This window comes from Bradyrhizobium sp. SRL28 (assembly GCF_018596315.1).
Lineage (GTDB): Bacteria > Pseudomonadota > Alphaproteobacteria > Rhizobiales > Xanthobacteraceae > Bradyrhizobium.
Window position 1 is genome coordinate 345,510 of the sequence record NZ_JAHEAG010000001.1, and the last position, 57,671, is coordinate 403,180.

At 63.4% G+C, this 57,671-nt stretch carries 50 protein-coding genes and 1 pseudogene (2 of these 51 cut by a window edge); 20 read left to right on the forward strand and 31 right to left on the reverse strand.

Features of this window, described 5'->3' with window-relative positions; translation table 11 throughout:
* Positions 1-39, forward strand: partial view of a GntR family transcriptional regulator gene (locus tag KIP88_RS01440; protein ID WP_214486044.1) — the 3' end only. It extends 720 nt beyond the left edge of the window; the window shows 39 of its 759 coding nt (coding positions 721-759); the start codon falls outside the window, past its left edge; it ends in the stop codon at positions 37-39.
* 130 nt (positions 40-169) lie between these two features.
* Here KIP88_RS01440 and KIP88_RS01445 read toward each other — a convergent pair whose 3' ends face one another.
* On the reverse strand, positions 170-601 hold the full coding sequence (locus tag KIP88_RS01445) for a nuclear transport factor 2 family protein (RefSeq protein WP_214486045.1): 432 nt from the start codon (positions 599-601) through the stop codon (positions 170-172).
* 151 nt (positions 602-752) lie between these two features.
* On the opposite strand from KIP88_RS01445, the gene KIP88_RS01450 reads away from it, so the two are divergent.
* Entirely contained in the window at positions 753-1,994 is a 1,242-nt protein-coding gene (locus KIP88_RS01450; protein ID WP_214486046.1) for an amidohydrolase family protein, read from the forward strand.
* A 166-nt stretch (positions 1,995-2,160) separates the two neighbouring features.
* The gene (locus KIP88_RS01455) at positions 2,161-3,381 is read left to right on the forward strand and encodes a mandelate racemase/muconate lactonizing enzyme family protein (protein WP_214486047.1); all 1,221 of its coding nucleotides are present in this window, start codon (positions 2,161-2,163) and stop codon (positions 3,379-3,381) included.
* 134 nt (positions 3,382-3,515) lie between these two features.
* Here the strand turns inward: KIP88_RS01455 and KIP88_RS01460 are convergent, their stop codons facing one another.
* The 12 genes from KIP88_RS01460 to KIP88_RS01515 all read right to left on the reverse strand — a co-directional run bounded on the left by KIP88_RS01460 (position 3,516) and on the right by KIP88_RS01515 (position 18,670).
* On the reverse strand, positions 3,516-4,748 hold the full coding sequence (locus KIP88_RS01460; protein WP_214486048.1) for an ABC transporter substrate-binding protein: 1,233 nt from the start codon (positions 4,746-4,748) through the stop codon (positions 3,516-3,518).
* Positions 4,749-4,938: 190 nt separating this feature from the next.
* The gene (locus tag KIP88_RS01465) at positions 4,939-6,984 is read right to left on the reverse strand and encodes a hydantoinase/oxoprolinase family protein (RefSeq protein ID WP_249790452.1); all 2,046 of its coding nucleotides are present in this window, start codon (positions 6,982-6,984) and stop codon (positions 4,939-4,941) included.
* The gene (locus tag KIP88_RS01470) at positions 6,981-8,648 is read right to left on the reverse strand and encodes a hydantoinase B/oxoprolinase family protein (protein WP_214486049.1); all 1,668 of its coding nucleotides are present in this window, start codon (positions 8,646-8,648) and stop codon (positions 6,981-6,983) included. The genes KIP88_RS01465 and KIP88_RS01470 overlap by 4 nt, the downstream gene beginning before the upstream one ends.
* A gap of 111 nt (positions 8,649-8,759) precedes the next feature.
* Positions 8,760-10,076, reverse strand: a complete 1,317-nt coding sequence (locus KIP88_RS01475) for an aspartate aminotransferase family protein (protein ID WP_214486050.1) — start codon at positions 10,074-10,076, stop codon at positions 8,760-8,762.
* Between the two features lie 106 nt (positions 10,077-10,182).
* The gene (locus KIP88_RS01480) at positions 10,183-11,415 is read right to left on the reverse strand and encodes an MFS transporter (RefSeq protein WP_214486051.1); all 1,233 of its coding nucleotides are present in this window, start codon (positions 11,413-11,415) and stop codon (positions 10,183-10,185) included.
* A gap of 80 nt (positions 11,416-11,495) precedes the next feature.
* Positions 11,496-12,341, reverse strand: coding sequence for a CmcJ/NvfI family oxidoreductase (locus KIP88_RS01485; RefSeq protein ID WP_214486620.1), 846 nt, complete (start codon positions 12,339-12,341; stop codon positions 11,496-11,498).
* A gap of 188 nt (positions 12,342-12,529) precedes the next feature.
* Positions 12,530-13,471 (reverse strand): ABC transporter substrate-binding protein, encoded by a 942-nt coding sequence (locus KIP88_RS01490; protein ID WP_214486052.1) that lies wholly within the window; start codon positions 13,469-13,471, stop codon positions 12,530-12,532.
* Entirely contained in the window at positions 13,468-14,568 is a 1,101-nt protein-coding gene (locus KIP88_RS01495) for an LLM class flavin-dependent oxidoreductase (protein WP_214486053.1), read from the reverse strand. The genes KIP88_RS01490 and KIP88_RS01495 overlap by 4 nt, the downstream gene beginning before the upstream one ends.
* 26 nt (positions 14,569-14,594) lie before the next feature.
* Positions 14,595-15,779, reverse strand: a complete 1,185-nt coding sequence (locus KIP88_RS01500) for an acyl-CoA dehydrogenase family protein (protein ID WP_214486054.1) — start codon at positions 15,777-15,779, stop codon at positions 14,595-14,597.
* Positions 15,773-16,570 carry an ABC transporter ATP-binding protein gene (locus tag KIP88_RS01505; protein ID WP_214486055.1) on the reverse strand — a complete coding sequence of 266 codons (798 nt, stop codon included), beginning with the start codon at positions 16,568-16,570 and terminating at the stop codon, positions 15,773-15,775. Before KIP88_RS01505 ends, KIP88_RS01500 begins: the two co-directional genes overlap by 7 nt.
* On the reverse strand, positions 16,564-17,592 hold the full coding sequence (locus KIP88_RS01510; protein ID WP_214486056.1) for an ABC transporter permease: 1,029 nt from the start codon (positions 17,590-17,592) through the stop codon (positions 16,564-16,566). Before KIP88_RS01510 ends, KIP88_RS01505 begins: the two co-directional genes overlap by 7 nt.
* On the reverse strand, positions 17,570-18,670 hold the full coding sequence (locus tag KIP88_RS01515; RefSeq protein WP_214486057.1) for an ABC transporter substrate-binding protein: 1,101 nt from the start codon (positions 18,668-18,670) through the stop codon (positions 17,570-17,572). Before KIP88_RS01515 ends, KIP88_RS01510 begins: the two co-directional genes overlap by 23 nt.
* A gap of 300 nt (positions 18,671-18,970) precedes the next feature.
* Between KIP88_RS01515 and KIP88_RS01520 the strand changes: the two genes are divergently transcribed.
* Entirely contained in the window at positions 18,971-19,738 is a 768-nt protein-coding gene (locus tag KIP88_RS01520; RefSeq protein ID WP_249790453.1) for an SDR family oxidoreductase, read from the forward strand.
* Between the two features lie 243 nt (positions 19,739-19,981).
* On the opposite strand, the gene KIP88_RS01525 is transcribed toward KIP88_RS01520, so the two are convergent.
* Complete coding sequence (locus tag KIP88_RS01525; protein WP_027536409.1) at positions 19,982-20,281, reverse strand: HU family DNA-binding protein; 300 nt, start codon at positions 20,279-20,281, stop codon at positions 19,982-19,984.
* A gap of 437 nt (positions 20,282-20,718) precedes the next feature.
* Here KIP88_RS01525 and KIP88_RS01530 point away from each other — a divergent pair, with 437 nt between their 5' ends.
* The 4 genes from KIP88_RS01530 (at position 20,719) to KIP88_RS01545 (ending at position 25,881) form a co-directional block, all read left to right on the forward strand.
* Positions 20,719-22,335, forward strand: coding sequence for an ABC transporter substrate-binding protein (locus KIP88_RS01530; RefSeq protein WP_214486059.1), 1,617 nt, complete (start codon positions 20,719-20,721; stop codon positions 22,333-22,335).
* Positions 22,336-22,443: 108 nt separating this feature from the next.
* Complete coding sequence (locus KIP88_RS01535) at positions 22,444-23,418, forward strand: ABC transporter permease (protein WP_214486060.1); 975 nt, start codon at positions 22,444-22,446, stop codon at positions 23,416-23,418.
* A 4-nt stretch (positions 23,419-23,422) separates the two neighbouring features.
* A complete protein-coding gene (locus tag KIP88_RS01540) occupies positions 23,423-24,253 on the forward strand; it encodes an ABC transporter permease (protein ID WP_214486061.1) in 831 nt (276 codons plus the stop codon).
* Positions 24,250-25,881, forward strand: a complete 1,632-nt coding sequence (locus KIP88_RS01545; RefSeq protein WP_214486062.1) for an ABC transporter ATP-binding protein — start codon at positions 24,250-24,252, stop codon at positions 25,879-25,881. The genes KIP88_RS01540 and KIP88_RS01545 overlap by 4 nt, the downstream gene beginning before the upstream one ends.
* A 22-nt stretch (positions 25,882-25,903) precedes the next feature.
* Here the strand turns inward: KIP88_RS01545 and KIP88_RS01550 are convergent, their stop codons facing one another.
* Positions 25,904-27,208 (reverse strand): FAD-binding oxidoreductase, encoded by a 1,305-nt coding sequence (locus KIP88_RS01550; protein WP_214486063.1) that lies wholly within the window; start codon positions 27,206-27,208, stop codon positions 25,904-25,906.
* Positions 27,209-27,299: 91 nt separating this feature from the next.
* Here KIP88_RS01550 and KIP88_RS01555 point away from each other — a divergent pair, with 91 nt between their 5' ends.
* Positions 27,300-28,154, forward strand: coding sequence for a VOC family protein (locus KIP88_RS01555; RefSeq protein WP_214486064.1), 855 nt, complete (start codon positions 27,300-27,302; stop codon positions 28,152-28,154).
* 181 nt (positions 28,155-28,335) lie between these two features.
* On the opposite strand, the gene KIP88_RS01560 is transcribed toward KIP88_RS01555, so the two are convergent.
* From KIP88_RS01560 to KIP88_RS01570, 3 genes are all read right to left on the reverse strand, one after another.
* Positions 28,336-29,988: a regulator gene (locus tag KIP88_RS01560; RefSeq protein WP_214486065.1), complete on the reverse strand. Its 1,653-nt coding sequence runs from the start codon at positions 29,986-29,988 to the stop codon at positions 28,336-28,338.
* Positions 29,985-30,695, reverse strand: coding sequence for a cysteine hydrolase family protein (locus KIP88_RS01565; protein WP_214486066.1), 711 nt, complete (start codon positions 30,693-30,695; stop codon positions 29,985-29,987). The genes KIP88_RS01560 and KIP88_RS01565 overlap by 4 nt, the downstream gene beginning before the upstream one ends.
* Positions 30,696-30,874: 179 nt before the next feature.
* Positions 30,875-31,873, reverse strand: a complete 999-nt coding sequence (locus KIP88_RS01570; RefSeq protein ID WP_214486067.1) for a LysR family transcriptional regulator — start codon at positions 31,871-31,873, stop codon at positions 30,875-30,877.
* Between the two features lie 33 nt (positions 31,874-31,906).
* On the opposite strand from KIP88_RS01570, the gene KIP88_RS01575 reads away from it, so the two are divergent.
* Positions 31,907-32,521 (forward strand): DUF4440 domain-containing protein, encoded by a 615-nt coding sequence (locus KIP88_RS01575; RefSeq protein WP_249790454.1) that lies wholly within the window; start codon positions 31,907-31,909, stop codon positions 32,519-32,521.
* A gap of 6 nt (positions 32,522-32,527) precedes the next feature.
* Here KIP88_RS01575 and KIP88_RS01580 read toward each other — a convergent pair whose 3' ends face one another.
* The 5 genes from KIP88_RS01580 to KIP88_RS01600 form a co-directional block, all read right to left on the reverse strand.
* On the reverse strand, positions 32,528-33,895 hold the full coding sequence (locus tag KIP88_RS01580; protein ID WP_214486068.1) for a hypothetical protein: 1,368 nt from the start codon (positions 33,893-33,895) through the stop codon (positions 32,528-32,530).
* Positions 33,896-33,989: 94 nt separating this feature from the next.
* On the reverse strand, positions 33,990-35,261 hold the full coding sequence (locus tag KIP88_RS01585) for an allantoate amidohydrolase (RefSeq protein WP_214486069.1): 1,272 nt from the start codon (positions 35,259-35,261) through the stop codon (positions 33,990-33,992).
* A 4-nt stretch (positions 35,262-35,265) separates the two neighbouring features.
* Complete coding sequence (gene puuE / locus KIP88_RS01590) at positions 35,266-36,204, reverse strand: allantoinase PuuE (RefSeq protein WP_214486070.1); 939 nt, start codon at positions 36,202-36,204, stop codon at positions 35,266-35,268.
* 2 nt (positions 36,205-36,206) lie between these two features.
* Positions 36,207-36,620: a DUF3830 family protein gene (locus tag KIP88_RS01595; RefSeq protein WP_212419001.1), complete on the reverse strand. Its 414-nt coding sequence runs from the start codon at positions 36,618-36,620 to the stop codon at positions 36,207-36,209.
* 143 nt (positions 36,621-36,763) lie between these two features.
* Entirely contained in the window at positions 36,764-37,906 is a 1,143-nt protein-coding gene (locus KIP88_RS01600) for a mechanosensitive ion channel family protein (protein ID WP_214486071.1), read from the reverse strand.
* 179 nt (positions 37,907-38,085) lie between these two features.
* Between KIP88_RS01600 and KIP88_RS01605 the strand changes: the two genes are divergently transcribed.
* From KIP88_RS01605 to KIP88_RS01615, 3 genes are all read left to right on the forward strand, one after another.
* Positions 38,086-39,159: an LLM class flavin-dependent oxidoreductase gene (locus KIP88_RS01605; protein WP_214486072.1), complete on the forward strand. Its 1,074-nt coding sequence runs from the start codon at positions 38,086-38,088 to the stop codon at positions 39,157-39,159.
* Positions 39,160-39,243: 84 nt separating this feature from the next.
* Positions 39,244-40,221 carry an NADPH:quinone oxidoreductase family protein gene (locus tag KIP88_RS01610; protein WP_214486073.1) on the forward strand — a complete coding sequence of 326 codons (978 nt, stop codon included), beginning with the start codon at positions 39,244-39,246 and terminating at the stop codon, positions 40,219-40,221.
* Positions 40,222-40,250: 29 nt separating this feature from the next.
* On the forward strand, positions 40,251-40,832 hold the full coding sequence (locus KIP88_RS01615) for a DUF2889 domain-containing protein (RefSeq protein WP_214486074.1): 582 nt from the start codon (positions 40,251-40,253) through the stop codon (positions 40,830-40,832).
* On the opposite strand, the gene KIP88_RS01620 is transcribed toward KIP88_RS01615, so the two are convergent.
* Together KIP88_RS01620 and KIP88_RS01625 are read right to left on the reverse strand one after the other, a co-directional pair.
* Complete coding sequence (locus KIP88_RS01620; RefSeq protein ID WP_214486075.1) at positions 40,741-41,454, reverse strand: pyridoxamine 5'-phosphate oxidase family protein; 714 nt, start codon at positions 41,452-41,454, stop codon at positions 40,741-40,743. The two genes, KIP88_RS01615 and KIP88_RS01620, sit on opposite strands and share 92 nt — an antisense overlap.
* 100 nt (positions 41,455-41,554) lie before the next feature.
* A pseudogene (locus tag KIP88_RS01625) lies at positions 41,555-42,802 on the reverse strand (SulP family inorganic anion transporter); the annotation flags it as partial.
* A gap of 526 nt (positions 42,803-43,328) precedes the next feature.
* On the opposite strand from KIP88_RS01625, the gene KIP88_RS01630 reads away from it, so the two are divergent.
* The 6 genes from KIP88_RS01630 to KIP88_RS01655 are packed head-to-tail and all read left to right on the forward strand — an operon-like array spanning position 43,329 to position 50,360.
* Entirely contained in the window at positions 43,329-44,267 is a 939-nt protein-coding gene (locus tag KIP88_RS01630) for an ABC transporter permease (protein ID WP_214486077.1), read from the forward strand.
* Positions 44,264-45,151, forward strand: a complete 888-nt coding sequence (locus KIP88_RS01635; RefSeq protein ID WP_214486078.1) for an ABC transporter permease — start codon at positions 44,264-44,266, stop codon at positions 45,149-45,151. Before KIP88_RS01630 ends, KIP88_RS01635 begins: the two co-directional genes overlap by 4 nt.
* Positions 45,148-46,716 (forward strand): ABC transporter substrate-binding protein, encoded by a 1,569-nt coding sequence (locus KIP88_RS01640; protein WP_214486079.1) that lies wholly within the window; start codon positions 45,148-45,150, stop codon positions 46,714-46,716. The genes KIP88_RS01635 and KIP88_RS01640 overlap by 4 nt, the downstream gene beginning before the upstream one ends.
* Before the next feature lie 16 nt (positions 46,717-46,732).
* Positions 46,733-48,304 (forward strand): ABC transporter substrate-binding protein, encoded by a 1,572-nt coding sequence (locus KIP88_RS01645; protein WP_214486080.1) that lies wholly within the window; start codon positions 46,733-46,735, stop codon positions 48,302-48,304.
* Positions 48,304-49,284: an ABC transporter ATP-binding protein gene (locus KIP88_RS01650; RefSeq protein WP_214486081.1), complete on the forward strand. Its 981-nt coding sequence runs from the start codon at positions 48,304-48,306 to the stop codon at positions 49,282-49,284. The genes KIP88_RS01645 and KIP88_RS01650 overlap by 1 nt, the downstream gene beginning before the upstream one ends.
* Entirely contained in the window at positions 49,281-50,360 is a 1,080-nt protein-coding gene (locus KIP88_RS01655; RefSeq protein WP_214486082.1) for an ABC transporter ATP-binding protein, read from the forward strand. Before KIP88_RS01650 ends, KIP88_RS01655 begins: the two co-directional genes overlap by 4 nt.
* A 6-nt stretch (positions 50,361-50,366) precedes the next feature.
* Here KIP88_RS01655 and uxuA read toward each other — a convergent pair whose 3' ends face one another.
* The 6 genes from uxuA to KIP88_RS01685 all read right to left on the reverse strand — a co-directional run bounded on the left by uxuA (position 50,367) and on the right by KIP88_RS01685 (position 56,505).
* Positions 50,367-51,557: a mannonate dehydratase gene (gene uxuA / locus KIP88_RS01660; RefSeq protein WP_214486622.1), complete on the reverse strand. Its 1,191-nt coding sequence runs from the start codon at positions 51,555-51,557 to the stop codon at positions 50,367-50,369.
* 31 nt (positions 51,558-51,588) lie between these two features.
* A complete protein-coding gene (locus tag KIP88_RS01665) occupies positions 51,589-52,635 on the reverse strand; it encodes an L-idonate 5-dehydrogenase (protein ID WP_214486083.1) in 1,047 nt (348 codons plus the stop codon).
* Positions 52,632-54,038 (reverse strand): TRAP transporter large permease, encoded by a 1,407-nt coding sequence (locus KIP88_RS01670; protein WP_214486084.1) that lies wholly within the window; start codon positions 54,036-54,038, stop codon positions 52,632-52,634. Before KIP88_RS01670 ends, KIP88_RS01665 begins: the two co-directional genes overlap by 4 nt.
* Before the next feature lie 4 nt (positions 54,039-54,042).
* Entirely contained in the window at positions 54,043-54,615 is a 573-nt protein-coding gene (locus KIP88_RS01675; protein ID WP_214486085.1) for a TRAP transporter small permease, read from the reverse strand.
* Between the two features lie 93 nt (positions 54,616-54,708).
* Positions 54,709-55,617: a sialic acid TRAP transporter substrate-binding protein SiaP gene (locus KIP88_RS01680; RefSeq protein ID WP_249790494.1), complete on the reverse strand. Its 909-nt coding sequence runs from the start codon at positions 55,615-55,617 to the stop codon at positions 54,709-54,711.
* A 150-nt stretch (positions 55,618-55,767) separates the two neighbouring features.
* The gene (locus tag KIP88_RS01685) at positions 55,768-56,505 is read right to left on the reverse strand and encodes a FadR/GntR family transcriptional regulator (protein WP_214486086.1); all 738 of its coding nucleotides are present in this window, start codon (positions 56,503-56,505) and stop codon (positions 55,768-55,770) included.
* A gap of 121 nt (positions 56,506-56,626) precedes the next feature.
* On the opposite strand from KIP88_RS01685, the gene KIP88_RS01690 reads away from it, so the two are divergent.
* On the forward strand, positions 56,627-57,671 hold the 5' portion of the coding sequence (locus KIP88_RS01690) for a mannitol dehydrogenase family protein (protein WP_214486087.1). The gene runs 476 nt beyond the window's last position; only the first 1,045 of its 1,521 coding nucleotides appear in the window; its start codon is at positions 56,627-56,629; its stop codon lies beyond the right edge, outside the window.

Sequence of the window (57,671 nt, forward strand, 5' to 3'; positions counted from 1 at the left end):
CGCGTAGTGAAATTGCCGAAGGTTGTTAGAGCGCGGTAGGCAGCACCGTCATTGCGAGCGCAGCGAAGCAATCCATCGCGCCGCGCAAAGAAAGAGTGGATTGCTTCGTCGCTTCGCTCCCTTGCACAAACGCTTCGCGTTTGTCGCAGGCAATGACGAAGATAGCACCTCAAGCCTCGATCCCCATCTGCACCAGAATGCGCTCCGCGCTGTCGTTCCAGACGTCCATCTTCACGATCTGGCCGCCCTTCACCACGAAGCGATCGACGTAGCGGTTGCCTTCGAACCGCGTGCCGTCGAGCCATTCGCCATAGAGCGTGCCGATGCTGTAGACGACAGTCTCGTCCGCACCGGGGCAGACGTCGAAGCGGTCCATCTGCTTCTTGACCCAGCGATAGCGCCGCGCGTTGAAGCCGGTCGGCCCGCGCGGATGGTCGAACTCGCGGCCGCCGGTGAAGGTGATGATCGTGCCGGGCTTCATGTAGGCCGCCGCCGCCTCAGGATCCGGGATCATCGACGCGGTGAGATAGGCCTCGACCACCTCGGCATCGGACATTTGCTTAGCAGCGTTCTTGGGCTCGGCTTTGGCGGCAATGGACATGACGACCTCTCCTGACGGCCGGACTCTACAATCCGCCCTCCAAATTGCATGCACATATTTTGAACAATCCGGCCTCAGAACTGCACACAATCTGGAGCTGCCTCGGGAACGCCCTTCCGCTAGGGTGAGGGTTCCTCCAACCCGCTGCGCGATGAACACAAAAACCGCCTTTGATCTGATTTTCCGCAACGCCAGGACCCGGTTTTCGGCCACCCCGGTCGATATCGGCGTTGCCGGCGGACGTACCCTCGCCATCGAACCCCGGCTTGCCTGCGAAGCGGCCGAGATCGACGTCGGTGGCAGGCTCGTGCTGCCCGGTTTTGTCGACACCCATATTCATCTCGACAAGGCCTGCCTGCTCGGCCGCTGCGGGCACGACCATGCCAGCGTGGCTGAGGCCATCGCCGCGGTCGCGGCCATGAAGCGCGATTTCACAATGGAGGACGTGTACGCGCGGGGCGCGCGGGTGATCGAGCGCGCCATCGTGCATGGCACCACGCGGATGCGCACCCATGTGGAAATCGATCCGCGCATCGCGCTGCGCGGCTTTGAGGCGATCAAGGCGCTGAAGCGCGACTATGCCTGGGCGATCGACCTCTCCATCTGCGTGTTTCCGCAGGAAGGCCTGACCAACGATCCCGGCGCCGAAGAGCTGTTGATCGCGGCCCTGCGCGACGGCGGTGAAGCAATCGGCGGCTGTCCCTACATGGACACCGACCCGAACGCGCATCTCGAAAAAGTTTTCGGTCTGGCGCAGGAGTTCGACGTCGATGTCGATCTGCACCTCGACTTCGATCTCGATCCGTCGTGGTGGCATCTCGAAGAGGTCTGCCGACAGACCGAGCGGCGCAACTACCAGGGCCGCGTCGCGATCGGTCATGCGACGAAACTATCCGCCCTGCCGCCGGACCGGCTGAAGGCAGCGACGGCGCGGCTGGCAAAATCCGGTGTCGCCGTGACCGTGCTGCCCGCGACCGATCTCTATCTGATGGGCCGCGACGCCACGCATAGTGCGCCGCGCGGGCTGACGGTGGCGCACAAGCTCGTCGAAAGCGGCGTCGTGTGTTCGGTCGCGACCAACAATGTGCTCAATCCGTTCACCCCGTTCGGCGATGCCTCGCTGCTGCGGATGGCGAATTTCTACGCCAATGTCGCGCATGCCGGGGTCAGCGAATTCGATGCCTGCCTCGATCTCGTCACCGAGCTGCCGGCGCGGCTGATGAATTTGCGGGATTACGGCATCGCACCGGGCAATCCGGCGGACCTGATCATCCTCGACACCGACAGCGGTCTGAACGCGATTGCGGAACTGCCCGACATGCTGATGGGATTCAAGAACGGGCGGCAGGTGTTCGAGCGACGGAAGCCGACGCTGTTTCGTCCGGCGGCTTAGAAAGTCTCCGTCAAGCCCGGCCATGACTAAGAAGCGAGACGATGCTTCGCGTCGTCGCGCGAACCATGCAGGCCATGCTCTGCCTTATGCGCTGCCCTGCAATTGACGGCCCCGCCAATCATTGTTGTTATCGGCCAACGACAACAACAAGCCCGGGCAGGAAATCATGAAAAAGGCCACCACCATAAGAAGCGTCGAAACGCTCGCCTGCGACGCCGGTTGGCGGAACTACCACTTCGTCAAGATCATGACCGATGACGGCATCGTCGGCTGGAGCGAATACGACGAGGGCTTTGGTGCGCCCGGCGTCACCGCGGCGATCGAGCGCCTCGCGGCGCGCGTGGTTGGCAAGAATGCCTTCCAGCACGAGCGGATCTACGCCGAACTGTTTGCCGCGACGCGGCCGGCTGCCGGCGGCGTGGTGGCGCTGGCGTTAGGGGCGATCGAGAACGCGCTGCTCGACGTCAAGGCCAAGGCGCTGGGCGTGCCCTGCTACGAATTGCTCGGCGGCAAGATCCGCGACCGCATCCGCGTCTACTGGTCGCACTGCGCGACCTGGCGCATCAACCATCCCGACTGGTTCAAGCCGGCCATCACCAGCCTCGATGGCGTCAAATCCATCGGCACCGAGGTGCGCGAAAAAGGCTTTACGGCGATGAAGACCAACATCTTCGTCTACACCGACGGCAAGCCTCAGGGCTGGCGGCCCGGTTTCGGCGCGCCGTTCGAGCCGGAGGTCAATGTCGACCGCAAGGTGCTGCGAAACCTCTGCATGCATCTGGAAGCGATCCGCGACGGCGCCGGGCCCGACGTCGACCTGCTGCTCGACCTCAACTTCAATGCCAAGACGGAAGGCTACTTAAAGATACTCCGCGCCATCAAGGATATGGATCTGTTCTGGGTGGAGATCGACACCTTCAACCCGCAGGCGCTCGGCTATATCCGCCGCCAGAGCCCGCACCCGGTGTCATCCTGCGAGACGCTGCTGGCCCTGCGCGAATTCCTGCCCTACTTCAATGAACAGGCAATGGACGTCGCTATCATCGACACGCCCTGGAACGGGGTCTGGCAATCGATGAAGATCGCCGCCGCCGCCGAGCATTTCGAGGTCAACGTCGCCCCGCATAATTTCTACGGTCACCTCTGCACCATGCAGAACGCGCATTTCTCCGCCGCGGTGCCGAATTTGCGCATCATGGAAACCGATATCGACCGCCTGGCGTGGGACCATGAACTGTTCACGCATGTGCCCGAGATCGTCGACGGCCATCTCACCATGCCGGATCGCCCCGGCTGGGGCACCGAACCCAACGAGGAAGGCCTGCGCGCCCATCCGCCGAAGAGCAAGGGCGGGCTGTTGAATTACGGGCAGGCGGGGAAAAAGTAGACGTTCGATCCACCGCACTCAGTCGTCATGCCCGGGCTTGACCCGGGCATCCACGACTTCCTTCTACGTCCGCAAGCAAGGCGTGGATGGCCGGGTCAAGCCCGGCCATGACGGAGAGCGTCGTCAAGCCCCGCTCATTTATCGCCCGGCGCGCTCGCGAACGCACTCTCGATCACGTCGCCGATCGGCTGCCAGGCGTTTCCGTCGAATTGCACCAGCCGCATCTGCTTGATCGGATGGAAATCGGCTGGCCCGGTATTCATCGCAATTCCCGGAAGCGCGATCGGGCTCTGGTAATTCCGTAGGGACGCCGCCTGCCGCATGATGTTCTCGCGCGACAGGTCGTCGCCGCACTGGGTCAAGACCTGGACCAGGGTTGCCGCCGCCGCATAGCCGAATATCGCGTTGCCATCTTCCTTGTCGCCATCAGGGTAATATTTGTCCATGAAGGCCAGCCAGTCCTTGATGGTGGGGTCTTCCTTCCAGGTGGCATCGCTTGCGTCCTTCAGGAACGAGGTGGAGATCACGCCGACTGAATTCTGAAGTCCCGCCGGTCTCAGCGCGTTCGCGATCGAAGCTGCCGCATTGACCAGCAGCAACTGTGGGTGCCAACCGAGCTCAGCCGCCCTGCGGATCGCACGCGCCGAGATCGGCGGGGCGCAATTGAGCACGAGCACTTCAGCGCCGGAGTTCTTGAGGATGTCAATTTGGGTATCGATCGACATGTCGGCATCGATGGCGATGTCGGCCACGATCATGTTGGCGGTGAGACCGAGCCCTTCCTGCAATCCCCGGAACAGATCGCGGCCGAACTGGTCGTTCTGCCAGAGCACGGCGATCTTCCTGCTCGGATAGGCGGACTGGATGTAATTGGCGTAGATCCGGCCTTCGGCGCGAAATGTCGGCTGCCAGCCCATCGTCCACGGAAATCGCTTCGGGTGCGCCCACTCCTCGTCGCCAGAGGCGACAAAGAGCTGAGGGATATTCCTCTCATTGAGATAGGCTCGCGTCGCCAGATTGCTCGGCGTGCCGAACGATCCGAACATCAGGTGCACGCGCTCCTGCTCGACCAGTTCACTTGTGTGCTCGACCGCCGTTCTCGGATTTGAGCTGTCATCGCGGGAGATGAACTTGATCTTGCGTCCATTGATGCCGCCGCGCTCGTTGATCATGTCGAAATAGGCGGCCTCCGCCCTTCCGATCGAAGCGAACGCGGCCAGCGGCCCGGTATAGGGCATAATATTGCCGATGCGGATTTCGGTGTCGGTCACGCCGGCGGCGTGGGCCGGCTGCAGGGCGGCCAAGGCAACTGCCAACATTGCGGCGACGGGATACAGCGCCAGTCTGGCTTTTATTATTATTTGCATCAACATGGCCTCGAACGCCAAGCTGCCAAGAGCTTGTGACGCCAACCCAGCGTCCACGATAATAGCCCGCAAAATCGGGTTGTTGAAATCACATATTGGGCAGGCCGTAGGATGGGTGGAGCGCAGCGATACCCATCAATGACACCGCTCGAAGTTGATGGGTATCGCTTCGCTCCACCCATCCTACACGTCAACGCAGCGCGATATCCAGCCATCCCAATGCATTGACCGTGACGCGGTCGCCAGTATCGACCAGCACGGTCGTGGTTTCGGCCTCGATGATCGCTGGGCCGGTCAAGGTGTGGCCCGGCTGCAGGGCATCCAGCGCATAGACTGGAACTTCGCGCCAGTCGCCGAAGAAGGCCTGCCGCCGGCTGCGCGGCGAACAGGCGCTGGACGCCGCGGCCTCCCGCGCGCCCTCGTCCTGCCGAGCGACTTCGCCGACGGCGGCGACGCGGGCGTTGACGAAGACGACCTCCTGGCCACGCGAGGCGTAGGTGTACAATTCCTCGTGTCTGATATGAAAGTGGTCCTCGATCTCCTCGACGAGATCGGCGGCGTTCCAGGCGAGACCGTCGAGCGATACGTCGATCTCAAAGATCTGCTCGCCGTAGCGCATCTCGGCGGAGCGTTCGATTGAAATCTTTCCGTTGAACCATGAGCGGAGCCGGCCGGCGGCCTGTTGCTCCAGTCCGGCAAAGAGCTCGCGCACTTCATCGGCGGTGATGCGGGCGGCCGCACCGTAATGCGTGCGGCTGACTTCGTAGCGGAGATCGCTGGTCAGCATGCCCCAGGCCGACAGCACCGAGGCTGCCGTCGGCACGATGATGCGCTTGATTTCCAACTCGCGCGCGACTTCGGCGGCGTGAAGGCCTGCGGCACCGCCGAAACTCAGCAGCGCGAATTTTCTGGGGTCGACGCCACGGCGCAACGTCATCAGGCGGATGCCGTCGGCCATGTTCAGATTGATCATGCGGTAGATGCCGGCGGCGGCCTCGACGCGCGACAGATCCATCGCCTTGGCGATGCGGTCGACGGCAGCTTCCGAGGCGGCACGATCGAGCGGGCGCTTGCCGCCCATGAAGGCTGTGGCATCGAGATAGCCGAGCACGACATTGGCGTCGGTGACGGTCGCAGCCTGCCCGCCATTGCCGTAGCAGGCCGGGCCCGGCACCGAGCCCGCGCTTTCCGGCCCCACCCGCAGCGTACGGCTGGCATCGACGCTCGCGATCGAACCGCCGCCTGCGGCGATGCTCGCAATGTCGAGGCTGCGCAGCGCGATGCGCTGGCCGGCCAGCATGCCGTCGGCGGACAATGATGCCTGCCCGCCTGAGATCAGCGAGATGTCGGTCGAGGTGCCGCCCATGTCGAACGGGACGAGATCAGGGATGCCGACCAGATCAGAACAGCGCCGTCCGCCCGACATGCCGCCCGCGGGGCCTGACAGCACGGTGCCCGCGGCAAGCCGCGAGGCTTCCTCGACCGGCGCCATGCCGCCATGCGACAGCACCACAAAGAGGCTGCCCTTGAAGCCGGCCTCGGTGAGACGCGCTTCGAGGTTGGTCAGATAGCGCCGCACGATCGGCTCGACATAGGCGTTCACGATCGTGGTCGAGACGCGCTCATATTCCTTGATCTGCGGCAGCACGTCGCTGGAGCGCGAGATGTTGATGCCGGGCAGCGCCTGCTTCAGCCGTTCGACAGCGGCGAGTTCATGCACGGGATTGAGATAGGAATGCAGGAAGCACACCGCGACCGAGGTCGCGCCCGATTGCCTGATGCCGGCGATGGCGTCGTCGAGCGATTTTGGATCGAGCGGAATCAGAACCTCGCCGTTCGCCTTGAGCCGCTCCCTGACGCCAAAGCGCCGTTCGCGCGGCACCAAGGGTTCCGGCGGCGGCGAGCGCAGGTCGTAGCGATCGGGCTTGAGGCCCTCGCGCATCTCGATGACGTCGCGATGGCCTTCGGTGGTGATGAGCGCGACCTTTGCGCCCTTGCGCTCCAGGAGCGCATTGGTGGCAACCGTGGTGCCGTGAACCAGCCGGTCGGTCGCGGTCAGCATTTCTGCGCGCGACACGTTCAGCCGCCGCGCCAACTCTTCCAGACCCGCCATCACGCCCAGCGATTGATCCGCCGGCGTCGATGGCGATTTTGCGAATACGGTCCGCCCGCTCTCGTCGGTGGCCACGAGATCGGTGTAGGTCCCGCCGACGTCAACGCCTATCCTGAACATCATGAGGACGCCTGCTCCGCCACGACGTCCGTCAGGCCCTGCTCGCGGTCGCGTTGACGCGCCTCTTCCGTTCGCTTGTTGGGCGGTCCCCATCCGCCTCCGCCGGAGGAGCGTATTTCGAGGCAATCGCCGGGGCGCAGTTCGATGCCGACTTCCTTGGTGCGCAACACGCGCGGCTCGCGGCCTTCGGAAAGAAGGCGATAATGATGCGGCTTGCCGTCCTTGCCGCCAAGCATACCGCAGGGACCGTGGCGCGCGCCGTCGCCCGCGGTGTTGCCTTTGGCGATCTTTTCCGTCTCCAGCACCAGATCGAGGGAGACGCCGAGACCGCCGCGATACTGGCCGTGGCCGCCGGAGCCGGGGCGGAACTCATGCTGCCGGAAATGCAGGGGAAAGCGCACCTCGGCAACTTCGAGACTGCCGAACTTCAGCCCGCCGACCGAATGCCACTCGCCGATCGACGACCAGCCGTCGCCGCCCGACGACGCGCCGCCGCCGGGGCGCGCCTGAAACAGGTGCCAGATGAAATTCCTGCCGGTGCGCGGGTCCTCACCCTGGATCGCGATCCGGAATCGGCGGCTCCAGCCGGCCATCGCGCGTTCGGGGCAGGACGCCGACAGCGCCTGCACGATGGCTTCCACGATTTCGTTCGAGGGATGGCTGGTGCAGAGCGTCACCGGCCGGCCTGGATCGGCCCACACCACCGTGCCCTGTTTCGCGATTACCTTCAGTGGACGCAGTGCGCCGGTGTTCTTCGGTATCTCGGCATCGATCAGATAGGCAAACGCCATCGCGACCGCCGCCTGCATGTTGGCGTGCGAGGAGTTCACAAAACTGGTCGACTGCGGGTCGGAGTCGGAGAGATCGACCTCGACGTCGCTGCCTTTCTTGGTCACCTTGGCGGCGATGCGGATATCGCTGCGGCCATGGCCGTCATCGTCGAGAAACGACTCGCCATGGAACACGCCATCCTTCCAGGTCGAGACGACAGCCCTCGTCTGCTGCTCCGTCGCGTCGAGGATCGCCTCCATGGCGGCTTCCACCACCGGCGCGCCGAATTCAGCAAACAATCGCGACAGCCGCCGCTCGCCGAGATGCGCTGCGCCCAGCATCGCCGCAAGGTCGCCGCGGAATTCGCGGGGGTTGCGGATGTTCAGCGCAAGCAAATCGAGCAGGTCGTCGCGAAGCTTGCCTGCTTCATAGAGCTTGATCGGTGGGACGCGCAGGCCTTCCTGATAGATCTCGGTAGCGGCTGGGTTGTAAGCGCCATGGGTGGCACCGCCGATGTCGCTCTGATGCGCGCGCACGATGGTCCAGAGCAGACGCTTGTCGTCGGCGAAGACCGGGACGAAGGCAGTCAAGTCAGGCAGATGACTGCCGCCATGATAGGGATCGTTGAGCAGGATGACGTCGCCGCGTTGCACATCCTTGAACCGCTCCTCGACCGCGAGCGTCGCCCAGGGCAGCGCGCCGACATGAACCGGCAGGTGATCAGCCTGCGCGATCAGGCGGCCGCTCGTGTCGCAGATCGCCAGCGAAAAATCGCGGCTGGAATTGAGGATCTGCGAATAGGAGGTGCGAAGCATCGCCTCGCCCATCTCTTTCACGATCGAACTGAGGCGGTGCTGGACGACGGAGCGCGTGATGGGATCGATCTTGGCGGACATTCGTGGCCGTTATTATTCGTTTCGTAGGATGGGTGGAGCGAAGCGATACCCATCACTATCACGCGCCGCAGATGATGGGTATCGCTTACGCTCCACCCATCCTACGCAGCATCAGAGCGTGCGTGCGACTTCCTCAAGCGCGCCCGAGGCCGCATCGATGATCGCATGTATATCGGTGTCCGTCATCGGGGTTGACAATGCCATCAGCCCGTTACCCGCGGCCAGCACGCCACGATTGAGAAATGCGCGATTGAATAGCGCCTGACGCCGCGCCTCCTCCTCGCTCAGGTAGGCCGAGCGATAGTCGCGGACCGGGCGGTCGGCGAAATGAATCTTGAGCAGCGAACCCAAGCCCACCGTGCCGCCGGGCACGCCGTGGTGCTTGAACGCGGCGCCGATGCCGGAGCGAACCGCCTCACCCATCGCATCGAGCCGCGCAAAAGCCGCGTCGTCGAGCAGTTCCATCGCAGCGATCCCTGCGCGCATCGTCACCGGATTGGCGGAGAACGTGCCGCCATGCGGCAGCGCCGGCTTGCCCGGGCGCGGATCGAACACTGCCATGACTTCTTTTTGGCCGCCGATGGCGCCGACCGGAAAGCCACCGCCGATAATCTTGCCGAGCGTGGTCAGGTCAGGGTCGATATTCCAGATGCCCTGCGCGCCGCGAAAGCCCAGGCGAAACGTGATGACCTCGTCGAAGATCAATAGCGCGCCGACCTCACGCGTCACCTTTCGCAGCGCCTCCAGATAGGCCCGGTCCGCCGGCGCAAGACCGGCACGGTTGGGCATGGGATCGACCAGCACGCAGGCGAGCTCGGGGCCATGCTCGCGGATCAGGCTGACGGCCGCTTCGGTATCGTTGAAGGGAATGGTGATGACGTCAGCCAGCACATTTTCGGGCGTACCCTTGGCGTAGGCGACCGATACCGGCGCGTTGCGGCCCCAGGCTTCCGGTGTCGGATCGAGGCTCACCTCGGCGTAATCATAGGAGCCGTGATAGGCGCCTTCGCATTTGGCGATTTTTGGACGGCCGGTATGCGCGCGCGCCGCCTTCAGCGCCATCATCACGGCCTCGGTGCCGGAATTGGCAAAGCGGACCTGATCGACCGACGGCAGGCGCGAGACCAGCAGTTCGGCAAGGTCGACCTCGGATTCCGTCGGCAAGCCGAACGCTGATCCCAGCGCAAGTTGGGCCGTCGCTGCTGCTATCAGGGCGGGATGCGCGTGGCCGTGAATCTGCGACGTAAAATTGTTGATGCAGTCGATGTAGACGTTGCCGTCGAGATCCCAAACCCGGCAGCCCTCGCCGCGCGCCGCGTAGATCGGATAGGGCTTCATGAAAACGGTGGTGCGGGTGTTGCCGCCGGGCAGGCTCGCCAGCGCGCGATCGTACATTTTCTGCGATGACGAGTTCGGATCCGGGTACATGCGTGTTTCCTTACCTCATCGTAGGGTGGACAAAGGCGCATAGCGCCGTGCCCACCATTCCAGCGTCCGGTGCAAGCGATGGTGGGCACGCTTCGCTTTGCCCGCCCTACGTATATATCAAAAACACAATTATCCCGACGATCAAGGTCGCTGCCATGAATAGCAGCACTGCAGGCAGGCCGAAGATCGTCGCGACCACGCCCGTCGTCGATTGCATCAGCGCTGTGCCAAGGAAGAACGCGAGATTGATCGCAGACAAGGCCTTGCCGGCATTCTGCGCGCCGGCCAGTTGTTGTGTCATGCCGAAGAGCAGCGGCTGCGCCGAGATGGCGAGGCCGATCAGCACCAGGAGCACGCCGTCAAATAGCGGCGGCAATGCGGTCACGCCGAACAGTTCCGACAGCGGATAATGCGGCGCGCCGGCGGCCATCAGAACGAGCAACAAGGCTACGAGGGAATGGGCAGCGGCCAGGAGCTCGCGCCGGTGGCCGATGGTGCGATCGAGAATTCCCACCAGCACAGGGCCTGCGATCAACGCGAGCGTGAACAGGCCAAGCGCATTGCCTGCCTCGATGCGGCCAAGCGCCTTAATCTCCATCAGCCACGGCCCTCCCCACAATCCGCGCAACACCAGCGTCGCCGCCAGCGAGACCAACGCCAGCGCGATCAAGCCGCGAAGCGGACGCGACAGGCCAATTCGAAGGACCTCAGCCATTTGCGACAGCGGCGAGGAATTATCCGCGTGCGCAGCCGGTTGGTTCGGAACCAGTGCAAACACGGCAACCGCCACCACGGCGCCGAAGCCCGCGGAGATCCAAAATCCCGCGCGCCATCCCCAGAGCTCGACGACAAAGGCCAGCGGGCTCGCCGACAGCAGCATGCCGATATTGCCGATCGAGAGAATGATCCCGGACCACAGGCCGAAGCGCGCCGCCGACATCTGCTTGGCGGCAAGCGTCATCGGGCACATCAGCATGCCCGAGGTGGCGACGCCGAGCAGGAATTGCCCGAACACAAAACTCTCCGGCCCGGTGGCCAGCCCCGACGCCAGCGCGCCGACGATGGTTCCCGCGAGCAGGCTCAGGGAAACCGGGCGCACGCCAAAACGATCCATCGCGGCACCGACCGGAATCTGCGAGGCGGCGAAGGCGAAATGATAGACCGAGGTGAGGCTCGCCAGCGTCTGCGGGGCGGTAGCGAAGTCGGCCGCCATCACGTCGAGGCTGATCGCCGGAATGGTCCGCAGCAGCGTCGACAGCATGTGGCCGCAGGCCAGCGCCAGAAGCGCAAAAATCAGTGCGCGGATGTTTATCCCCGCGTCATCGGCCTTGCCGTCCATGAGCCGTCTCGCCCCAAAAACTGTTTGGGGCGAGGTATCACCAATATGGTGGGAACGCGAATCCGGCCGGGCTGCGACGATCAGTTCCGGTGGAACACCAGTGTCCGCAGCTCAATGCTCTCGCGCGGGGCAGCGTCGGCGGGCGTGGTCGGATCGATGAAGGCCGTGTGCGGCCCGAACCGCGTGCGGCCGTCGGTTGCGGAATCGTAGCACTTCAGCAGCAACGCCTCGTCGGTTCGCATTTCCGGGATGTAATACCAGCGATGGTTCGGGTTGTATTTCACGGAATAGGTTTCGCCGCTGCGGTTCGGATAGATCAGATCGGAGGCGACGAGATCGCCCGCCTCGACCGTCTGGCCGTCGGCCATCGCAAGCGGCGCATCGCGCAACGGCCCCCGGATCGGCCGCCACACATTGATGACCTGCACGCGCCCCTTCAGAAGTTCGTCCGCCTCATCGGGCAGATGCTCCCGAACGCGGTTGGCGCCGGACTTGTCGGTCTGGTCGACGTGGACCCGCGTGGCCGGTTGTCGCGGTCCGGCGCCCCTGACATCGGCTGCGCCGTCCACGCGCTTGCGCACGGTGTGGTCGAAGATGAAGACGCGGTCGGCTTTGAGCGTCGCCTTCAGGAAGGCTTCCACGGCAGGGTAGTAGACGCCTCTTACTTCCTTGTCGTCGTAGAAATCCTTGACGATGGTGGGATGGCGGACCAGCGCGAAACCCTCGCGGTCCAGCGAGAGATTGCCTGATATCAGGCGCGCATCGAAGATCGGGACGTTGTGCGGTTCGGGCAGCGCGGTGGATTTGGGTTCGCCCGGCGGCGGATCGAAGGCGTAGGTGCGGGGCTTTCCCGGTGTCGGCGCGAGATAGTTCAGCTCGGCAGTGACAAAGGGAAGCGATTCGAGTTTTGCTTGCTGCAGGCCCATGGTGCTGGACTCCATTGTTTGTTCTGTTTCATTTCGGACCCGCCGTCGATCACCACAAGGCACTTACGAAAATAGCAAGTTTGTCATTCCCGGCCGCAACAAAAAGGGAAAATCCTTGCCTGAAGCGCCGGCCGAACCGGACAGTATTTCCAATCTTCACGCGTCCGTCATCACCCGCGAGCGGCGCGTTACAGGCCTGCCCCTTTGCCGATGGCATCGGAAAACGACCGGTCGACGATATCGGCCGCGTTGAGTTTCTGCTTGATCAGCCCCGAGCGGAGATAAAGATCGATGGTCTTCTGCTCATCCGCGATGACAGCGTCATCGATCGGCGTGATCCTGATCTTCGCCCGAGTCAGCCAGTTGAGCGGCACCGATGTGGGAATGTTCATGAGCTTGCCCCAGGTCTCGGCATAGCTGCTCACGTTCCCGGCCGACCATGCCCGCGCCGCGGCGAGACGGCGCACGAAATCTTCAAGCTCGGGCCGCTTCTCTTTGATGGCAGTGGGCGTCGCGACCTGGAAGCCCAGGCCGGGCGTGAGGCCCTCTCCCGTGATGACGCGGCGGGATTTGAACAGCACTTCTTCCTGGCTGACATAAGGCTCCCACGTCGACCACGCGTCGACCGAGCCCTGCGTGTAGGCGACCTTGGCGTCCGACGGCGCAAGGAATGCGATCTGGACTTCATCAGGCTTCCATCCCCTCGCCTCCAATGCAGCAAGGATCAACTGGTGGCCGATCGAGCCGCGACCGGTGGCGATCTTCTTGCCGCGCAGATCATCGAAACTCCTGATCGGCGACTGCTCCGGCACCAGGACTGCGAGCCCATCCCGCGATTGCCGGACGGCGGCGATCGCCTTCACCGGCACATTGGCGGCAGCCGCGAAGGTGAACGGCGCGTCGCCGACCAGACCGGTTTCGATCGCTCCGGCGCCGAGCGCTTCCAGCAGCGGCGCGGCGGCGGGAAACTCCTTCCACTCGATCTTGTAGGGAAGGTCCTTCAGCACGCCGGCCGCCTCCATCACGGCCTGCGAATTACCCTTCTGGTCGCCCACCCGAAGCGTGGTTTGCGCAGGTGCGAGAACAGCGGAGCCGAGCAACAGTCCGGCGGCAAGTGCGAGGCGGATCATTGTGCGGCCACTCCGTGCGCTGACCGGCGTTCAGCAATGAGTTTTCGCGTCAGCGGAATGAGTTCGCGGCCATACTCGATGGCATCGATCAGCGGATCGAAGCCGCGGATCAGGAAATGGCTGATGCCGAGGTCGTAATAGTCGCCGAACACTTCGGCGACCTGTTCGGGCGTGCCGACCAGCGCCGTGGTGTTGCTGTTGGCGCCGGTCAATTTGGCGATCTCGGTCCACAGCCGCTTGTCGATCCGCGTACCCTGCTCCGCCAGTGCCAGCAGACGCCGGGCGCCTGCGGTCGCATGACCATCGGCAGGCTTGCGATACCCGGTCTTGTCCTGCAGCGCGGTGGCGCGGGCGAGAATTTCATCGGCCTTGGCCCATGCTTTCTCCTCCGTATCGGCCAGGATCGGACGCACCGACAGGCTGAAGCGCGGCGTCGGGCGGCCGTGTCTTGCGGCGGCAGCACGCACGCGGGCGGTGACGTCGCGGACCTGTGCGTAGGATTCGCCCCACAGCGCAAACGTATCGGCGTGCTTGCCTGCCACCTCGATGGCCGCATCCGAACCGCCGCCGACGAAGGTGTAGATACCGTCGGGATGATGGGGCTTCACTTGCGAAAATCCCTTTTCGACTTTGTAATATTTGCCATCGTAATCGAACGGATTTTCGCTGGTCCATTCCGCGCGAAGGATATCGAGGAATTCGCTGGTCCGCGCGTACCGCTCGTCCTTGTCGTCGAGTGTGTTGCCGTCCTGGCGCAATTCGGTGGCATTGCCGCCGGTGATGACGTGAAGCGATACGCGGCCGCCGGAGAGCTGGTCGAGGGTCGCAAGCTGGCGCGCCAGCAGCGTCGGCGCGGTAAAGCCCGGCCGCTGCGCAATCATGACCTTCAGCTTCCGGGTGATGCCGAGAACGTGCTGGCCGATCTGCAGCGCGTCAGGCGTGGTCGAATGAAACGCCAACAGCGCGCGATCGAAGCCGGCAAGCTCGTGCGCCTTTGCCACCGTCTCGATGTGCGTCGGATCGAGAACGGGGCCGGACCGTACGATGGTCTCGGAGGAGTTGTTGTTCGAGATGAATCCGATGAACTCGACGGACATGAATATGGCTCCAGTTTGGGGAAGGTTCACAGGCCGAGCGCGAGGCGGCCGGCGGATGTTCGGGTGGTGTCGTCCTGCGGGGTATGAACACGCCCGCACAGGGCATCGCGATAGTGCCGCTGCAGCGGATTGGTTCGCGACAGTCCGTGATTGCCCGCCAGCGATAACGCATCCTCGACTACGGCGACCGCGTTGTTCGTCACCGTCAGCTTGATGATGTTGGACTCGATGGCGCTGAGCGGCAAATTGTCGTCGAAATCATCAGCAAAACTGCCGATCAGGCGCGCGTTCACCGCAAGCCGCGCCTCGATGCCGCCGAGGATTTCCTGCGCCCGTGGCAAGGTCGCCAGCGGCGCGCCGAGATTCGCAGGGGTGCGATCCCTGAGAAAGCCGATCAGCCAGTCGCGTGCCGCGCGGGCGGCACCGTCGTAGATGGCGGCAATGAAAATGGCGTGGACCGTCGCCTGGGTGAAATCAGGCGTTCGCCACTCGTCCGGCCGGCGGACATCGATCTCGTGATCGAGCGGAAAGACCACGTCCTCGAAAATGACGTCGTGGCTGCCGCTGGCGCGCAGACCGAGATGATCCCAGGTTTCGACGATTCGTGTGCCCGGCAGGCCCGCCGGCACCAGAAACATTCCGACGCGCGTTTCGGCCTCGTCGGTTCTGGCCCAGACGGCATACCATTTCAGGATCGGCGCGCCCGTCGAGTAGATCTTGCGACCGCTCAGCCGCCACCCGGTTTCGGTACGCCGGGCGATCGTCGCGGGCAGCCCTCCCCGCGCCGGCGATCCGAGCTCCGGCTCGACGCGAAGCGCGTTGACCAGAGCAACGCCCTCGACCGTCTCGCGGGCCAGCTTGCGGGACAGCCGGACGGGCCAGCGCGAACTGCGCGCCATCACGAGGTGCTGGATGTAATGCATCGAGAGCACGAGCGCGGTCGACGGATCGGCCTTGCCGATGATCCCGAGGATACGCGCCGCTTCTGCCGCGCCAGCGCCCGCGCCGCCAAGCGCGACCGGGACGGTCAGGGCCAGCAGGCCCGCTTGCGACAAATCCTCGAAGTTTTGAAACGGAAAGCTGCCGTCGCGGTCGTGGATGGGCGCTCGCTCCGCGAATGCCGCGGCGAGAAGCGCCGCGCGTGCCACACGGTCCGGCTCATTCTGCCGTTGCGGCTCTCTCGCCGCTGTATGGCTGGAAGCTGTCACCATGTGGCGTCCAATCCAAGCAGGCTGAGAATTTGCTTGCGGAGGTCCGCGAGGTAGGGATCGCCGCGATGGCGCGGATAAGGCCGATCCACCAGAATATCCGCTTTGACGCGGGCTGGCCGATCGCTGAGCACGATGACGCGATTGGCGAGGAACAGCGCCTCCTCGGCGTCGTGGGTGACGAGCAGCGTGGTAAAGCCCTTGCGTTGCCAGAGCGAAACAATCTCGGCCTGCATGGTGATGCGCGTCAGCGAGTCGAGCTTGCCGAGCGGCTCATCGAGGATCAGGATTTTCGGATCGTTGACGAGCGCGCGCGCCAGCGCCACGCGCTGCGCCATGCCGCCCGATAGCTGATGCGGATAGGCGTTGCGGAACGCCGACAGGCCGACGAGATCGAGCGCCGCGTCGACCCGGTGCCGCTGGCTCTTCAGGATGCCCTGCGCCTCCAGGCCGAGCGCGACGTTGTCCCAGACCGAACGCCAGGGAAGCAAGGTCGGGTCCTGAAACACGACCACGCGGGAGGGATGCGGTCCCCTGATGCGGTTGTCGTCTTCCCGCAGGATGCCGGATCCGGGCTTCTCCAGCCCCGCCACCAGCCGCAACAAGGTGGACTTGCCGCAGCCGGATGGTCCCAGCAGCGCGACGAATTCGCCGGGCTCGATGATCAGATTGATGTCTTCGAGCACCGGGAGTGCGGCGCCATCGATATCGAAGGCATGACTGACATGTTCGACATCGAGCGCCGCGCCGCTCGTGGGATAGGTGACGGCCTCTGCCGTAGCCTGCACTACCATTTGACGACACCTTTCTGCCAGACCAGCAAGCGATCGCGCGTCCGGAACAGCAGTGTGATGGCGCCGGAGCACAGCAGCGACATCACAATGAGTGCCGCATACATGTTGGCGTAGGCCGCCCAGCCTTGCGCCCATTGCAGGTACCAGCCGAGCCCGGCCTTGACGCCGATCATTTCCGCCACCACGAGCACGGCGAACGACGATCCGAGCCCCATGAACAAGCCGACGAAGACGTGCGGCAGCGCCGCCGGGATCGCGACCTTGAGCACGAGGAAGGACGGCTTGGCGCCCAGCGTTCGCGCGACGTCGTAATAGGCGTTACTCACGCTCGCGACACCCGACCAGGTGAGCACGGTTACGGGAAAGCCGGTTGCCAGCGCGATCAGGAACGTGCTGGCGCTCCAGCTCGACGGAAAGGTGAAGAAGGCGATCGGAAGCCACGCGGTTGCCGGCAGCGGTCCGATGAAGCGCAGCACCGGATGCACCCAGTAGCCGACGCTTCGCGACCAGCCGATCGAGACACCGGTCAAAAATCCGACGGTGGCTCCGATGATGTAGCCACCGAGTTGCAGCTTCACCGAGGCAAAGACGCTGTCGAGCAGTTTTGGCAGATCGTCCGTATAGACTTCGAGGATGGCCTGCGGCGGCGGAAAAAACGGCAACGGCAGCCACGCAAACTTTGCGGTCGCGACCTCCCACAGCGTCAGGAACAGGCCGAGCGCGACAAGCCACGGCGCCCGGCGACGCAGGGCCGGCCCCGCGGCCCCGAGGAAATCGGCGCTTAGCGTGCCGAACAGCGCGAACGCTGCCACCACGAATGCCGCAATGCCGAGCGCGTAGGTCCGCGACCAGTCGCCGAGGTCCTGCCACCACAGCGATGACACACCGAACGATACCCAGGCGGCGGCAGCAGCAACCCCGATGCCGGAGCTTTTGAGCCAATCGACGGCCGCTGCCGCGCGGGAGCCCGATGCGCGCGTGCCTTCAACGGAGATCGCATCAGACACTGAATAGGTCGACATAGATCTTCTCCGCGAATTTTGCCGTATCAGTGCTTTGCTTGAAGACGGAAACGGTCTTCAGGTCGTCGGCGTAGGCCTTCAGTTCCCGCTTGAGCACGTCACCGACGGGATGATGGTGGTGGGTGTGGTAGCGCGCCATCGCTTCGAGATCGGCCAGCGTCGCGGTCTTGGGCGCATAGGGCTGGAACGATTTTGCGGCCTTCTCCGGATTTTGCGCGGTGAACATCGCGGCATCGAGCAATGCCCGCGTGACGGCGCGCGCGGCCTGCGGCTCCTCGCGTATCAGGCTGCCGCGAACGCCGACGATGCAGCAGCTCTTGTCGCGGTACTCGCCATCCAGGTTGGAAGCGACTTCCTTGTACTGGCTGTCCTTCAGCCAGAGATGGGCGAGCGGATCGGACGCCAGGAACGCCTGGACCTCGCTCTTCTCGACTGCGAGGTTGAGCAGGTTGCCGGGGTAAGGCCGCCAGTCGACGTCCTTGTTCGGATCGATGCCGAGCTTGGCAAGCTGGATCGAAAAGAAGTTCTTGTCCGGGCCGCCAAGGTCGCCCACTGCGACGATCTTGCCCTTGAGGTCGCTGAGCTTGTCGACGCCGGAATTGGTGCGCGTCAGAACGCGCATGCAGCCGCCATGCGTTCCAGCCACGATCTTGACGTCAAAGCCCTGCTCGAGCGGCTTGAGCCAGCGCAACGCCATGCCGAGCCCCACGTCGCTCTTGCCGGTGGCGATCGCCTCCAGGAGCTGGTCCGTCGAGCCGCTGTAATTGACGAGTTCGACGTCCAGATTCTGCTTCTGGAAGAAGCCGTAATCGATGGCGACGGGCACAGGTGCCAGGCAAACCGCGCCCGCGTTCCAGGAAATCTTCAGCTTGCGTGGCGCGCCTGCGATCGGCGGCGCATCCGACGCGGTCCTGCAGATCGGAAACTCCGAGAAGTCGATCGCCGGTGCTGCGGCGCGAAACGGGAATGCCTGTGCGCCGAAAACGCCGATTGGCGCCGCCAGCGCCGCGATTGCGCCGGAACGCAACAGTGTGCGGCGGTCCAGCACTTGTCTGCCGTGCGGTTTGTCTTCTGACATTGTTCTTCTCCTTATGCGGCAAGCACACGCCCACGCTCGCAGCAAACGCAGGGCGCGCTGCCGCCTGGCACCGTGAATTGTTTGATTTGGCTCAGTCCCGACGAGAGTTTCCGCTTCTCGTTCCGCTGAAGTTGACGCTTGAGATGATGCGCGGCAACAATGGGATCGTCAATAAAATGGAATTTTGAATGTTGAAACGGACGGAGAGTTTATCTCCCTGTTCCTCACCTCCGACGGTCGAACGATTTTCGTACGGCCCGTTTCGGCTCAACGCATAGGCAGAACCACATGCAAGTCACGATGAAGGATAGAGTCGCCGTCGTCACCGGTGGCAGCAAGGGAATTGGGCTCGCCGTCGCAAGGCAATTCGCTGCCTCCGGGGCGAAGGTGGCGATCCTCGCGCGGGGTTCCGCCGACCTGAAGGCGGCACGGGAACTGCTCGCGAAGGACGGCCTCAGGGTTCGCGACTATGTCTGCGACGTCGCCAAGGCTGCCGACATCGCGAAGGCGCACGACCAGATCACAGCCGACCTCGGCCCGGTCGACATCCTGATCAACAACGCGGGTACCGCGCGGACGATGGCGTTCGAGAACATCAGTGACGAAGCCTGGCAGGAAGACCTCGACCTCAAACTGTTTGCGGCGATCCGCTTCTCCAGGCTGGTCTGGCCAGGCATGAAGGCGCGCAAATGGGGCCGCATCATCAACGTGCTCAATACCTACGCCAAGGCGCCGGCGGCATCCTCGGCCCCGACCTCGGTATCGCGGGCGGCCGGCATGGCGCTGACCAAGGTGATGGCGAGCGAAGGCGGCGAGCACAACATCCTGGTCAATGCCATGCTGGTCGGCTTGATCATGAGCGATCAATGGGTGAAGCGGCACGCCGCGCAGGCGCCGGACATGGATTTCGAGGTGTTCGCGAAAAACCTCGCCAAGGGCACGCCGCTGGGGCGCATCGGCACGGCGGAGGAATTCGCCAACCTCGCCTGCTTCCTCGCCTCCGAGCAGGGATCGTTCATCACCGGCACGGCCATCAATGTCGATGGCGGCCGCTCGCCGGTGGTGTAGGCCGAGATCGCTTTTGGTCAATCCGTCTCTCGTGTCCCGGACGCGGTGCAGCGCCTCTTCAGCGCTGCTCCGCAGAGCCGGGACCCAGGGGCCGCATTGGACCCCCGATCAGCAGCGCACCACGCCGCAAGTCATAGCGCGTCAAAGACATCGCGTAAACGCGCTGATGGCGTTGCGCAGCATCCGGGGCACGCCAGCCGCCAAACAAAAAGGCACCCGTTACCGGAGGCCTTTTCGCTTTTCTTAAACCGCGTCCTTGGCGGCCTTGACCGGGCGGGCCCGGACGATCTTGCGGGCCGGCTTGGCCTTGAACATCATTTCCTCGCCCGTGAAGGGGTTGGTGCCCTTGCGAGCCTTGGTCGCCGGCTTCTTGACCACGACGAACTTCGCGAAGCCGGGGACGAGGAACACCCCGTTCTTCTTCAGCTCCTTGTGACCGACGTCAACGAGCGCTTCCATCACGCCCTTGACCTCTTTCTTCGAAACTTCGGTGGTGGTCGCGATCTTCTCGATCAGCTGCGACTTAGACATTTGGGTAGCCATGGTTGCTCCATTGATTCTGGCACAGGCGACGATATGGCGGAAACCGCCTAAAAAACAGGGTTTCCGACATTCTGCACAACTATCTCGCTAGTCGAGTTGAACTGATTCGTCCAATTTTGGCTGGTTTTTAGGCCTCCGGAGTGCTCCGGAGGCCTCCGGAGCCTATTTTTAGGGGCTGTCGGGCACCTTATCGGCCGTCTTTTCGGACAATCTCAGACTGCGCCCCGGGCCCCGCCGCTATCGTGGCGAGCCAGGATTTTCTACCTGTCTGGCGTAAAATGAGCAGGCCGATTAGCCGGTGAGCACGTTGTTTTCAGGAAGGATTTTCCGCTTCACCCTACGATTAGAAAATGACTCGCGTTCCCCTTCCATCGTAACATCTCACCCAAGGCGGACGCGTGAACGGTCCGCCATCAATATTTGTTCGGAGACTTTGCATGGATTTGACGCGCCTTGAGATCAATCGCCGCACCGCGCTGCTGACGTCGGCGGCCATCGCGGCCAATGTGATCAATCCGATGCGGGCCTTTGCGCAGGAGGCGCCGCGCAAGGGCGGCGTGTTCAACGTCCATTACGGCGCCGAGCAGCGCCAGCTCAACCCGAGCATCCAGGCTTCCACCGGCGTCTACATCATCGGCGGCAAGATCCAGGAAAACCTCGTCGATCTCGACGCCAACGGCCAGCCGGTCGGCGTGCTCGCCGAGAGCTGGGAAGCCTCGCCCGACGGCAAGACCGTGACCTTCAAGCTGCGCCAGGGCGTCACCTGGCACGACGGCAAGCCGTTCACCTCGGCCGACGTCGAATTCACCGCCATGAACATGTGGAAGAAGATCCTCAATTACGGATCGACGCTGCAGCTGTTCCTGACCGCGGTCGAGACGCCTGACGCGCAGACCGCGATCTTCAAATACGAGCGGCCGATGCCGCTGAACCTGCTGCTGCGCGCCCTGCCCGACCTCGGCTATGTCTCGGCCAGGCACCTCTATGAAAGCGGCGATATCAGGCAGAACCCGACCAACCTCGCACCCGTCGGCACCGGCCCGTTCAAGTTCGTCAAATACGAGCGCGGGCAATATGTCATCGCCGATCGAAACGAGAATTACTGGCGACCCAATGCGCCCTATCTCGATCGCATCGTCTGGCGCGTGATCACTGATCGCGCTGCCGCCGCCGCGCAGATGGAAGCGGGCGAGCTGCATTACTCGCCCTATTCTGGGCTGACGATCTCGGACCTCGCGCGCCTCGGCAAGGACAAACGCTTTATCGTCTCTACCAAGGGCAATGAAGGCAACGCCCGCACCAACACGCTCGAGTTCAACTTCCGCCGCAAGGAGCTCTCCGACATCAAGGTTCGCCGCGCCATCGCGCATGCGATCAACGTGCCGTTCTTCATCGACAATTTCCTCGGCGATTTCGCCAAGCTCGGCACCGGACCGATCCCCTCGACCTCGACCGACTTCTATCCGGGTGCGAACACGCCGCAATACCCATACGACAAGGCCAAGGCCGCAGCCCTGCTGGATGAAGCCGGCTTTAAGGCCGGCCGCGGCGGCACGCGCTTCTCGCTGAGGCTACTGCCTGCCCCCTGGGGCGAGGACATTTCGCTGTGGTCGACCTTCATCCAGCAATCGCTCGGCGAGATCGGTATCCCCGTCGAGATCGTGCGTAACGATGGCGGCGGCTTCCTCAAGCAGGTCTATGACGAGCACGCCTTTGACATCGCCACCGGCTGGCACCAGTACCGCAACGATCCCGCCGTCTCGACCACGGTCTGGTATCGCTCGGGCCAGCCCAAGGGCGCGCCCTGGACCAACCAGTGGGGTTGGGAAGACAAGAACGTCGACAAGACCATCGACGATGCCGCGACCGAGGTCGACCCTGCCAAGCGCAAGGCGCTGTATGCCCAGTTCGTCAAGGAGGTGAATACGGAGCTGCCGGTCTGGATGCCGATCGAGCAGATTTTCGTCACCACGATTACGGCAAAGGCCCGCAACCATTCCAACACCCCGCGCTGGGGCTCGGCGAGCTGGCACGATCTTTGGCTTACAGCATGATCCGGAAAAGTGGACACCGGTTTTCCGAAGAGATCATGCTCAGACAAAAAAGAAGGCGGGATGACGAAAGTCATCGCGCGCTGACGCCTTATCCGACAAGATAGGCGTATGCGTATCCTGAGCGTTGCGGGGCGGCGGCTTGCCGCCTCGATCCCGACCCTTGTCCTGATCCTGATCGGCGTGTTCCTGCTGCTGCAGTTCGCGCCGGGCGACACCGTTGACGCCATGATGGCGCAGATGGGTGGCGGGGACGCCGCGACCGCCAAGGAGCTGCGCAAGTTCTACGGGCTCGACCTCTCGATCCCGGCGCAACTTGGCAACTACCTCTGGCGGCTGGTGCGGCTCGATCTCGGCTTCTCCTCGATCTACGGCAAGCCGGTGGCGTCGGTCATTATCGAGCGGCTGCCGCCGACGATTCTCTTGATGACCGCGTCGCTCTCCTTTGCGTTCTTCTTTGGCCTCGTGTTCGGCGTGATCGCAGCCCGCGGCGTCAACCGCTGGCCGGATACGCTGATCTCCACCCTTGGCCTGATCTTCTATGCGACGCCCTCGTTCTGGTTTGGGCTGATGGCGATCGTGGTGTTTTCCGTTTACCTGCAATGGCTGCCGCCGGGCGGGTTCGAGGACATTGGCACGGTTCGGACCGGCATCTGGCGCGTGTTCGATATTGCGAGCCATCTGGTGCTGCCGACGCTGACGCTTGGGCTGATCTTCCTCGCAATCTATCTGCGCATCATGCGCGCCTCGATGCTGGAGGTGCTCAACCTCGACTATGTCCGCACCGCGCGCGCAAAAGGCCTCGACGAGACCCGCGTGGTGACGCGGCACGTGCTGCGCAATGCGCTGCTGCCGATGGTGACGCTGATCGGGCTGCAGGCCGGCACCATGCTGGGCGGATCGGTGGTGGTTGAAAGCGTGTTCTCGCTGCCGGGCCTCGGACGCCTTGCGTATGAATCGGTGGTGCAGCGCGATCTGAATACGCTGCTCGGCATCGTGTTCGTCTCGGCGCTGCTTGTCATATCAGTCAACTTCGTCGTCGACCTGATCTATGCGCGGCTCGATCCGCGCATCACGGCGGGTTAAGGCGATGGATGCGATCAAGCGCTATTTCAGAAGTCCCGCCGCGGTCGCAGGCCTGATCCTGCTCGTGATCGTGATCGCGATGGCGATCTCGGCCGGCTGGCTCTATCCGCGCGATCCGCTGGCGCTGGCCGGCCGTCCCCTGATCTGGCCGTTCTCCAACCCGCGCTTCCTGCTCGGCACCGACAATTCGGGGCGCGATATCGCCGCGCAGATTTTCTATGGCGCGCGCATATCGCTGCTGATCGGCGGCGTCGCCACCGCGATCGCGATCCTGATCGGGATCCTCGTTGGCGCTTTCGCCGGCTATTACGGCGGCTGGGTCGACAATGTGCTGATGCGAGTTACCGAGGCGTTCCAGACGCTGCCGAACTTCGTGCTGCTGCTGGTGCTGGTCGCGGTGTTCGGCTCGACGCTGACCACCGTCACCATCGCGGTCGGCGTGGTGTCGTGGCCGGCACCAGCGCGGCTGACCCGCGCGGAATTCCTGTCGCTGCGCAACCGCGAATTCGTCCAGGCCGGCCGGACGCTCGGCATGAAGAATATCCAGCTCATCTTTGGCGAGATCCTGCCCAATGCGCTGCCGCCGGTCATCGTCTATGCCAGCGTCGTCATGGCGGTCGCGATACTCCTCGAAAGCGCGCTGGCCTTCCTGCGGCTGTCCGATCCCAACGTGGCGTCGTGGGGCAACCTCATCGGCCTCGGCCGCGACGTGTTGCGCGTGCAGTGGTACGTCTCGGCAATCCCCGGCATTGCCATCCTCGTCACCGTGCTGGCGGTATCGCTGGTCGGCCAGGGCCTCAACGACGCGCTCAATCCGAGGCTGAAGGGTCGATGAGCGAGCAAGAAACCATCCTCTCGCTCGACCGCCTGAGCGTCCGCCTGCCCCGCGGCGCGGATCGGACGCATGCGCTCAGGGATGTGTCGCTGGAGATCGCGTCCAACGAAATCCTCTGCGTCGTCGGCGAATCCGGTTCCGGCAAGTCGATGATGGCGAATGCCGTCATGCGGCTGTTGCCCAATGAAGTGACAATCGACGGCGGCCGGGTGATGTTCGAAGGCCGCGACCTCTGTGCTGCATCTGTCGCCGAAATGCGCGAGGTTCGCGGCGCCGGCATTGCGATGATCTTCCAGGAGCCGATGACGGCGCTCAATCCGCTCCGTACCATCGGCGACCAGATCGCCGAGATGTTTTCGATCCACACCGAATTGTCGAAGGCCGAGATCAGCGACAAGGTGCTCGCACTGCTCGCCGACGTCCGCATTCCCGATCCCAAAGTCGCGGCCAAGGCCTACCCGCACGAACTCTCCGGCGGCCAGCGGCAACGCGCCATGATCGCGATGGCGCTGGCGCTCGATCCGAAGCTCTTGATCGCGGACGAGCCGACGACTGCGCTCGATGTCACCACGCAGGCGCAGATCCTGAAATTGATCCGCGACCTGCAGCAGCGCCGCAGGACCGCGGTCATGTTCATTACCCATGATTTCGGCGTCGTCGCCGAGATCGCCGACCGCGTGGTGGTGATGCAGCACGGCGTCATCGTCGAACAGGGTACAGCCGGCGCCGTGCTGCACCATCCGCAGCACGCCTACACCAAACAGCTTATCGCCGCCGTCCCGCCGCTGAAGGCGCCGCCGCCCCGCGCGCTTGCGGCCGACAACATCCTGACGATTACCGATGTCTCGAAGACCTACCGCACCGGCGGCTTTCTCGGGCGCGGCGCACGGGTGACGCCGGCCGTGAAGAACGTCTCGCTCAACCTGCCGCGGGGCGCGACGCTCGGCATTGTCGGCGAATCCGGCTCCGGCAAATCGACGCTGGCGCGCTGCATCGTGCGGCTGATCGATCCGGATGCCGGAGCGATCGTGCTCGATGGCAATGACTGGGCAAAGATGCCGCGCGAAAAAGTCCGCCGCGAGACGCGCCATATCCAAATGGTGTTTCAGGACCCGTTCGCTTCCCTCAATCCGCGCCGCAAGGCGGCCGAACTGGTGGCGCAAGGCCCAATCGTTCACGGCACGCCGCGGGCGCAGGCGATTGCGGATGCGAAGGAATTGTTCGCACTCGTCGGGCTCGATCCTTCCTCCGCCGACCGCTATCCGCATGAATTCTCCGGCGGCCAGCGGCAGCGTATTGGCCTGGCACGGGCACTGGCGCTGAAACCGGACGTCCTGGTCGCCGATGAGCCGGTGTCGGCGCTCGATGTTTCCGTGCAGGCGCAGGTGCTGAAGCTGCTTGCGGAATTGCGCGCGCGGCTCGGGCTGTCCATCGTATTCATCACGCATGATCTGCGCGTGGCGGCGCAAATCTGCGACCTCGTGGCTGTCATGAAGGACGGCGAAGTAGTGGAGCATGGGCTCGCCGGCGAGGTGTTCGGCAACCCGAAGCACCCCTATACGCGCGCGCTGCTCGACTCGATTCCGGGCGGGGAATTTGCGAGAGAGCACGATACGGCGGCGGTGTAGCGGCTCCCTCGCCCCGCTCGCATCACGCCATCTCCCGCGCGTCGCGACGTCGATAGACCAGCAGCATCAGCGGGGCCAGCTTGCGCAGGATGCCATGCCCCACGATCGGCACCGGCTCGGTGAACGGCAGCGCCAGCTCGTTTTCCGGCACGCCGCGAACGGCCTTTGCGAGTTCATTGCCGAGCGGAATCGTCAACGCTACAGCGCGGCCGTTGCAGCCGGTCCAGCCGTAGGCATTGGGTCCAAGCTTGTGAATGCGCGGCAGAAAATCCGTGGTCATGCCGACATAGCCGTTCCAGACATAGTCGAACGAGACCTCGCCGATCTGCGGCCACAGCCGCTGCAGCCGCTCCGTGACGCGCGCCTTGATCCGCTCCACCTTGTTGCCGGGACCGATCACCGCGCCGCCGGTGACGAGACGGTTTCGCGCGTCATAACGCGCGAAATAGAGTTCGCCATGGGTATCCGACATCGCCTGCCGGCCGGGGATAATTGTCTTGCGGACGTTGTCGGACAGCGGCTGCGTCGCCATCTGCCAGGACAGCACCGGCATCACCTCGCGGGCGATATCAGGCGCCAGCGATTTTGAGAATTCGCCGCTGTAGGCGTTGGTCGCCATGACAAGCGCGCGGCCGGAAATCTCGCCTTTCGCCGTCTTCACCACCCAGCGGTCGTTGCGGCGCTCAAAGCTTTCCGCCGGCGAGCGCGCGTAGATGCGCGCGCCCAGCCCAAGCACGGTGCGCGCGAGGCCGCGGGCCAGCGCCAGCGGGTTGATGTGGCCGCCGGTCCTGTTCCAGAAGCCGCCGAACCATGCATCGGAGCCGAGCATGTCCCGCGCCTGATCGCGCGACAGCAATTCGACCGGCGCGCCGAATTTCGACCACTGCCGCACGCGCCGCTCCGCGATCTTGATACGGCCGGGCGAATGCACCGGCTGCACCCAGCCGGCCTGTTCCCCCTCGGCATCGATGTTGTAGCGCCTTGTCACGTCGAACAGATAAGAAGCACTGTCGCGCAGCATGCCGACAAAACGTTCTCCCGCCTCGCCGTGTTTGGCAACAATGTCCTCCGGATCGGGCCGCGACAGCGTCGGGATCACCTGGCCGTTGTTGCGCCCGGAGGCGCCCCAGCCCGGCTCCGCTGCCTCGACGATCGCGACATCGACGCCGGCCTCGCGCAGATGCAGCGCGGTGGAAAGGCCGGTGAAACCGCCGCCGATCACGATCACGTCCGCCTGCTGCGTGCCGGTCAGTTCGGGCAAATCAGGCCCTGAAGGCGTCACGGCCGCCCACAGCGAATTGGGCCAGCGGACGTTACTCATATTCATCGGCATCCTTTCTTGCAGGCGCCTTATCCTTGCAGGGGCCTTGTCGTTCTGCTTAGTTTAGCCCGCTAATCAGCCCCAAGGAAATAACAGAGTGGCACTCAAAAACGTCATCGGAATCGATCACGCCGTGGTCATGGTGAAGGACCTCGACAAGGCGGCCGAGAATTACAAGCGGCTGGGCTTCACCGTGTCGCCGCGCGGCACCCACAGCACGCATATGGGATCGGGCAACTACACCATCATGTTCGACCCCGACTATATGGAATTGCTCGGCGTGCTCAGGCCGACGGAACATAATGAGCCAGCGCGGGCGTTTCTCGAAAAGAGCGGTGAAGGCATCGAGCGCATCGCCTTCACCGCCGTGGATTCGGCGCAGGGCGCGGAAGAGATTCTCGCGCGTGGCTATGTCCCCGTTGGTCCCACTGATTTCGAGCGGCCGGTGACGATGCCTGACGGGACCGAATCCGCAGCCAGGTTCCGGACCTTTCAATGGCCGACGGTGGAAGCGCCGGGCGGCGTGCGCATCTTTGCCTGCCAGCACAAGACGCGCGAGACGGTGTGGATTCCCGAACTGATGAAGCATGCCAATGGCGCCAAGCGCCTGAAGCAGGTGCTGATGGTCGCGCCGGAGCCGGCCAGGGAGGCCGCGCATATGTCCAAGCTGATCGATCGTGACGTTCGCAGCGAGTCCGATGGTGCGATCGCGGTGCCCTCCGGTGGCGACCGCGCCGACTTTGTGTTCCTGACCAAGGATCAACTCGGCAAGCGCTATCCCGGCGTGTCGCTGGCCGGCCTGCCCGAACGCGGCGGCGCGGGGCTCGTGATCGTGGCCGACGTCGCCGCGGCGCAGAAGGCATTGGGTGCTGTCGGCGTGAAAAAAGCTGATGGCGTGGTAGTACCGCCGGCTGAAGGCAACGGCACGATGCTGGCGTTCGTTAAGGGTTAAGGAATTCCGCGTGTCCCGGACGCGGTGCAGCCTAGGCGATGCGAAGCATCGTCCGGTAACGCTGCTCCGCTGAGCCGGGACCCAGTCTCGGCGTGGACCCCGGCTCAGCTGCGCACCGTAGGAGTCGCGCGAAGCGCGATCCCGAACCCGCTGCGCAGCGTCCGGGGAACGCCACAGCCTGCTACTCCGCTGGCGCTGCCGCCGGCACTTGCGCGCTGTAATCCACACTCGGACTGGTCTTCGCCAGCGCGAACAGCCCGGCCGCCATCACCACGTAGGCCAGCGCCACGCCCGGTGTGACGCCGAGGCCACCGCCGATGCCGACGGCTTCGCCGTGCATGAAGCCGAAATAGGTCATGACGGCGCCGGCCAGCGCAAAGGCCGAGGCCTTGAGAAAGTCACGCTCGATCACGAACACGCCGATCGCGCCGAGCACGAGGCCGGCAAGGATCGATCCGCCGCCCATCACTTCGAGACCGTGATAGAGCACGCCCTGCTGCGGCAACGCTGATATCGCCGCGCTCTTCACCGCATCGACCTTGTCGGCGGCGAGACCGCCGACCGCCTGGGCCGCCGTGATCGTCGAGCCGAGCATGGTGTCGATCTGCAGTTTTGCCCAGGCGGCGAGATGCGGCGTCAGCGCCAGCACGATCGCCGGCGCGTGCTTGACTGGCGTGGTCTGGAACGCCTGCGCGCCGATCAGCATGCCGATGTAAAGCAGGATCGGTGAGATCGCGACCACGGGCACCAGCGCCAGCAATACCGAGATGATGCCGAACCACGACAACAGCACCACCATGATCCCCGTGGCGGCCGAGTAGCCGATGCGCCCGCCCATCGCCTTCCAGCCGGGATGGCCGATATAAACCGCGTTGATGAAGGGATTGCCCATCAGGCAACCGATCAGGCTGACGACACCGTCGGCTGTCAGCACGCGCGTGGTTGGATATTCGTCACCGGCCGCTTCCGCACTCTCGACGTTATCCATGGCCTCGACGAGGTCGTAGATGCCGAACGGGATCGCTGTCACCAGGATGATGCCGAGGAATTCGAATCCGGAGAAGACGAGGCCGAAGGCCGGTAACGGCACCGAGAAACCGAAATTCGCGAAGGCATCGCCGACGCCTTTCAGGCTCAAGCCGCCGAGCCCGAGGCCGAACAGGTTCGATCCCCACGCGATGATCATGCCGACGGCGATGGCGACGAGGCCGGCCGGCATGCCTCTCCAATATTTCACGCCGCCGAACCAGGCCACCAGAATGATGGCGAAACACACCAGCCCGATCTGCGGCGTCATGTACATCTCCAGCGCCGGACGCATCGAGATGAAGGTGACGGAGACGCCGGCCAGCGTGCCAAGCAGCGCCGCGCGCGGCGTAATCTTTCGGATATACGGCGCGATGAATCCGCCGATCATCAGAATAAAACTCTGGAAGAACACCCAGACCAGACCGGCGGACCAGCCCTTGATCGGATCGCCCGTCTTGAGCGTGATCGGCAGCATGATCACGAAGGTGACGATGAACATGTGCGGCACGCTGACGCCCGACGGCAGCGCGCAGACGTCGCTGCGGCCGGTCTTCTGCGCGAGCTTGTAGGCGAGATAAGCGTAATAGAAGGTGGACAGGCACATCATCAGGCCGAGCGCCGGCAGGATGCGGCCGAACACGATCGAGTCAGGCATCTTCAGCACGAAGCGCAACAGGCCGGTCAGCACCAGCATGTTGACGAGAATGTTGGTACCGAAACCGAACAGCGCGTTCCAGTCGCCCGGCGTCCACAAGGCCGGCTTAAAGGTGGATGTGCCTGCAGTCCCCGTCATGCCCGTGCTCATCGTAATCCCCCCGCTACTGCCGTTCTTGGAATCTCCAGTGAAAGCGCATGCAACACGGCCGCCGAGTCGGAGACCCAGCCAAAAATGCCGCCCTGGGCCTTGATCATTTTCAGGCCCATCTCGTGGAATTCGGGAAAGTAGGAGGCGCAGCCATCTGCCAGCACCACGCAGCGATAGCCGCGGTCATTGGCTTCGCGCACGGTGGTGTTGACGCAGACCTCGGTGGTGACACCGCAGACCAGCAGATTCTCGATGCCGTAGCGCTGCAGCACATCGCCGAGCTCGGTGGCGTAGAACGCGCCCTTGCCCGGCTTGTCGATCACGATCTCGCCGCCCTGAGGATACAATTCGGGAATGATGTCGTGGCCAGCCTCGCCGCGAATGAGAATGCGCCCCATTGGCCCGGGATCGCCGATGCGCAGCGACGGTGCGCCGCGCTCGACCTTGGCCGGCGGTGCGTCCGAGAGATCGGGCAGATGCCCCTCGCGGGTGTGAACGACCAGCATGCCGGCCGCGCGCGCCGCATCCAGCACCGCGGCGATCGGCTTCACGGTTCGCGCAAGCTGGCTGACGTCATTGCCGAGCGTCTCGCCAAAGCCGCCCGGCTCCATGAAATCGCGCTGCATGTCGATGATGAGAAGCGCGGTCGCCGCCCAGTCGAGTTCGATCGGCTCCGGCTCCGCTGCGAGCTTTGCTGAGTTCGCCATGACGTACGCGCCCCGAACGAGAGAACTCTTCGGGAGAAGTCAAGCAAGGCGCATGCCATTGTGTACAATGGCGCCAGGCGATCGGTCTGGAGAAAATCAATCGTATTGTCAGTCCGTTACTCGCGGGCGCGGATCCCAGCTCGCCGTCATCGAACGCACCGCAAGCGGGCAGTTGCTCATTAGCTGTGCATGCTGCGATTGCTCTTGCCCGAACGAAGAACTGGCGGTCCGCCATTTCCTGCTCGCACCTGACCCAACAACTGGACCAGCCAGGCAAGGCCGGCATCCATCATCGCCACTTTCGGAACAACGACATTGATCGAGAAGCGCTGCAGCGGCAGCGGCGCCTTGACGGCGACGACATTGAAGCGGGCACCATGGATTTCCACGAACCGTCGCGGCAGCGCGGAGACCATCTCGGTTTCGGCCAGCACCGAGAGCGCAAAAATGAAATTGGGCACGGTGAGCGCTACGCGTCGTGTCAGACCCTTCTTCGCCAGTTCAACATCCACGAACCCAGAAACATCACCGGTGTGCGAAACGACGAGATGCTCCATCTCGCAGTAGCGCTTGAGGGTCGGGTTACGCTGGAATGAATGCCCCTTTCTAACCGCAATGACGAACTCTTCCTCGTAAAGCTTCTGTTTGTGGAAACGGACCGCAATATCGTCGAATGGAATGATCGCGATGTCCGTCGTCCGGTCTTCGAGCTCCTTCAACGCATCCTTCCACGCCAGATGAGGAACGGTGGAGCCTTGCACCGGCAGCAGCTGCCGGATTCCCACATCCACGCCCGGCGCCACCCCACGCAACGTCTCCAGCAGCGAAGGCAGGATGACCGACGACACGCCATCGGGCGCGCCAATGACGAAGCGCCGCGCCGAATGTAGTGGATCGAACGGCGTAGCCGACGAAACGACCCCGCGGACACGTGCGAGAATTTCAGCCACTGACGTCGCGAGCTGGAGTGCGCGTTCCGTCGGAACGACCCCCTTCGGGGTCTTCAGAAACAAGGGATCACCGAGCAGCGTGCGCAGCCGGCCAAGGCCGTGGCTGATGGCGGACGGCGAAAGATGGAGCCGCTCCGCCGACCGACCCACGTGTCTTTCCTGAAAGACGATCTCGAACAGCACGAGCAGGTTGAGATCGATCCGGGAGAGGTCAATTTGGTTCAGCATAATGCTGAAATCATATCACTGGATTCATGATCCTTGAAATGGGATTTGGGCGGCACCGCCGGTTGGTTGCCGGCCCAACCCGAATGGAAAGACACCGAAATGTTCAAATCGAACCGCTGGATGCACTTGGCGCTGAAGGCCGCACTCGCCATGCCGCTGTCGACCAGCGCCGCACAGGAGCCGACCTCGGCAGTTTCGGAGCAGGAACTTGTCGATCTGGTCCGGAAGACCGAGGCGCGGGCTTCAGCTTTCATGCGCGGTGACATGGACAAATGGGCCGGCCTGACGCGCATCGCGGATGACTTTACCCTGATGCAGCCGTTTGGCGGTGAAGCCAGCCGCGGGTTCGACATGAGTCCCGAGCGGCTGGCGCGGCTCGCCAGCTATTTCAGAAACGGCGATGCCAAAGTCGAATTGGTCCAATCCTACGCGTCAGGCGATCTGGTCGTCCTTGCCGTGATCGAGCGTGAGCACGGCGAGGTCGGCGGCTTGCCGGACCAGGACTGGTCGCTGCGGGTGACGCTGGTCTATCGCAGGCAAGGCGCGGAGTGGTGGCTGGTTCACCGCCATGCCGACCCGCTCGTGCGCCATGTCGGGCTCGAGACTGCGGCCGCGCTGGCCCGCGGCGCAAATCTCGATAAGAAATGAGGCGGTCTAGCTCCTGTTAAGCAATGGCGCGCCGAATGCCCGCCGCCAGACCGACAGAAAACGCGGAAACCAGGAGTGAGCGACCGCGCCCTGATAGGCCCACGTGCGATATTTCTGACCCTTTTCGGATAGAAGCTCCTGATAGCCGCCGTGCATTTCGGTCGCGTTACGAATGTCGCTCAAGATATCCTGCGCGCAGGATCTGTATTTTTCGGTGCCGGAAAACTCATCGTACTCCAGCATGCGATCGGCGAATTCGACATTGAACGTCGGCCAGCAGGAACGCCCCTGGTAGGCCGGAGCCGCAATCTTGTGGATCATCTTGTTCTGCGGATTATCGGCAGATACCAGGAAGTGAAATGTATCCGGGATTCGAAACCGCGGCTCGCCAAGCACCAGATCCGTCGTGGCGGCGAACAGCGCGCGTTCGCTCGCCTCGCTCAGATCCCAAAATCCCTGGTGCACATTGACGAAATCGAGCGCAATGGAGGACGCCGCCGGTTCGCTACTTGAATCCAGGGCATGCCTGATATGGCCATGCTTGCCGAACAACCCGAGTAGTTCCTTCTTGTATTGCGAAAGCCCGCGTCCGAGCACCCCTTCCAGCTCGATCTGGTCGATCACCCCTAATCGTATGCCGCGCACAAATGTCGCGTAGACGCATGCATTGGTGACAAAACGTCTGCGCTCGGCGCGGGTATCCGTTGCCGCGGAGCGGGGTGCATTTACGTCACACAGCAAAGCCGTGAGGCCGTTGTCGTCGAACGGCTCCAACGCGTTGGCAAGTTGAAATATCGCCTTCTTCAGGTCGTCGCGATATCCGGCAAGCAACAAGCGCCCGGCATGCGCGCCTTGCGCCATCGCCAGATACGAAGATGTCCTTTGGTCCGCGAGCATGATCTGTTCCAGACCCGCGAGGATGCCTAACAGCGTATCCGACGGCAGCGAGAAGTAATTGACGCCAATGTACCGATCGCTGCCTGCCGGAACGATGGTCGTCGTGACGACATTGGCGCGGACGGCTTCCAGCATCAACCGGACGCTTTTTTCGAGCAAGCGAACCCGGCGGACGGCATCCTCGGAATCCGTGATGGTCTCGGGATCGAGCACATCGGGATAAAACCAGGCAAAGTCCCGGGGATAATAGGCGGATGCGTGCGGTGCCCCCGTGACCAGAAAGGCTTCCGTCGGAGAAAAGGCACTGTTGACCGAGTGCCTGTAAAGCTCATCGATCCCGGCCGATGCGTGAGATTTTCTCAGGAAGCGATCACCGAGAAAATTGACGGCCTGAATACCGTTGGCGACACAGGAGGCAAGCGGACCCTGATAAAATCGGTATTCGCGATGTGATGAAAATGAAATATGACGATGCATATGCAGGGATCAACGAGGTTCCGTGGTGTCGAGTGCCAGTGGTTACATCATTGATTCGTCTTTCTGCCAAATGACACGCACTGTCACCGCTTTGTCATAAAGGCGGACGGAGCTGGCCCACAGGATGGGTAGAGCCACCCTCTTTCCTTGGCCCAAAATTCTCAATCAGCCGCAGCAGCACGCGCGCGCCGGCATCGGCGTCGTCAGGCTCGACATGCTCGGCCGGGTTATGGCTGATGCCGCCGCGGCAACGGACGAACAGCATGGCGACGTCTGCGATGTCGATCATCGCCATACCGTCATGCCCTGCCCCACTGGGCAGTTCGAACACGCCATAGCCTTCGGCCACAACCGCTTCCGCCACCTGCGTTTTCAGCCACGGCGCGCAGGGCACGGTACGGTTTTCGTGGGTGACGTCGATCTGCAGCGACAGTTCGCGCCGTTTCGCAATTGCCTCGATCCGTCGCACGATCTCGGCCACCGCAAGCTTGCGGTGGGCATCCACCGGCGCGCGAATGTCCAGCGTGAAGGAGACCCGCCCCGGGATGACGTTGGTCGCGCCGGGCATCGCCGTGATGACGCCGACGGTGCCAACCAGACCGGCGCTATCGGCTTTGCAGAATTCCTCGACCGCGACGATGCATTCGGCAGCGCCGGCCAGCGCATCGCGCCGCAGCGCCATCGGCACCGTGCCGGCGTGTCCCGCCATGCCGGAGAGGTTCGCGGCCAGCCTTGTGGCGCCTGATATTGCCGTCACCACGCCGACGGGCAGGTTTTGCTGCTCCAGCACCGGCCCCTGCTCGATATGCAGTTCGACATAGGCATGCAGTTCGCCGCGGGCGCGCGCCGCCGCGCCGATTCTGGTCGGGTCCAGCCCAAACCGCACTATGGCCTCGTGCATGGTGAGGCCGCTTGAATCGCGCGTGTTGAGCACGCTGTCGTCAAAAGTTCCGGCGATGGCCCGGCTGCCGAGCAGCGTGGAGGAGAATCGTACGCCCTCCTCGTCGGCGAAACCGACGACTTCGATCGCAAAGGGCAAACGCACGCCGCGCTGGTTCAGATCGGCGACGCAGGCAATCGCTGATATGACCCCGAGCGGGCCGTCCCATTTGCCGGCGTCGCGCACGGTGTCGTAATGCGAGCCCAGCATCAGGCAGGGCAGCCCCGGCCGGTCGCCTTCGTAACGGCCACAGACATTGCCGATGGCGTCGAGATGCGCGGCCATGCCGGCATCCCTCATCCAGGACATGATGAGATCGGCCGCGATGCGATGTTCAGGCGAAAGGAAGATCCGCGCCAGATGCTCAGGTGTCTCGGAAATCGTCCCGAGCTGGTTGATCCGGCTTACGATTTCATCGCCGAGCATTGCTTCATCCAATATCGAATGCGTTGTCGGCGAGATGGGCCAGGTTGGCGTGCCAGTGCTGCGCGATCTCCAGCCGCGTCGGCACCCAGACCCGCTCGTGCTGTCCGATGTAGTCGAGAAACCGTATCAGCGCCGCCGCACGGCCGGGGCGGCCGACGACGCGGCAATGCAGGCCGACCGACATCATCTTCGGTGCGGTTTCGCCTTCCCTGTAAAGGACGTCAAAGCTGTCCTTGAGGTAAGCAAAGAATTCGTCGCCGCCGCCAAAACCCTGCGCATTCACAAAGCGCATGTCATTGGCATCGAGCGTGTAGGGAATGACCAGATGCGGCTTCGAGCCGCGCGCCTTGATCCAGTATGGCAGGTCGTCGGCGTAGGAGTCGCAGAGATAAAGCAAGCCGCCGGCTTCCATCAAAAGCCGCAGCGTGTTGATCGAAGATCGCCCGGTGTACCAGCCGAGCGGGGGCGCGCCGGTCGCCTCGGTGTGGACGCGGATCGCCGCCGCGATCTCGACGCGCTCCTCGGACTCCGACATGTCCTTGTGCTCAATCCATTTCAGGCTGTGGCTGGCGATGTCCCAACCGGCCTCCTTCATGGCGGCGACCACATCCGGGTTTCGCTTCAACGCCATCGCGACGCCGAACACGGTCACCGGCAAATTGCGTTCGGTGAACATCCGCCACAGCCGCCAGAAGCCGGCGCGCGAGCCGTATTCGAACATCGATTCGATGTTGGCGTGGCGCTGGCCGGGCCAGGGCTGCGCACCCAATACGTCGGATAAGAACGCCTCCGACGCGCGATCGCCGTCGAGAACATTGTTCTCGCCGCCTTCCTCGAAATTCACCACGAACTGGACGGCAACACGCGCGTTGCCGGGCCATTTGGGATCGGGCGGGTTGCGCCCGTAGCCGCGGAAGTCGCGCGGGTAAGCCGGCGCGGCCACGTCTATATTTCCTCGAAGCGGATCTTCTGCGCGCCCTTCCACAGTACGGTCTTGCCGAACGCGGTCAGGTTCTCCAGCCCCGAGGTCAGGGTAATGAAATGATTGCCGGCGAGCTGGCCCATCTTGCTCGCAAAATGCACGCCGCCATAGGCGAGCAGGATTTCGGTTTCGCTGATGCCGCCGGGATAGAGAATGATCTGGCCCGGTGCAGGATAGCTGGTGTGGTTCTCGTAGGAGACGCCGAAATCGAGATCGCCGAGCGGCATCCAGACACCCTCACCGCTCCAGCGGACGTGGATCGCCTGGCTCTCGAACGGCATCGCCTTGCGGAAGGCGGCGACCGTCTTGGGCGCCAGTTGCTCCTCGAAGCGGGCCTGGAAAGTGAATTCACCGGCACGGACAATCAGTTGGCTCATCGATCTCTTCTTCTGGATATAGGTGAGGCATGTGGTTCAGCGGTATCCATTACAGCCGGAACAACCGGAAGCAAGGCCGATTCCGCCTCGCTGGCCGGTTTCAACGAGCGCATCGGCGCCGGGAATTTGCCCTTCGCGGGACCTCAATTATGGGTTCGCACCGGGACCGGACGGGCCGGCGCATCGCCGTGCCCGAAGGAGTTTTCGAAATCGGCGAGCGGAGGCGATATCAGCGCGCGTTCGCGCGGGAACGCCTCGGGCATCTCCAGGCGAATGAAAGCGAGCAGCTTTTCCCTGATCTCGCAGCGGAGATCCCAGGATTGCGGCGCGGATCTGGCGCTGACCAGCGCGCGAAGCTCGATCGCCCGCGGGCTGGCCTCGATCACCTGGAGATTGACCACCGCGCCATCCCACAATTTGGTCTCGCGCACGGCCTCCTCAAGCCGCTGCCTGATCCGCGAGACATCGGTGCAATAGTCGACATGGAAGGCGATGGCGCCGATCAGCGACTGGGTGTCGCGGGTCCAGTTCTGGAAGGGACCCTCGATGAAATAGGACAGCGGGACCACCATCCTGCGCCAGTCCCACAGCCGGATCACGACATAGGTCGAGGCGATGTCCTCGACCCAGCCCCATTCATTCTCGATGATGACGGCGTCCTCGATCCGGATCGGCTGGGTGATCGCGATCTGGACGCCGGCGATCAGGTTTGAGAGCAGCGGCCGGGCGGCAAGGCCGAGAATCAGACCGGCGGCGCCGGCGGAGGCGAACAGGCTGACGCCGTATTGCTTGACGGATTCGAAGGTCATCAGGGCGGTGGAAACCGCGATGATGACAACCAACGTATCGATCACGCGCTTGAAGACGCGGACCTGGGTGACGTGCTTGCGGGCGAGAAAGTTCTCGTCGGTATCGAGGCGAAAGCGCTGCAGATAGCGCGCGGCCCCCATGTCCACGGCGCGAACCGTGATCCATCCGATCAGCGCGATGACGGCGACGATGAAAAAGTGCCGGAGCTGTTCACGAAGCACGTCGTTCAGCGGCGCCAACGGCAGCACCAGCGCCACGGCCACCAGACAAAGCGCCAGCCGGGCCGGTCCGGCGATCCTTTGCAGCAGCAGGGCCACCGCCGGCCAGCGCTCCCCGAGCGCGCGTTTGATGATGCGCGCTGCGATACCGTGCACGAACAGCGCAACGATAATGGCACAGACGACGAGGCCGAGGCCCACCATCCATTGCGGCACCCAGCCCAACATCTGTTCCAACCATGACAGAAAATCGTCCATGCAAATTCCCGCTGCGCGACATTGACCCGCCGCTAACGCGGCCTTCAGCGGATAGGTCCCCCGCCTGACGCAGCGCAGCAATTCACTGCGCGCATTTCGCAATTCGATGGGTTTGCTTGCTTTCCCGCCTTGTTCCGCGTTTCATCGTTCCCAGTGAGAAGAGATCCTAGGGAATACCCATGCCAGCAAGAATCATCGGAATGATCGGCACCCAGCAGGAAGGCGTCGCGGTTCACCTCATCAAGGGGCAGATATCGCGGCAATGGGTGATCGATTTCACCCGCCTGCACGAGCAGTGGAACTATGATTCCGTCCTGGTCGGATATTACGCGTCCGCCGCCGAAGGTTTTGCGATTGCGCTTTATGCGGCCGATCACACCGAACGGATCAAGTTCCTGATCGCGCACCGGCCGGGCTCGGTGGCGCCGGCGCTGGCGGCGCGGCAGATCGCGACCTTCGACCAGCTCACGCAAGGGCGGATGGCGCTGCATATCATCGCCGGCACCAGCGACGCGGACCAGGCCAGCGAAGGCGACTTCCTGCCCAAGAACGACCGCTACCGCCGCGCCGGCGAATATCTGGAGGTGATGCGGAAGCTCTGGACCAGCGACAGCCCGCTCGACCACAAGGGCGAGTTCTACCGCGTCGAGGGCGGTTACTCCGACATCAAGCCGTATCAGCAGCCCTGCCCGCCCCTGTTCTTCGGTGGCTCATCGGAAGGCGCGTTGGAGATGGGCGCGAGGCATTGCGACGTGTTCGCGATCTTCGGGGAGCCGCTGAAGGAGACGCGGGAGCGGGTCCAGGATTTCCGGCGGCGCTCCTCAGCCTTTGGGCGCAGCGTCGGCTTCAATATGTCGCTGCGGCCAATCATGGCGGCGACCGAGGGCGCGGCATGGGACAAGGCCAACGCCCTGCTGGCGGATGTCGAGCGCAAGACCGGCGCGGCGCCGCAGCCGACCAACCGTTCCGCCGAACGCCTGCTCGGCTACGCCGCGCGCGGCGACGTGCATGACGAGCGGTTGTGGATGGGGATCGCACGCGCCACCGGCGCACCCGGCAATACATCGTGCCTGGTCGGAACGCCGGAGCAGATTGCGGCGGCGGTGCTGGAGTATTACCGGCTCGGGATTCATTCGTTCCTGCTGCGCGGTTTTGAAAACCCGCACGACACGATGGCGATCGGCCGCGACTTGATTCCACTCATCAAGGAAGGCGCGCTTGCGATCGACCGGCAGGCCGAAGCGGCCGAGTAGAGTTCACCTCAAGAATCCGCAAGCATCTCAAGATGTCCCGACAAGGCCTTGAGGTACAGCAGGAAAACGCATGAAAGAAATCGCATGAAGGCCGTGGTTGTCGAGAACTACGATTCGATCGACGGCATCTCGATCAAGGAAATCGATACGCCCGGCGTTTCCAAAGGCGAAGTCCGTGTCAAGGTCGGCGCCGCGGCGGTTGGCTTCGTCGATGGATTGAAGGTGCAAGGACTTTATCAGACCAAGGATCCCCTGCCGTTCGTTCCGGGAACGGAGTTTGCCGGCATCGTCGATGCCGTTGCCGACGACGTCACCGCGTTCAAGCCTGATATGCCCGTGATCGGCATGTCCCGTTCCGGCGCGCTCGCCGAATACATCTCGGTACCGGCAGCGGCGCTCAAGAACCTGCCGCCGCAGGTTCCCTTCGAGGCCGGCGCATCGTTTCAGGCCAACTATCTGACCGGCCTTTACGCGCTGGATGCCCGCGCCTCACTTCGCGAAGGCGAGATATTGCTGGTGCTGGGCGCGGCCGGCGGCGTCGGCATTGCCGCCATTCAGCTCGGCAAATTGATGGGCGCGCGGGTGATCGCCGCGGCCTCGACGGCGGAGAAGCGCGATTTCGCGGTCCGGTTCGGCGCCGATCAGACCATCGACTACACCAAGGCGGACTGGCGGGACACGCTCAAGGAGCTGACCGGCGGGCATGGGCCCGACGTGATTTTCGATCCCGTGGGCGGAGAAGTCGCGCTGCAGGCGTTTCGCTCGATTGCTTGGCGCGGACGACATCTGGTCGTCGGGTTCGCTTCGGGCACCATTCCGGCGCTGGCGTTCAACCTGCCGCTGCTCAAGGGCGGCGCGCTGCTCGGCGTCGATCTCGCCCAGATCCAGAAGCGCGAGCCGGAGACGCATACACGCCTGATGGCGCAATTGTTCGACTGGCTTGCCTCAGGCAAATTGCAGCCCGTGGTCGGCAAGATCGTGCCGTTCGAGAATTTCCGCGAAGCGTTCAAGACCATGCAGTCGCGATCGGCGCTCGGCAAGATGATCGTCAAATTCGGCTGAAGTAACGCATCGATGCAGGATACGAACTGATGCCTCTGGAAAATATCAGTAAATCGCGCCGCTTGATGCATACGCGGTCGGTCGAATGCGAAGGCTTTCTGCGCGACGACGGGCTCTGGGAAGTCGAAGCATGGCTGCGCGACACAAAGCCCTTCACCCAGCGCGCCGACCGTTTCCGCGGCGAACTGAAGCCGGGCGATCCCGTGCACGATATCGGCCTGCGGCTGGCGATCGACGACGGCATGACCATCCGCGAGGCGGAAGCGATGATGCGCGCGACGCCCTATCCAACTTGCGTCGAGGTCGAGCCGGTCCTAGAGCGCCTGATCGGCGAGCGCATCGGCCCGGGCTGGCGCGAAACGGTGCGGCGCAGAATCGGCCGTCTCGAAACCTGCACGCATCTGATGGAGTTGCTCGGCCCCGCCGTGACCACGCTGTACCAGACCATGTCCTACGGCAAGAAGCCGGAAGGCCGCGACACGCTGGAGAACCAGCAGAACTCCGGCGAGCGTCCGTTCTTCATCGGCGGCTGCCATTCCTGGCGCACGGATGGGCCGGTCGTCGCCGCGATGTTCCCGCAATTCGCGACCAAGCCGGCCGCGAAGGATTAGGCCGGCCCCTCATCCGCCTTGACAGCCTCCGCATGCGGATCACCGGCGGGCAGGATGTCCTGATGTAATCGCGCCGCTTCCATTCCGGCGGCGGCGGCGCGCCCTGCCCTTCGCGGGGAACGTAAGGCGACGATGTTGCGCCAGCCAGATCAGGCACGTAGCGGGGGCAGTTCGGGTAGATTTCGCATTCGATCCGCACCACGATTTGCGCGCCGAAATGACGGGCCTTGGCCTCGGCATCTTCCAGAATCGCCGCGCGGCCGTTGATCCGCATTCTCCGGCTCTTGCCGTCGAAGCGCACGAACAGCAGGCCCACGTTCGGATTTCGCGAAATGTTGCCAAGCGTCCGGTACATCGAGTTGCCGTCATACTCGGGGTATTCAATGACGTTTGGACCCACGATCTTCACGAAGCCAGGGTCGCCGGACTTGATGCTGCAGTCGATATAGTCGTTCCAGGAAGTGCCGATGAAGAAGAAGGGTGAGGTTTCGATCAACGCCTTCTCATCATCCCAGAATTCGTAATGCTTGCGGTGACGCTCGATCGCTTCCGCGACGCGCCGTCCATCAAACCGGTCCTGCAGTTCGCTCATGCCCTCGTGATAGAATGGCCGCTGCCACATCGGCTCAGCTCCCTTTGTTGCGAAGAGACTGTAACGCCGAAGCCCTCAAGCTGCCAGCCGGCTAGCTATCGGCGCGCTGCTGCCCCATGGCGCGATCGTAGATCGCAAACGCCGCCGCCAATACGCAGCCGGCGATAATGCCGATTGTCAGGTCTTCGATCAGCGTGAGGCCGAAGGTCGCGATCAGCACGCAAGCCGGGCGCCAGTCGTGAAGTAGGCGCGAGAATTCTTCCTTCTCGGCCATGTTCCAGCACACCACCACCAGCACGCCGGCGAGCGCCGACAGCGGAACAAAGCTTGCCAGCCGGGCTCCGAGCACTATGAACACCAGCACGAACAACGCATGCGCCATGCCGGAAATCGGGCTGCACGCGCCGGCGCGGATATTGGTCGCCGTTCGGGCGATCGTGCCGGTGACGCTGATGCCGCCGAAGATTGCGGAAGCAACGTTGGCGATGCCTTGCGCCACCACCTCCATATTGTAGCGATGCTTGCGCCCGGTCATGCCGTCGGCGACCTTTGCGGACAGCAGGCTTTCGACCGCGCCCAGCAGCGTGAAGGAGAGCGCCGCCGGCAACACTTCGAGCACGGTTGCGTAAGAGATCGACGGCAGGCGCGGCCCAGGCAAACCATCCGGCAACTGGCCAAAACGGCTGCCGATCGTCTCCACTGGCAGATGCAACAGCCAGGCGGCGACCGAGGCCAGCACGACCGCGATCAACATTCCTGGCCAGTTCGGCGCCAGGCGCCGCAACAGGAAGATCAGCGCGGCCGAGCCAACACCGACAGCGAGCGCGGCAGGATTGAGCGATGGCAGCGCCTGGCCGAGCGCGGCGAGCTTTGGCAACAACGGCCCTGGTTCGGCAGCTGGCAGTTTCAAGCCGCCGAGATCCCTGAGCTGGCTGGCAAAGATCGTGACCGCGATGCCGCAGGTGAATCCGACGGTGACCGCATGCGGAATATAACGGATCAACGCACCGAGCCTCAAAAGGCCGATCAGCGTCAGCATGAAGCCCGAGATGAAAACCGTCAGCAACAGTCCTTCGAGGCCGAACCGCGCCACGGTGGCCGATACGAGGACGATGAACGCGCCGGCGGGACCGCCGATCTGATAGCGGCTGCCGCCCAGCGCCGATACTAAAAAGCCGCCGATGACAGCGGCGTATAATCCCCGCTCGGGCGATACGCCCGAGGCGACGGCGATCGCCATCGAGAGCGGGAGCGCGACAATCGCAACCGTCAGGGCCGCCAGCATATCCTTTCGAAAGCTGCCGAGACCATAGCCCTCCGACAGAACGGTGACGAGCTTGGGACGGTAATGATGGGCGCTGGCGGAGCCGTCAGGCATTGCGGATTAACCGATCGAGGATTCGCAGATTATAGCGAAGGGCCAAAGGCGGAACCAGAAAAACCCCTGTGCAGCGATGGCGCGGAAGCAGGCACCCCGTAAAATAGCGGGGCACCGGTTAGGCTCGGGCGTACCTGAGGTTGCGATGAGTCTCTGTCGCGACATCCAGCAACGCGTTCGACGGCGATAGGCCGACGGCGGCTTGTTGCGTTGACGGTGATCTGCAGCCGGCGATGACCTGCATCCTTCGCACGCGCCATCAGCACAAAGCCACGACTGGTGCGCGAGCGCTTGTTTTCGTGTGACGAAATTCTCGCATTGCGAAATATCATCGCAGCGTCCGCGCAAAAGGACGCAGCCGGAACGAACTGGCAGATTGGGCGTGACGCCGCGACGGACAGGTGTCACTATCCAGCGATAAGCAAAAGCCGCGCACGTCGGACGAAGCGCGGCTGCCGAGGGGGAAACAAAAGCGTCAGCGTCGGCGCGCGAGTTCCTTTTGGCCCAACCCGTCCGTTGGCGTCGCATGGGGCAACAGATTGTCCATCGTCTGCTGATTTCGTTCCCCGCCTTGCTCGGGGTTCTCTTCCTCTGCTTTTGTCTGTTGCAGGTCGTGCCTGCCGATCCCGCGATGATCATCGCAGGGCCCGACGCCAAGGCCGAGACCATCGCCGCGATCCGCCAGGAACTCGGCCTCGACAGATCCATTCCCGTCCAGTTCTTCGAATACATCCTGCGTGTGCTTCGCGGCGATCTCGGCCGTTCCATCATTTCCAACCGGATGGTGAGCGAGGAACTGGCGATGACCATCGGGCCTACGGTCGAGCTGATGCTCGGCGGCATGCTGCTCGCCGTGCCGATCGGGCTCGCGCTCGGAACACTGGCCGCCGTCAACCGCGGCCGCCTCACTGACCGCATCATCATGGCCTGCTCGGTGGCGGGTGTGTCGATGCCGGTGTTCTTCATCGGCCTGATCCTGATCCAGTTTGTCGGATTCAAATGGGCACTGTTGCCGTTCACCGGCCGCACCGGCCCGGTATGGGACGGCGGACTGCCGAGCCTGATCCTGCCGGCGCTGACGCTCGGCGCGGTGCTGATCGGCCCGATCGCGCGCCTGACGCGCACCGCCGTGCTCGAAGTGCTCGGCGCCGATTTCGTGCGCACGGCGCGCGCCAAGGGGCTGCGTGAACGGGTGGTGATCATTCATCATGCGCTGCGCAACGCCATGATCCCCGTCGTCACCCTGATCGGACTGCAGGCGGCGTTCCTGCTCGGCGGCGCCGTCGTCACCGAGACCATGTTCTCATGGCCCGGCGTCGGCCGGCTCGCGGTCGGCGCCATCGTCTCCAGCGATTTTCCGACGGCGCAGGGCGCGATCATGATCCTCGCTATCGCCTTCCTGTCGATCAATCTCTTGGTCGACGTGCTCTACGTCTATCTCGATCCGAGGGTGCAGCGCAGATGAGCGTCGAGGCCCTCGAACAAGGCTTTGTCCAGGAGCGCGAAACCGGCGTGTTTGCCCGCGCCGGCGTGCTGCGCCGCCTGGCGCGCGATCGCGTGGCTGCGATAGCCGGGCTGGTGCTTACGGTGATCGTGTTCGCAGCGCTGTTTGCGCCATGGATATCGCCCTACGATCCCTACTTCACCGACCTCACCAAAGTAATGCGGCCACCCGACGCCGAGCACTGGTTCGGCACCGACAACACCGGCCGCGACATCTTCAGCCGCGTCATCTACGGCACGCGCAGCACGCTGATGCTGGGGCTGGTCGGCGTGATCGTCGGTGGCTTCATCGGCGGCGTTCTCGGCATCCTCGCCGCCTACTATCGACGTCTCGACGGCTGGATCATGCGGCTGGTCGACGTGATGCTGGCCTTCCCCGCGATCCTGATCGGGCTGGCGGTGGCCGCGATCTTCGGCGCCGGGCTGACGGCCGTGGTGATCGCACTCGTCGTCGCCACCGTACCCGACGTCGCGCGGGTGGCGCGAGGCGCTGCGATCAGCGTGATGGGCCAGGAATTCATGGAAGCCGGCCGCGCCGTCGGCGTGTGCGACCGCGAATTGATCTGGCGCTACCTGACGCTCAACTGCATTTCGACGATCTTCGTGTTTCTCACCCTGCGCTTCGGCCAGATCATCCTGATCGGCGCGGCGCTCGGCTTCCTCGGCATGGGCGCGCAGCCGCCGACCGCCGAACTCGGCATGATGGCGGCGCAAGGCCGCGACTTCCTGTTCATGGCGCCGCACATCGCGACGATCCCGAGCTGTGCCATCTTCGTGATCGTGCTGGCCGCCAACCTTTTGGGCGACGCATTCCGCGACGTCCTCGATCCGAGGTTACAGACATGATCAGGATCGCATTGGGAGTGTGTCTGGCAGTAAGCATTTCGGGTCCGGCATCGGCCCAGACGCTCAATCTGATGAAGGGCATAGACGCGCCGCATTACGATGCGCAACGCACGACCTGGGGGCCGACCTCCGATATCGTCAACATGTTCCAGGACACGCTGGTCGCGCTCGACTGGGATGGCCGCACGCCGGTTCCCTATCTCGCCAAATCATGGACGATCAGCGAGGACGGCAGAACCTATACCTTCAAGCTGCGCGACGACGTGTCGTTCTGCAGCGGCAAGAAGTTCACCGCCGATGATGTCATCTACAGCTTCAAGCGGCTCAAGGATCCCGCGATCAAGGCGCCCTATGCCTGGCGCGCCGGCGACATCAAGGAATTGCGTGCGCCCGACCCCTACACCGTCGAATACGAGTTGAAGGAGCCCTACTCCGAACTGCTGCTGCAGCTCACCATGTTCACCACCGTGATCCACAACAAGGAGAGCGTGGAGGCGCTGGGCAAGGATTACGGCATCAAGGGCGCCGACGGCACCGGACCCTGGTGTTTCGACAGCTGGCAGCCGCGCACCGAGATCGTGCTCAAGCGCCACGACGCATACCGGTGGGGCCCCTCGCTGTACAAGAACAAGGGCCCGGTGAAGTTCGAAAAGCTAAGCATGAAGATCATGCCCGAGGAGTCCAGCCGTGTCGCAGCGATGATGGCCGGACAGTTCGACATGACCCACCAGTTTCCTCCGGCATTCATTGCCCAGGCCAAGGCGGCCCCGATGCTGACCGTGACCGCGGCGAAGCCGAACTTCCAGTTGCTCTATTTCGGCTTCAAGACGACGCGTCCGATGGTGGAGGACAGGCGGGTGCGAGAGGCGATGAGCATCGCCATCAACCGCGGCGAGATCGCCAAAGCTATCCTGCTCGGCAACGCCGATCCTGCCTTCACGATCGTCGATCCCGACGCGCTAGATCACGACGCCGGCACCAAGGGCATCGTGAAGGAGGACATTGAGCGCGCAAAAGCCCTGCTCGACGAAGCCGGCTGGAAGATGGGCAGCGACGGCGTTCGCGAAAAGGACGGCGTCAAGCTGCAGCCGAAGGTCTACTTCACCCAGGCGGGCAATACGCCGCGGGTGGCCGAGGCGATCCAGGGTTACCTGCGCCGCATCGGCGTGCAGTGGCAGCTTCAGCCCTGGGACTCCACCATCGCACCCGCCAAGATGGCCGAACAGGATTACGAAATCTGGTCGGTGACGGTGCCCTATCTGTCGGCCGGCGACCTCATGAACATCTATTTCGACTCGAAGAACATCCCGACGCCGAACCGGATGAACTGGAAGGACGCCGAAACCGACGACTGGCTGAAGCAGGGCCGGTCGGCACTGACCGAGGCCGATCGCGCCAAGTACTACGCGCTGGTGCAGCAGAAGGTGATGCGCGAGCACCTCTGGATACCCGTGCTCAACATCAACATGGACCAGGTGGCCAACAAGAAGATCACCGATGCCAAACCGCACATGATCTACCAGAACACTTTCTACAAAGGGCTGGACGTGTCGCGGCAGAAATAACAAGGGAGAGAACACGATGCGCAGCATTTTGACGGGCGTTGCGGCGCTGCTCGGAGTGGCCGGAATCTACTCGGCCGCCGAGGCACAGACCTTGCGGGTGATGAAGTCGCTGGACGCGCCGCATTACGACGGCCAGCGCACGACCTGGTCGCCGACGTCAGATATCGTCAACATGTTCCAGGATACACTGGTCGCGCTCGACTGGGATGGCCAGACTACCATCCCCTATCTCGCCAAGTCATGGACGATCAGCGAGGACGGCAGAACCTATACCTTCAAGCTGCGTGACGACGTGACGTTCTGCAGCGGCAAGAAGTTCACCGCCGCCGATGTCATCTACAGCTTCAAGCGGCTGAAGGATCCCGAGACCAAGGCGCCCTACGCCTGGCGCGCCGGCGAAATCAAGGAACTGCGCGCGCCCGATCCTTACACCGTCGAGTACGAGCTCAACGAACCCTACTCCGAACTGCTGCTGCAGCTCACCATGTACACCAACGCGATCCATAACCAGGAAAGCGTGGAGACGCTCGGCAAGGATTACGGCATCAAGGGAATCGACGGCACCGGGCCGTGGTGTTTCGAGAGCTGGCAGCCGCGCACGGAAATCGTGCTGAAGCGCCACGACGCCTACAAATGGGGCCCGTCGATGTACAAGAATAAGGGCCCGGTGAAATTCGACAAGCTCAGCATCAAGATCGTGCCCGAGGATGCCAGCCGCGTCGCCGCCATCATGGGCGGGCAGTTCGACCTCACCCACCAGGTCCCGCTGCAATTCATCGCGCAGGTCAAGGCCGCGCCCAACCTGACCGTCCAGGAGGCCCAGCCCAACTTCCAGCTGATGTATTACGGCTACAAGATCACCCGTCCGATGGTATCAGACAAGCGCGTGCGCGAGGCGATGAACATCGCGATCAACCGCGCTGACATCGTCAAGGGCGTCATGCTGGGCAACGCCGAACCGGCGCTCACCTTCGTCGATCCCAAGGCGCTCGACTTCGCCGCAAAGACCAAGGGCGTCATCAAGGAGGATGTCGAACGGGCGAAGCAGCTCCTCGACGAAGCCGGCTGGAAGGTTGGCAGTGACGGCATCCGCGAGAAGGACGGCGTGAAGCTCGCGCCCCGTGTCCTGTACACGCAGGTGTCCTACTTCCCGCGCGTATCCGAAGCGATCCAGGGCTATATGCGCAAGATCGGCATCGACTGGAAGATCATAGGCTTCGACTCCACGATTGCGCCAGCCGAGATGGGCAAGCAGGACTACGAACTGTGGACCGTGACGGTGCCGTATCTGTCGGCGGGCGAGTTGATGAACATCTATTTCAACTCGAAGAATATCCCGACGCCCAACCGCATGAACTGGAAGGACGCCGAGACCGACGAGTGGCTGCGCGCCGGCCGCGCCGCATTAACCGACGCCGAGCGCACGCTCAACTACGCGCGCGTGCAGGAGAAGGTGATGAGCGAGCATCTGTGGATGCCTGTCATGAACGTTGCCATGTACACCACCAGCTCGAAGAAGATGAAGGGTGTCAGGCCGCACATGCTCTATCAGAACACCTTCTACAAGGGACTGGATTACTCGTTCTGATGGACACGCTCCTCGAGGTTCGTGGGCTGAAGACCCACTTCGCGACGGATCGCGGCCTGTTCCGCGCCGTCGACGGCATCAGCTTCAGCGTTCCTCGCGGACGCACGATCGGCCTGGTCGGCGAGTCCGGCTGTGGCAAGAGCGTGACGTCGCTTTCGGTGATGGGGCTGGTGCCGAGCCCGCCGGGCAAGGTCGAGGCCGAGGCGGTGCTGTTCGGCAATCGCGACGTGCTGCGGCTTTCAGCCGACGAGCGCCGCAAGCTGCGCGGCGGCAAGATGTCGATGATCTTCCAGGAGCCGATGACCTCGCTCAATCCGGTCCACACCGTCGGCCAGCAGATCGTCGAGGCGATCCTGGCCCACAGCGCGATGTCGCCGCGCGCGGCGAGAGAGCGCGCGATCGAGATGCTCGACCTGGTGCGGATCCCCTCGCCGGCGCAGCGCATCGATGATTTCCCGCACAACATGTCGGGCGGCATGCGCCAGCGCGTGATGATCGCGATGGCGCTGAGTTGCGAGCCGGCGCTGTTGATCGCGGACGAGCCGACGACGGCGCTCGACGTCACCATCCAGGCCCAGATCCTCGACCTTCTGAGCGACCTGCAGCAGCGGCTCGGCATGGCGATCCTGATCATTACGCACGATCTTGGCGTTATCGCCGAGGTCGCCGATCAGGTGCTGGTGATGTATGCCGGCCGCATCGTCGAGAGCGCCGACGTCAACGACCTGTTCGCCGATCCCCAGCATCCCTATACGATCGGTTTGCTCGGCTCGATCCCGCGCATCGATGTCGACCGCAAGCGTCTTGCGACCATCGAAGGCACGGTGCCCAGCCCGAACAACCAGCCCGCGGGCTGCCGCTTCGCGCCGCGCTGCCCGTTCGCGGACCAGCGCTGCCGGCTTGATCCGCCACCGCTGCGCGATGTCGTGCCCGGCCATCAGGTGGCATGCTGGAAAGCTCCGGTCGAGGTGGCGTCATGAGCGATGCGCCGGTTCTTCAGGTCAACAGCCTGGTCAAGCATTTTGCAGTCACGCGCGGATTGATCCGCCGCAAGGTGATCGGACTCGTGCGCGCCGTCGAGGATGTGACTTTTGAGATCGCCCGCGGCGAGACGCTGGCGCTCGTCGGCGAGTCCGGCTGCGGCAAGTCGACCACGGGACGCCTGATCCTGCGCCTGATGGACCCGACGTCAGGCTCGGTGCGCTTCAAGGGCAAGGAAATCGCCAATCTCGACAAGGGCGAGCTGCGCCGGATGCGCCGGCACATGCAGATCATTTTTCAGGACCCGTACGCCTCGCTCAACCCGCGCATGACCGTGGGCGAAATCCTGGACGAGCCGCTGCGGGTCCACGAGATCGGCGACGCCTCGTCCCGCGCTGCGCGCGGGCGTGAGCTCCTGGAAATCGTCGGTCTGTCGCCCGAGCATGCCAGGCGCTATCCGCACCAGTTCTCGGGTGGGCAGCGCCAACGCATCGGCATCGCCCGCGCACTCGCCGTCAATCCCGACCTGATCGTTTGCGACGAGCCGGTGTCGGCGCTGGATGTTTCGATCCAGGCGCAGATCGTCAACCTCCTGCAGAATCTGCAGCAGCGCTTCGGCCTCTCCTATCTGTTCATTGCCCATGATCTTGCCGTGGTGAAGCACATCAGCGACCGCGTCGCGGTGATGTATTTGGGCAAGCTGGTCGAGATATCAGACAAGAAGACGCTCTACGACCGCCCGCTGCACCCCTACACCCAGGCGCTGCTGGCGGCGATCCCCAAGCCCGATCCCGCCTTGCGCACCAAGCGCGTGATGCTGCAGGGCGACGTGCCTAGCCCGTTCAGACCGCCGACCGGATGCCGCTTCCATACCCGCTGCCCGCATGCGCAGCCGCGTTGCTCGGCCGAGGAGCCAAAGCTGCGCGAGGCAGCGCCCGGTCATCGTGTGGCCTGTCATTTCTTCGAGACGTTACCCATTCCCACCATCCTCGCCCGCGCAGGCATGGCGAACGGCAAATTCGCCGAGCGGCTGGCGGCGTTCGAGGCGGCCAAGCAGGCGCGAGTGCCGGTCTGAACGGGATCAGCCGGTGTGCTCGATGGCGCGGATCGCCCCGCGCAGTTCGGCGAGCCCGCGCAGCCGGCCGATCGCGGTATAGCCGGGATTGGTGCGCTTGGTTTCCGCGAGATCGTCGAGCATGCGATGGCCGTGATCCGGCCGGAACACGATCTGGTCGTTCGATGAACGCTTGTGGTTCTCGGCAAGCAGCGCCTTCAAGACCGCGATCATGTCGACATCGCCGTCGAGATGGTCGGACTCGAAGAACGACAGACCGTCGCCTTCCCGCTTGGTCGCACGCAGATGGGCAAAGCCGATCCGCGGTGCGAAGCGTTTGGCCATCGCGGGCAGATCGTTCTCCGCGCGTACGCCGAGCGAGCCGGTGCAGAAGCAGATGCCGTTGGCCTTTGAGGGCACGGCATCGAACAGAGCCTGATAATCTTCCGCCGAGGATGCAATGCGCGGCAGGCCGAACAGCGGACGCGGCGGATCGTCCGGGTGCAGCGTCAGCGTCACACCGAGGGATTCGGCGACCGGCGTCACGCGCGCGAGAAATTCGGTAAGATGCTGGCGCAGTACAGCGGAGTCGATGCCGCGGTACTGCTGCAAGCGGTCGCGGAACTGCGGGATCGTCAGCGGATCGGTCGTGGAGCCCGGCAGCGCGCTGGCAATGTTGGTGACGAGGACATCGATATCGGCCTGCGTCATCCGCGAATGGACCTCCTTGGCGCGACGCCGCGCAGCCTCGGAGTATTCGGCGGGTGCCTCCGGCCGCTGCAGGATATGCAGGTCGAATGCCGCGAACCGTTCCTGATCGAAACGCATCGCCTTGGCGCCGTTCGGCAGTTCCCATTCGAGATCGGTGCGGCACCAGTCCACGACCGGCATGAAATTGTAGCAGATGATCTTGATGCCGGCTGAAGCCACTGCCTCGAGGCTCGCGATCCAGGCCTCGATCGAGCGGGTCGCGCCGCCGCCGAGCCGCTTGACGTCATCGGGGATCGGAATCGATTCCACCACCGACCATGTCAGCGGCGAACGGCTGGGCTGACCGTTCTCGATCAGGTTCTTGCGCTCCTCGACGGCCGCGCGCGTCCAGGCCTCACCGATCGGCACCTGATGCAGCGCGGTTACCACGTCGGTCGCGCCGGCCTGGCGGATATCGTCGAGCGATACGGGATCATTGGGCCCGTACCACCGCCATCCCTGCAGCATCATGGGCGATCTCCTGAAATCTGAATTACACTCAAGCCGTCAGCACGACCTTGACGCTCTGCGAGCGGTCGAGCGCCAACCGCACCGCGTCGGGCGCGACCGATAGCGGCCGTTGCGCCGTTACCAGCGAAAGCACATCCACGCTGCCATCGGCGATCAGCTCGACCGCGGTGAAGAATTCCGTCCCGAAGCGGAACGAGCCGCAGAGATCGATCTCCTTGGCCATGACAGCATTCGCCGGCACCGGGATCTGCCCACCCGGCAGGTTGCCGACCTGAACCACGACGCCGCCGCGCCTCACGACGCCGATGGCGCTTGCCAAGCCTGCCGCCGTTCCCGAGACTTCGAACGCCACATCGAACGGCTGCGCCGTGGCTTGCGCCTTCAGCGCCTCCTCGCCGCCGGAGATATCGACGACCTGGTTGGCGCCGAGCCTTGTCGCGAAGGCCAGTGGCGCCGCCGCGATGTCGACGACGGTGGTCTCCGCGATCCCTGCGCGCTGGGCCGCCAGCATGGTCAGCAACCCGATGGGACCGGCGCCGAACACCACGGCGCGCTTGCCCGCCACGTCGCCGGCGCGGGCGACCGCATGCAGGCACACCGCCAGCGGTTCGGCGAGCGCCGCCGCCTGATACGTGACGTGGTCGGGAATCTTCACGCACTGCGCCGGAACGGCGTCGAAGTAGGACGCAAAGCCGCCCTGCATATGCGGGGTCTTCGAGGCCGAGCCCATGAAGAAGATGTTTTCGCAGAGATTGGGCCGGTTCTCGCGGCACGGCTTGCAGTGGCCGCACCAACGCGACGGATTGACGGCGACACGGTCGCCGACCTTCACGCCGGGCGCGGAGCCAGCGATCTCGACCACCTCGCCCGCGATCTCGTGGCCAAGCACGAGCGGCGAGGTCACGACGAAATCGCCGGTGCGGGCATGGCGATAGTAATGCATGTCGGAGCCGCAGATGCCGCCGGCGCCGAAACGGATGCGCACCATGCCCGACGCCAAGGGATCGAGCGGTCGCTCGACCATGCGCAGATCTTCCGGGCCGAACAGCGTTGCGGCCAAAGCCATCGATGTCATTTTGAGAGTCCCATGTATTTCGGTAGCCAGAGCGTCAGCTCCGGGATGTAGGTGATGGCGACGAGCGCCACCAGAAGCGGCACCAGCCATGGCAGGATCGCCATGGTCGTTCGCTCGACGGAAAGCTTCGCCACGCGCGCAAGCACGAACAGCACCATGCCGAGCGGCGGATGCAGCAGGCCGATCATCAGGTTCAGCGTCATGATCAGGCCGAAATGAATGGGGTCGATGCCCAGTTTCAGAACGATCGGCAGCAGGATCGGCACCAGAATGGTGATCGCCGCGATGGTATCGATGAAGCAGCCGACGAACAGGATCAGGATGTTCGCCAGCAGCAGGAATACCCACTTGTTCTGGGTGATCCCGAGCATCACGTCGGTGAGCGTCTGCGCCGCCTGCGACACCGTCAGCAGCCACGCAAAGATCGAGGCCGCGGTCACAATGAACAGCACCGAGGCCGTGGTCTCGATGGTGTCGAACGTCGCCTTGGCCACCGTCTGCAGCGTCATCGAGCGATAACGTACCAGCCCGAGGAACAGCGACCAGATCACGGCGGCGACCGCAGCTTCGGTCGGCGTGAACCAGCCGAGCGTCATGCCGCCGATCAGGATCACGGGTGCCATCAGCGCCATCACGGCGGAGAAATCGAAATACCAGTCGAGCGCCAGCAGCGCCACGAGACCGATGCCGACCGCCATGTTCACCGAGAGCCCGCCGACGACCAGCAACCAGACCACCAGCGGGAACGCCAGGACGATGAAGATCTCGAGAGCGGCCGAACCGATCTGCGGCCAGGAGAACGGCGCGTCGCTACCCCAGCCGTTCTTGTGGGCAAAATAGGCCACCGTCGCCATCATGGCCAAAGTCATGACCACGCCGGGGATCAGGCCGCCGAGAAACAGCGCGCCGATCGAGACGTTCGCCATCATGCCGTAGATCACGAACGGCAACGACGGCGGAATAATCGGGCCGAGCGTGGCGGACGCCGCCGTCACGCCGACGGCGAACTCGGTCGAGTAGCCGTGGTCCTTCATCGCCTTGATTTCGATGGTGCCGAGGCCTGCAGCATCGGCGATCGCCGTGCCGGACATGCCGGAAAAGATCACGGAGCCGACGATATTGACGTGGCCGAGGCCGCCGCGCATCCAGCCTACCAGCGCCACCGCGAATTTGTAGATACGGCCCGTCACGCCCGCGATGTTCATGAGATTGCCGGCCAGAATGAAGAACGGCACCGCGAGCAGCGGAAAGCTCTCGACGCCGGCGATCATGCGCTGCGCCAGCGTCACATCAGGCGTGATGCCGGTGACGAGAATATACACCAGCGACGACACCGCCATGGCCAGCGCGACCGGCAGGCCGACCAGCATCAGCAGCAGAAATCCCCCAAGCAGCAGCAGCATCGCCCTACCCTTCCGTTCCGTCGAAGGCGCCGGGGCGCTCCAGAATCGAGTAGCCGCGGCGCCAGTTCTCGACCGCGATCTGGATCGAGCGTGCAAACATCAGCGCGAAGCCGAGCAGCACGGCGTAATAAACAAATCCCTTTTGAAACTTGATCGTGGTCATCCGCTCGTCGCCGATGATCTGGATGAACTGCCAGACCAGCGTGATCGCATAGCCGAAGAACGCGATCCGGATCAGATCGATCACGGTCGAAAGCGCGCGCGCCGGCAAATGCGGCAAGTAACGAAACAGCAGATCGACCTGGATGTGCCGCGACAGCCGCACGCACATCGCCGAGCCTATGAAGACCACGCCGATCAGGCAGTAGGTCGCGATCTCCTCGGTCCAGGCATAGCTGTCGTTGAGCACATAGCGGGTGAAGAACTGCAGGAAGACCGACAGCGCCATGATCCAGAAGATCACCAGCGCCAGCCAGTCCTCGGGCGCATATCCGCTGAGATCGGCGCCCTTGGGGACCTCGTCCTCGAAGGTATGGGCGATCTCGTCCGCCGTGATCTGCTTGTGCACTTCAACCATCGACTTGCGCCCTCTCCCGAGCTGGCCTTCAGGACGCCTCGCCGTGCTTGCCGTGAAAAAATCGCGGCAAGCACGGACGAAGGCCTTAGGCGATTACTTCACCGCCTGGATGCGCTCCCAGTCGGCCTTGCGGTAGTCGAAGCTCTCGAAGCTCACGGTCTTGAGAACGGTGTCGCGGAACTCAGACTTGTTGACCTCGGTCACCGTCAGGCCCTTTTGCTTGAAGAAATCGACCAGCTTGGCTTCGTTGGTCTTGATTTCGGCTGTCGCCTTGGCGGCTGCTTCCTGCGCGACGTCGGTGAAGATCTTGCGATCTTCCTCGGACAGCTTCTTCCAAAGTCCGCCGGAGATCACAGTGTTGAGGTGATCGACGATGTGGCCGGTCAGCACGATGTGCTTCTGCACCTCGAAGAACTTCTTGGCCTCGATCGTGGTGAGCGGGTTTTCCTGGGCCTCCACCGTGCCGTTCTGCAGCGCGAGATAGACCTCGGCAAACGCAATCGGTGCGGTGTTGGCGCCGCAGGCGCGCGGCATCGCGAGATAGGCAGGAACGTCGGGCACACGAATCTTGAGGCCCTTCATATCGGCGCAGGTCTTGATCGGCTTGTTCGAGGAGGTGTGGCGCACGCCGTAATAGGTCACCGCGAGGATGCGATGGCCAGTCTTATCCTCGTAGCCCTTGGCGAGCTCCTTGAAGACGTCGCTCTTGGTGTAGGCCAGCAGATGGTCGGCGTCGCGGAAGGTGTAGGGATAATAGGTCACGCCGATCGGCGGAAAGCTCTTGGCCGCAAAGCTCGAGCCGGAAATGATCATATCGACCGAACCGAGCGCGAGCCCCTGGTTGATGTCGGTTTCCTTGCCGAGCTGCGAGGCCGGATAGACGTCGATCTGGTAGCGCCCATTAGTGCGCTTGCCGATTTCGCCGGCGGCCCAGACGGAAGCGGTGTGGAACGGCTCCGAGGTTTCGTAAACATGGGCCCATTTCAGCTTGGCTTGCGCCATGCCTGATGTGGTCGCGGCCAGCAGCGCAGCGGCAGACGCCGCGAATGCAATCGTCAATTTCTTCAACACGTGAATTTCCTCCGTTGCTACAATTTTCTTTTGTTACCCAACCGACCCGGCATTTCGCCGAGCCGTTCGAATTCTTCTCGCTCAGCCGCTCCTTGCGCTGACGCGGGAGGTGGACGACGCTTCCGCTCCGAAATTTTGCGCAAAGCGGGCCTGCGAACGCGCCAGGTGCTCGCGCATCGTTACGCGCGCCGCATCCGGATCGTGCGCGGCAATGGCGTCGCGGATCGCACGGTGCTCGGCCAGCGCCGCATTCCAGGATTGCGGATTCTCGAAATAATGCGCGAGCTTGGCGAAGTAGGGATTGAGCCGCTGGTCGAACAACTCGCCGACCACGCGGACCAGCACGGCGTTGTCGAGACATCCGGCTACCGCTATATGAAACGCGCGGTCATGGATCATCGAGGCTTCGCCGGGGTGCTGCACGGTGGCCATCGCTTCCAGCGAAGCGTCGATGTGCGCGATGTTCTCAGGTGTCGCCACCCGCGCCGCCTGTTCGGCGATGGCGCCTTCGATGAATTCGCGCGCGCGCAAGAGTTCGAACGGGCCTTCGATCTCGGCCGCCGCCGGCACGGGCTGTGCGAGCGCCGCCGGTTCACTGACATAAATTCCGGAGCCGACGCGGATGCGAACCCGGCCCTCGACTTCCAGGGCGATCAGTGCTTCGCGTACCGTCGGCCGCGATACCTTCAACTGTTCGGCAAGATCGCGTTCGGTCGGAAGACGGCTGCCCACGCGGTATTCGCCGCTGTCGATCAAAGCGCGGAGCTGATCGGCAACCTGGCGATAAAGGCGTCGCGCTTCGACGGCTTCGAGCGGCACGCTCAGCTCTCCCTGACGATCCCCTTACGTGATCGATTTTTCTTGCTTTGACTGGGCCAGCGCCAATAAATCGGAATATTGGCCTTACCAATTGACCAAAGATTGATAGATCGAGCCGCCCATGTCAAGCGAAACGCCGAAAAATCACGGTTCCAGCCCGAAAGACGGCGATTTCCGCCTCTCGAACGCCACCCTTCCCCGGCTTCCCGGCCAGGTCCGGCGCCCGGCCTATGACCGCTCGGCCGTCACGCCGGGCATCGTTCATCTCGGAATTGGCGCGTTCCACCGGGCACACCAGGCGGTCGTCATCGACGACCTTCTTGCCGGTGGCGCCACCGATTGGGGAATCGTCGGGGCCAGCCTGCGCAGTTCGGACACGCGCGATGCCCTCGCCCCGCAGGATTGTCTCTACACGCTCGCCGTTCGCTCCGGCGCGGGCACCGATCACCGGATCGTCGGTTCGGTTCTCGCATGCGAAGTTGCCAACGAGAAACCCGCCTCTTTGATCGCGCGCCTGACCCATCCGGCCACGCGCATCGTCTCGCTGACGGTCACCGAGAAGGGCTACTGTCACACGCCGCAAACCGGCGACCTGAACGAGCATCATCCCGACATCGTTCATGACCTGCAAAATCCGGGCACGCCGCGCTCGGCGATCGGATTCCTGGTGGCCGCGCTGGCGCGCCGGCGAATTGCGGGTGCTGCCCCCTTCACCGTTCTGTCGTGCGACAATCTCTCCGCCAATGGCCATACGGTCGGGCGGATCGTGACGCAGTTCGCAGCCTTGCGATCGCGCAATCTCGCCAAATGGATTGAGGCCGAGGTGGCTTTCCCCTCGACCATGGTGGACCGGATCGTACCGGAGACCACCGACCTCGACCGATCAGAGGTTTCCTCCGCGCTCGGCATGACCGACGCGTGGCCGGTGGTGACGGAGCCCTTCACGCAATGGATCGTCGAAGATCGCTTTCCAGCAGGACGGCCGGATTTCGCGGCCGCAGGCGTGCAGATGGTCTCGGATGTGACGCCGTTCGAGCACATGAAACTGCGGCTGCTGAACGCCAGTCACTCGGCGCTGGCCTATCTCGGCTATCTCGCCGGCCATGAGACCATCGCTTCCACCATGACGGACGTTCGCTTTGCGGCGCTTGCCCGACAGGTGATGC

Excerpts from the sequence above, each read along its gene's own strand:
- KIP88_RS01650 (WP_214486081.1), top strand. The coding sequence starts at position 48,304 with ATGGACACGCTCCTCGAGGTTCGTGGGCTGAAGACCCACTTCGCGACG.
- KIP88_RS01570 (WP_214486067.1), bottom strand. The coding sequence starts at position 31,873 with ATGCTGAACCAAATTGACCTCTCCCGGATCGATCTCAACCTGCTCGTG.
- KIP88_RS01675 (WP_214486085.1), bottom strand. The coding sequence starts at position 54,615 with ATGGTTGAAGTGCACAAGCAGATCACGGCGGACGAGATCGCCCATACC.
- KIP88_RS01605 (WP_214486072.1), top strand. The coding sequence starts at position 38,086 with ATGCCAGCAAGAATCATCGGAATGATCGGCACCCAGCAGGAAGGCGTC.
- KIP88_RS01495 (WP_214486053.1), bottom strand. The coding sequence starts at position 14,568 with ATGTCCGTCGAGTTCATCGGATTCATCTCGAACAACAACTCCTCCGAG.
- KIP88_RS01500 (WP_214486054.1), bottom strand. The coding sequence starts at position 15,779 with ATGGTGACAGCTTCCAGCCATACAGCGGCGAGAGAGCCGCAACGGCAG.
- KIP88_RS01470 (WP_214486049.1), bottom strand. The coding sequence starts at position 8,648 with ATGTCCGCCAAGATCGATCCCATCACGCGCTCCGTCGTCCAGCACCGC.
- KIP88_RS01585 (WP_214486069.1), bottom strand. The coding sequence starts at position 35,261 with ATGCTCGGCGATGAAATCGTAAGCCGGATCAACCAGCTCGGGACGATT.
- KIP88_RS01645 (WP_214486080.1), top strand. The coding sequence starts at position 46,733 with ATGCGCAGCATTTTGACGGGCGTTGCGGCGCTGCTCGGAGTGGCCGGA.
- KIP88_RS01560 (WP_214486065.1), bottom strand. The coding sequence starts at position 29,988 with ATGAGCACGGGCATGACGGGGACTGCAGGCACATCCACCTTTAAGCCG.
- KIP88_RS01505 (WP_214486055.1), bottom strand. The coding sequence starts at position 16,570 with ATGGTAGTGCAGGCTACGGCAGAGGCCGTCACCTATCCCACGAGCGGC.
- KIP88_RS01680 (WP_249790494.1), bottom strand. The coding sequence starts at position 55,617 with ATGGCGCAAGCCAAGCTGAAATGGGCCCATGTTTACGAAACCTCGGAG.
- KIP88_RS01550 (WP_214486063.1), bottom strand. The coding sequence starts at position 27,208 with ATGAATATGAGTAACGTCCGCTGGCCCAATTCGCTGTGGGCGGCCGTG.
- KIP88_RS01480 (WP_214486051.1), bottom strand. The coding sequence starts at position 11,415 with ATGGACGGCAAGGCCGATGACGCGGGGATAAACATCCGCGCACTGATT.
- KIP88_RS01630 (WP_214486077.1), top strand. The coding sequence starts at position 43,329 with ATGGGGCAACAGATTGTCCATCGTCTGCTGATTTCGTTCCCCGCCTTG.
- KIP88_RS01465 (WP_249790452.1), bottom strand. The coding sequence starts at position 6,984 with ATGATGTTCAGGATAGGCGTTGACGTCGGCGGGACCTACACCGATCTC.
- KIP88_RS01665 (WP_214486083.1), bottom strand. The coding sequence starts at position 52,635 with ATGACATCGATGGCTTTGGCCGCAACGCTGTTCGGCCCGGAAGATCTG.
- KIP88_RS01450 (WP_214486046.1), top strand. The coding sequence starts at position 753 with ATGAACACAAAAACCGCCTTTGATCTGATTTTCCGCAACGCCAGGACC.
- uxuA (WP_214486622.1), bottom strand. The coding sequence starts at position 51,557 with ATGCTGCAGGGATGGCGGTGGTACGGGCCCAATGATCCCGTATCGCTC.
- KIP88_RS01610 (WP_214486073.1), top strand. The coding sequence starts at position 39,244 with ATGAAGGCCGTGGTTGTCGAGAACTACGATTCGATCGACGGCATCTCG.
- KIP88_RS01670 (WP_214486084.1), bottom strand. The coding sequence starts at position 54,038 with ATGCTGCTGCTGCTTGGGGGATTTCTGCTGCTGATGCTGGTCGGCCTG.
- KIP88_RS01545 (WP_214486062.1), top strand. The coding sequence starts at position 24,250 with ATGAGCGAGCAAGAAACCATCCTCTCGCTCGACCGCCTGAGCGTCCGC.
- KIP88_RS01510 (WP_214486056.1), bottom strand. The coding sequence starts at position 17,592 with ATGTCGACCTATTCAGTGTCTGATGCGATCTCCGTTGAAGGCACGCGC.
- KIP88_RS01580 (WP_214486068.1), bottom strand. The coding sequence starts at position 33,895 with ATGCATCGTCATATTTCATTTTCATCACATCGCGAATACCGATTTTAT.
- KIP88_RS01490 (WP_214486052.1), bottom strand. The coding sequence starts at position 13,471 with ATGATCCGCCTCGCACTTGCCGCCGGACTGTTGCTCGGCTCCGCTGTT.
- KIP88_RS01525 (WP_027536409.1), bottom strand. The coding sequence starts at position 20,281 with ATGGCTACCCAAATGTCTAAGTCGCAGCTGATCGAGAAGATCGCGACC.
- KIP88_RS01530 (WP_214486059.1), top strand. The coding sequence starts at position 20,719 with ATGGATTTGACGCGCCTTGAGATCAATCGCCGCACCGCGCTGCTGACG.
- KIP88_RS01640 (WP_214486079.1), top strand. The coding sequence starts at position 45,148 with ATGATCAGGATCGCATTGGGAGTGTGTCTGGCAGTAAGCATTTCGGGT.
- KIP88_RS01600 (WP_214486071.1), bottom strand. The coding sequence starts at position 37,906 with ATGGACGATTTTCTGTCATGGTTGGAACAGATGTTGGGCTGGGTGCCG.
- KIP88_RS01655 (WP_214486082.1), top strand. The coding sequence starts at position 49,281 with ATGAGCGATGCGCCGGTTCTTCAGGTCAACAGCCTGGTCAAGCATTTT.
- KIP88_RS01485 (WP_214486620.1), bottom strand. The coding sequence starts at position 12,341 with ATGGGCCTGCAGCAAGCAAAACTCGAATCGCTTCCCTTTGTCACTGCC.
- KIP88_RS01635 (WP_214486078.1), top strand. The coding sequence starts at position 44,264 with ATGAGCGTCGAGGCCCTCGAACAAGGCTTTGTCCAGGAGCGCGAAACC.
- KIP88_RS01595 (WP_212419001.1), bottom strand. The coding sequence starts at position 36,620 with ATGAGCCAACTGATTGTCCGTGCCGGTGAATTCACTTTCCAGGCCCGC.
- KIP88_RS01535 (WP_214486060.1), top strand. The coding sequence starts at position 22,444 with ATGCGTATCCTGAGCGTTGCGGGGCGGCGGCTTGCCGCCTCGATCCCG.
- KIP88_RS01620 (WP_214486075.1), bottom strand. The coding sequence starts at position 41,454 with ATGTGGCAGCGGCCATTCTATCACGAGGGCATGAGCGAACTGCAGGAC.
- KIP88_RS01475 (WP_214486050.1), bottom strand. The coding sequence starts at position 10,076 with ATGTACCCGGATCCGAACTCGTCATCGCAGAAAATGTACGATCGCGCG.
- KIP88_RS01615 (WP_214486074.1), top strand. The coding sequence starts at position 40,251 with ATGCCTCTGGAAAATATCAGTAAATCGCGCCGCTTGATGCATACGCGG.
- KIP88_RS01445 (WP_214486045.1), bottom strand. The coding sequence starts at position 601 with ATGTCCATTGCCGCCAAAGCCGAGCCCAAGAACGCTGCTAAGCAAATG.
- KIP88_RS01515 (WP_214486057.1), bottom strand. The coding sequence starts at position 18,670 with ATGTCAGAAGACAAACCGCACGGCAGACAAGTGCTGGACCGCCGCACA.
- KIP88_RS01455 (WP_214486047.1), top strand. The coding sequence starts at position 2,161 with ATGAAAAAGGCCACCACCATAAGAAGCGTCGAAACGCTCGCCTGCGAC.
- KIP88_RS01520 (WP_249790453.1), top strand. The coding sequence starts at position 18,971 with ATGAAGGATAGAGTCGCCGTCGTCACCGGTGGCAGCAAGGGAATTGGG.
- KIP88_RS01565 (WP_214486066.1), bottom strand. The coding sequence starts at position 30,695 with ATGGCGAACTCAGCAAAGCTCGCAGCGGAGCCGGAGCCGATCGAACTC.
- KIP88_RS01460 (WP_214486048.1), bottom strand. The coding sequence starts at position 4,748 with ATGCAAATAATAATAAAAGCCAGACTGGCGCTGTATCCCGTCGCCGCA.
- KIP88_RS01540 (WP_214486061.1), top strand. The coding sequence starts at position 23,423 with ATGGATGCGATCAAGCGCTATTTCAGAAGTCCCGCCGCGGTCGCAGGC.